Origin of the sequence: Bradyrhizobium sp. CSS354 (genome assembly GCF_029051725.1) — a bacterium.
In the GTDB taxonomy this organism is placed as follows: Bacteria; Pseudomonadota; Alphaproteobacteria; order Rhizobiales; family Xanthobacteraceae; genus Bradyrhizobium.
The window spans coordinates 110,199-165,886 of sequence record NZ_JAACFU010000013.1 but is presented as its reverse complement, the minus strand read 5'-3'; the positions used below and the strand labels follow the sequence as shown (position 1 = coordinate 165,886).

The window sequence follows — 55,688 nt, the reverse complement described above, 5'->3', positions numbered from 1 at the left end:
GCAAAGCTGCTCGACCTGCCGCCGCTCGCGGCCGGCGTCGTCGTGCTGTTCGCGGCCATGCCGGCCGGCGCGAACGCGTATATCTTCGCGGTCCAGTATCAGCGGCTGGTGAACCCGGTCTCGGGCGCGGTGGCGCTGGGGACGTTGCTGGCGGCGGTAACATTGCCGGTGGTGGTGTGGGTGGTGGCGAGGTGAAGTGTCAGAGGCCTGCAGAGTGCGCCGCACCACCGCCCGAATATCCAATCAGCGCAGGCCCAGGAACGAGAGCACCACACCAATTACGACGACGAGTCCGACCAGATAGATAATGCCGTTCATGTCTCAGCTCCTCAGCGTTGTCAGTCCTGCCGCAACACAAACACCCAAGGTCGTGAAAAGGTTCGGCGGTGCTCGGCGCCGTTTTCTCCTGAAATCGGGGAACGAAAGCGACCCATCCTGCTTCGTGGCGTGCTGAGCTTCGCCCCCTCAACGCGATGATTTTGCGTTTACACGCAAAGGTCGCTAGGCTGCCCTGATACGTCCTGCAGGGAGGGTGACATGGGACAGCGTGAAGAGAGACTGGCATTGATCAGAAGCGCTTACGCCGCACGCGACGGCGGTAACGCCGAAGGCTTGGTGACAGCCTTTCATCCCGAGGGTCTGTTCACCTTGATGGGCGACAACAGCGCGCTCGCACTGACGGGGACTATGCAGGGGCACCCGACCCTGCGTGGAGCCTTCAGTAAATTGATCGATGAATTCGGTTTCGAAGGTCGCGAAATCCTGGCCGAGCTGGTCGACGGAGATCGCGTTGCTGTCCACTCCCGCGTCGTCGTTCGACACCATCCGACCGGGAAGGCTTCCAACACCGAGATCCTGGACCTGTTCAGATTTCAGGACGAAAAGATCGTCGATCTGATCGAGTTTGCGGACACTGCGCAGATCAAGGCGATGATTTCCTGAGGCGCAAAGAGGTTGTGTCAGTGTCGCCTGACGTTAGGGAGTTTGGTGCACTGTCACAACACGCTGGCCCTCGCGCCAAGCCATCTCCCAGAAGTCCGCCTCGAGTCGGGTGGCTTCCTTGAAGATCGCAATCAGTTCTGCCTCGCGCGCCGGCGTGGCGTAGAGATCGGCGAGATGCTCCATGTGCGCCCGCGCTTTGGCAGCGACCTCCTGGTACGGCGCGCCGGCGTACTCGGCGATCCAGACGCGATAGGCGTTCGTCGCAGCGTCCGCGAGGGGGAGCGAGGCGAGCCGCGTTGCGATCTCCGCGTACCCGATCACGCAGGGGGCAAGCGCCACCTTGAGTGCCAGCAGATCGCCGCGCATTCCCGCGTCGAGCACGTAGCGTGTATAGGCCAGCATCTCGGCCGCCGGAGGCGCCTGTTCAAGGTCGGTCGGGGACAGACCCCAATCGGCACAGAGCTTCACGTGCAGATTCATCTCGACATCAAGGATGGCCGACAGGCCGGCCGCGGCTTCACGCATGTCGGCAAGTCGGGGCGACTTGTAGACCGCGAGCGCATACGCGCGAGCAAACTCGATCAGGAACAAATAGTCCTGAACGAGATAGTGACGAAACGCCGCTTCGGGGAGCGAGCCGTCTGCCAACCCGTTCGTGAAGGGATGCTCGGTGTAAGCCCGCCACTCAACGGACGCTTCTGTCTTGAGACGCTCGAAGAAACTCACGATCTTGTCTGCCCGGCCTGTTTGTCCATGAACGTCTTTGGCAAGCTACCGATAGCGCATTGCGAACCGGGGAGCTACGGTGACCGCGCACGAAACTGGCTTTGAGCGGCGTTGCGGATAGGGCACTCTCTGCGACGGGATTTTGTACACTGTCACCGCAGTCATTCTGCCAAGTCAGCCAGCCATCGTTGGAGCCCCTGACCATTGATGAGTTCGAGCCGATAAGGCAACACTTGCTTCATTCCTGGAGCCTCCTCAATGCGAGGAGCGAAATCCGACGTAGTCGCGATGATGCCTTTGCTGACGTTGGCTTCGGTGCTTAAGACGCCAAGCATCTCGTGAACGTGTGCGCGGTCGACTAAGCGGTTAGGCGCGTAAGCCTTCATCGACCCTAGAATTCGCAGACAGCCGACACCTCGCTTAACGGCAATTACATCGCGTCCGTGGTCGCCTGATCTGGGCGTAAGAGTAACCGCATAGCCTTCGGCACTCATCGCACCCGCAAGCATCTCTTCCCACTGCCGGTCACTGAGCTGAAATGCCAGCCCCCAGTCCTCTCCTAACCGTTGGGCTATCTCGACCCAAACTGACGCATAGGACTTAATGAGCAGTCCTTCGGAAGTTTGCTGGTCTGGAACGATCAAGCCGTTCAGCGTAATCGAAGCAATATTTGTGGCGTTGCTCAGCAAAGTAATCGCCTTGTTTCGGGGGCTGCTCGCTCCGAGCCTCCCGAAACCCGCGCCCATTCGCCCGAAACCGCCGATCATTTGCTCTCCTAAGCCAATTCTAGCGGAACCTGCGCGCTGAACGGTAGCGCCGACCGCGTGATAGAGCGTCCGTGAACAATCGACCTTTTGCTACTGCGCCATTGCCGTATCATCGCAATTCCCGTGGCACGGTCACGCACTAGCTCCCATCAGATAGCCCGTCGTGAGGCCGTGTGCTTTGAACCAATCCTTAACTGCTGTCTTCTTGTCAGATAAAATGCGATCAATCTGGTCATCTTTGGGAGTCGACCAATGGGACCAATCATAGAGCCGCAAGACTACCCTTCGCACACGTTCAATTTCTGCAGTAGAAAGCTGGCGATAGAATACTCGAAGACGCTCATCAGTATCAGTTATCTCCAATCGGGCGCAAACTGCGTCCCACAGTAGCTCCGACCACGCCATCATCGATTTGGAGCTAAAGATCCGCTGCAAACGTAACCTGTGTTGGTCATCCTTCGGCGCTTTCGCATCCCAGGATTCGAGGCCACCGTCCACAAGCATGCTGCATAAATCGACCATGTTGCTGAGCTCATCGTCGCGACGGTACTCTTCCGCCGTCATGCTCTCCACTGCAGGCTCGCGATACAAGAAGTGAGCAAAGATCGATTTATCCAACATATCCATTGTAATTGGTTGCTCGTCGGTACCTCGATTCCCTCGAGAAACGAATCTATCCAACTTGTTACGCTGGTCTGTTAGGACGCTATTGTAGAGGTGGGCACGAAATCGTCTATTCAGCTCGGCCTTAGTGAGCATCGCGTTCGGCCTGCTTAAGACATAATGGAAAAACGCTTGCTCGTTCTTGATCTGCGGCTGTTCCAAATTTTTGAAATCTTCGAAATCTTGCGCGAACTCTGCGCCTAGCTTCATCACCATAATCGAGGAATAAAAGCGCGTTTGCGCGAAAGCGTCGTGCGCCGCGATGTTTGTGTCGTTAAGCAAACGCAAATTGGGATTTAGGTAGATCTTGCACTCGAACACTCGACGTCCATTCATTAGCAACGCCGCAATCTTGTGTTGGCCATCGAAGAGACGAATATGCGAGCCGGTAATTCGGCCGATCGACGGTTGCAAGACGGGATGCGCTTGAAAATGTCGGTACAGCGAAAAGACCTTGTCCTTAATCAAATAGCGCGGCTGCAGGCCAATGCTGTCGTCTCCTTCGTCGTCACTGTCGAGAAGTGAAATGTCCAACGTAGCGTAGAAATACTGCCAGCCTGTCGTCGGACACTTATATAGCGTGTAGCTTAAGTCGCCTGATTGCGTGTCCAACTTGACAGCACCATCGTCCGCGAGAGCAACAATCGGCAGTCCGTATCGATCAATTCGCTTGTTCTGTTGTAGAAACGCGAGAAGATGACGGAGGGTCAACTTGGCCCCAATTTCAAAGAATGCATCGAGTTGCAGTTTTGTCCGAAAGTCTTCGAGAGAAAGCTGGCCCTTTTGCTTATTGTGCTGACTGCACATTGGCGCAATGTTGTTGAGTTCGCTGTCGCCACCACGCACATGTGCATGGATATGATCGAACTGAACTTGTTCCTCCTCCGATATAGCATGACCATTCGCATAGCAGCGGCGGCCAAAGCGCGCGAGGATGATCGACTTTTCTTCTTCGTTTAGTTGCCGTTTAAGAGTTGAAGCCATGTCCCCGCCCCATGTGGACTGCGTACCCCAGGTTGTCATATACACTTACGCGAGCGCGGACAGATGCTCAATGACAAGTAGGCCCTCGAATGAGGCGCGTCGATCGTTGATGGAAGACATCTGGAGACGCGGCGTGCAGTCACGCGCGCGAGCATGAGTCGCCAGAATGGCGAGCGCTCAAGGCCCTAGTTTGTAACGAACTTGCTCTCGTTGGGCGGATTCCGCTGGTACAGTTGGGTGGGCTCGAACCACCGACCTCCTGTTCCACAGACAGGCGCTCTAACCAACTGAGCTACAACTGCATCCTTGCGAGCCGCCCCGGGGGCGCCCTGAACGGGCCGAGAACCAAGGGGGGCTGGACGGGGCGGAAACTAGGTGCAACGGGCGTTTTTGGCAAGGCCGCAACACCCTCAAAACGTCCCGCAAACGAGGTTATTTCCAAAGCAAAACCCGGGCTCTAGGCCCGGGTTTCTTAATTCAAACGGCCCGGCCAGATCAGGCGGCGGGGTAGAGCTTCGCGGCAGAGGCCTTGATCGGCTCGGCGGCAGCGGTGGCAGCGCGCTGGGTGATCTCGGCGAGCTCCCGGGCCTGGGCCTGGAAGGTTTCGAGCTGCGTCTTGGAATGGTTGGTCCACAGCGCGAACGCATCCTGCGGCGCCTTCACGCTGAACAGCTCCTGGGTGAAGTCGAGATGGGCCTTGGTGTTGGCCTTCGCGAACTCCATCAGCTTGGCGGTGTATTCGCTCACGCCCTTGTGGGCGGAAGAGAACACGGCCTCGACGGTGCCGTTGTGGGTCTCGGCGGCGTCCTTGAACTTGGCGTAGCTCTCGCGGGCCTGCGACACGCCCTTCTCGGCGAACGCACGCATCTGCTCGGGGACCTCGAACGGAATGATCGAGGCAGAAAACGGATCAGTCGCACCTGTCATGGTTGTCCCTCACACTAATGAAAAAACGGAGTGAGCCTTCAGGCGCGCCCGCCGGCCAACCGGGTGACGGGTGCGAAGACTGGAAACACAAAACGAATGATGGCTCGCCCAGCGCGGGGACCATGCCTGCCCAAAATGTCAACATTGTGCAACGCAACGGGTTTGGAGGGTGCATTGCAAAATTTAATCTCGGGGAGGATGAGGTTCCCGGGCTGGGGAACCGGTGGTTGAGGTGTTTGAGTCCGGCGGCCGCGCTCTCTCCGTTCCCTCCCCCCTTGTGGGGGAGGGTCAGGGAGGGGGGTGCCACACGGGGATTTTCTCTGTCGCGCTTTGGCCGCGGGGCAACGACTGACACCTTTTGCTGGGTTACCCCTCTCCCTAGCCCTCCCCCACAAGGGGGGAGGGAACGCAGCTGAGTTGGGGCGCGAGCTTGGATTGATGTGACTGACCATTTGCCACGCGCGAATCCTGCGGATGCAGTGTCGGCCCGCCTTGCGGGCCTGGGGACATTAAGGTTATCGCGGCTTTAGGCCTTGGTCCGTAGGCTTGGGACGTGGACCTGTCCGCGGCTGCGGGCGATACTAACCCTTTCTTAAGGCTGTCATTCCCGGCAGCCTGATGCGCACAAGCGAGACGCGAAGCCGGTCGGATGACGAGTTCGGATTTCCAGTTGCGAGGCGTGGGCGATCCGCGGCTGGCCGTGCACGCGACCTCGCCGCTGCCCGCCTGGCTCTGGTCGATCGACGGCACGCGCGTGCTCTGGGCCAATCCGGTCGGCGCAAGGCTGTTTGGCGCGGCCAATGCCACGGCGCTCGCAGAAAAGACCTTCGGCCCCGCCGACAGCCACCGCCGCCAGATCGTCCGGCTTGCCGGCCGGCTGCCTCCGAACGGGGCGCTCCGGCTCGAACGGCTGCGCGGCTTCGGCGCGCGGCTCGGCACGCTGATGACCTGCGCCTGTGCCCGGCTCGAGTTCGCCGATGGCGGCCAATTCTTCCAAGGATCTGCGGTGCTCGTTACCGCGATGGACCCGGGCTTGCGCACCATGCCGCTGGTCGAGCGGCTGCTTCGTCTGGTCGACGGCGCCAAGACGCCGATGGCGGCATTCGCGCCCGACGGCCTGTTCGTCGGCGCCAGCGAAACGGCCCGCACCCTGCTCGGCTTCCGCGACCTGGGCGAAGCCGGCCTCGAACAGGCGCGCAGCGATGCGCTTCGCCAGGGCCGCGCCGAGACGCCGATCGGCATCGGCCAGATGGTGCTGCAGCGGGTCGGCAGCGGGGCCGATGTCGGCCTGGTCGCGCTGATCGAGCCTGCCGTGCAGCAGGCGGAGCCTGCGACTGCAGACGTCGAACCCGAGGTCGCTGAAGACATCGTGCGCGAAGACATCGCTCAGCCAGAGCCTGCGCCGCCGCCTGCTCCAGCCGCGGCGCCGGAGCATGTGCAAGCAGCGCCGTCGCAGGAGGCGCCATCCGAAATCGCGCTGTTCGACGCCTTTGCCGAGCCGGTCGACGCGCCGGAACCAACGATCGCGCACGAGCCACCCGCGCGCGAGCCGGCGACGGAAATCGTCTCGATCCAGCAAGCCGTCGAGGAAGCGGCCGACGCCGCGCCCGCCGAGATCGAGACTCCGGTGGCGAAGACTCCGGTTGAAAACTCGGCCGAAGCCATGGTGTCGCCGCAGGCCGCGCCGACCGTGAGCGGCATGGTCGAGCCGCCGTCGGGCCACGAAGAGCCGCCCGCACCGCGTCAGCATCCGTTGCGCTTCCTCTGGAAGATGGATGCAGAGGGCCGCTTTGTGCTTCTGTCCGATGAATTCATCCACCTGATCGGGCCGCGCACGGCGGCCGGCTTCGACCGCCCCTGGCGCGAGATCGCCGACGCATTCGCGCTCGACCCTGAAAGCCGCGTGGCGCAGGCGCTTGCCAGCAAGGATACCTGGGCCGGGATCACCGTGAACTGGCCGGCCGATTGCGGCGAGCACCTGCCGGTCGAGCTTGCCGGGCTTCCGGTTTATGACGGCGAGCGCAATTTCGCGGGCTTCAGGGGTTTTGGCGTCTGCCGCGATCTCGACGGCCTCAACCGGCTCGATGCGCTCAGGCGTTTTGAGCTTTTGGCCGAACCGGCGGCGGCGCAAAGCCTGTCCGCCGATGTGGTCGAGCCGGAGCCCGAACCAGCGCCCGAGCCAGAGGCGCCGCCGCCTCCGCCGATCGAGCCGCCGCCACCTGAGCCCGAGCCTGAAGCCGAACTGCCCGAACCCACACCCGACGCGAATTCACACCCAACCGATCCGGAAACGCCAGTGGAAACGCCTCCCAATGTCCTGCCGTTCCGAGCGCCCGGCGACACGCGACCGCCGACGCTGACGCCGGTCGAGAACAGCGCGTTCAACGAGCTCGCGCGGCAATTGTCCGAGCGCCTCGAACGCGACAAGGAAACCATCGCGGCATCGTCCGAGCCGCCGGATGCCGAGATCACGCCTGAAGCGCCGTCGCCTGAGCCCGAGCCCGAGCCTGAGGCTGAACCGCCGCACGCACCGGCCGAATGGCTGACCGCGCCCGCGCCGCCGGCGCACGGCCACAGCTCGCGCGACCGCGCGCTGCTCGACCTGCTGCCGACCGGCATCCTGATCTATCGGCTCGACCGCCTGCTCTATGCCAACCCGGCGTTTCTCGCGCGCATGGGCTATGCCAGCCTGAGCGCGCTGGAGAATGCCGGCGGGCTGGATGCGCTCTATGTCGAGCCGGGCGTGTCGACGGCCAGCAGCACGTCGCAGGCAGGCACGCCTGTCACGATCAGCGCGACGCTCGCCAATGGCGAAGCGCCGCTGCCGACCACAGAGGCGCATCTGCACGCGATCGACTGGGATGGCGAGAGTGCGCATGCGCTGATCTGCGCGCTGCCGCAGGCCGCGCCCGTTGCGGCTGCGCCCGTGATCGCGGAGACCGTCGTCGCCGAGACCATTGTCCCCGAGATCTTCGCGCCCGAGCCCGAGGTCGGCGAGGCCGACGCGGAAGATCTCGCCGCGATCCTCGACACCACGGCCGAGGGCATCGTGATGTTCGATGCCGAAGGCAACATCCACGCCTGCAACCGCAGCGCCGAGGCGCTGTTCGGCTATGACGGCGAAACGCTGATGCAGCAGAATCTGGTGACGCTGTTCGCGCCGGAGAGCCAGCATGTCGTCATCGACTATCTGGAAAACCTCAAGAGCCAGGACATCGCGAGCCTGCTCGACCACGGCCGCGAGGTGCTGGGGCGCGAGAAGAAGGGCGGCGTCATTCCGCTCGCCATGATCATGGGCCGCACCCGGCCCGACGGCCCGAACTTCTTCGCCGTGTTCCGCGATCTCTCGCACAGCAAGCAGGGCGAGAGCGAGCTGACGCAGGCGCGACGCCTGGTCGAAGGCACTGCGAATGCCAAGGCCGACATGCTGGCGCGGATCAGCCACGAAATCCGCACGCCGCTCAACGCCATCATCGGCTTTTCGGAGGTGATGATCTCGGAGCGCTTCGGCACGCTCGGCAACGAGCGCTATGGCGAGTACATGAAGGACATCCGCGCCTCCGGCGAGCGCGTCATCGCCATCATCGACGACCTGCTCGAGCTGTCGCGGATCGAGACCGGCAAGCTCGACCTCACCTTCGCCAACCTCAACCTCAACGATCTCGTCGAGGCCTGCGTGGTCGTGATGCAGCCGCAGGCCAACCGCGAGCGCATCATCATCCGCACCTCGCTCGGCCACGCGCTGCCGCAGGTGAGCGCGGATGCGCGCGCGATGCGGCAGATCACCATGAACCTGATCTCCAACTCGATCCGGCTCGCCAGCGCCGGCGGCCAGGTCATCGTCTCGACCGCGCTGACCGACCGGGGCGAGGTCGCACTTCGCATCCGCGACACCGGCCATGGCCTCACCGAGCGCGAAGTCGCCGCCGCGATGGAGCCGTTCCGGACGCCACCGCCCGGCGATGCCGAGGATAATTCGGCGCTGAGCCTGTCGCTGACCAAGGCCCTGGTCGAAGCCAACCGCGCCCGCTTCAACATCAAGAGCGCGGCGAACTCCGGCTCGCTGATCGAGGTGGTGTTCGCACCGGCGCTGGCGAAGGCGTAAGCGGCGAACGCGACTCCAGCCGATGCTGCACCCCCGCGGCCGCGCTGCGGCCGGCCTCGGCCGAGCCGCGCCCGACCAAGGCTGCCACGTCTTGCAACTTATTCCCGAACGGAACCGAAGCCCCTTGTTGCGGCTTGAGCCTGGACCAAGCGTTTCTCCTGCTGATCAGTTCGGCACTGCAGCTCCCGCACCCCAGTGATTTCAAATGGCCGACCGAGCGAAATCCGTGGCATCGAAGCAGCGTTCGCCCAAGCGGAACGACACGGTGCGGAGCGAGGGAGGCCCGACCGCCACTGAGCGAAAGCCGCTGCCCACGGGCGCGGGCGCGCGCATGAACGCACGCGTCGTGCTTGCCCTCGCGCTGGTCGCACTTGCGTTGTGGACGGCGGCGGGATTTCTCCCCGCGTTGATCTGGGCCGCGATTCTCGCAACCAGCCTGTGGCCGCTCTACACCAAGTTTGCAGCGCGCGTGAGCTCCGGCCGCTCCAGCCTGGCTCCGCTGGTCTTCACGCTCGTCGTCGCCCTCATCCTGTTTACGCCGATGTCGCTTGCCGTCTATCAGATCGCGCAGCAAGGCGATCTGCTCGTGGGCTGGATGAAGCAGGCCGGAGAGAGCGGGATCGAAGTGCCTGATTGGCTCGCCCGCCTTCCGATCGCCGCAGAGAGCATGGAGCAGTGGTGGCGCAGCAACCTTTCCGATCCCAAAGCCGCGACCGCATGGCTGAAAAGCGTCAACGCAGACAACGCATCGGAATTGTTTCGAACCTTCGGCGGCCAGCTGCTTCACCGCCTGTTTCTTCTGTTCTTTTCGCTGGTCGCCCTGTTCGTCTTGCTGCGCAACGGCCGGTCGATCTCGGACCGCGTGCTGGAAACCTGCGATCGACTTTTCGGTGAGGCGGGAGAGGGTCTCGCCGAGCAGATGGTCGGCGCGATCCGCGGCACCGTGAACGGTACGGTGCTGGTCGCCGCGGGCGAGGGATTATTGATCGGCGTGGCCTATTTCGTCGCGGGCGTGCCGAATGCCATCGTATTCACGATTTTGACGACGGCCTTCGCCATGCTTCCCTTCGGCGCCTGGCTGGCTTTCACCGCTGCGGCGGTAGTCCTGGTCTCGGGCGGAGGCAGCGGCTTCGCAGCCGCGGGCGTCTTCTTCTGGGGTGCGATCGTCATGTTGGCCGGCGATCATTTCGTCTGGCCGACCCTGGTCGGCGACTCCGCGCGGCTGCCGTTTCTGTTCGCGTTCGTCGGAATCTTTGGAGGCTTGGCTGCCTTCGGCCTTCTGGGCTTGTTCTTGGGCCCGGTGATCATGTCAGCCTTGCTGGTGGTCTGGCGCGAGTGGGTGTTCCGACCTGTCGCGCACGAGAAGAACGGCTGAGTCACCGCGGGCATATCCCCCAAGTACGCGCCAGAAAGCAAAAGGCACGGCGCCGACGACGCCGTGCCTTCCGCATTCAAGAGGCTCGATCTCAGCTGTAGATTTCGAATAGGCCCGCGCCGCCCTGGCCGCCGCCGATGCACATCGTCACGACGCCCCACTTCGCCTTGCGGCGCTTGCCTGCCTGGAGAATGTGGCCGGTGAGACGTGCGCCGGTCATGCCGAACGGGTGGCCGATCGGCGCTGGCGAAGGCGTAAGGCGAGATCAGGCTGGGACTGGACTGGCGGCTGCCTTTACGTAGTGGCGCAACCCGCTCGGACATGTAGTATGGCCCTGCCGGAGGGGTACCAAATTGGACGGAATCAATCTTCACGATCCCCTCTTCGCTACCTATGTCGTTGCCGCCAGCTTGATCATCCTCAAGGCCGTGGCGATGTCGTGGCTCACCGTAGTCCGGATGGTGAGGGCCCAGGGCGGCTACCGTTCGCCGGAGGACATCAAGAAGACACCACTGAATCCCGCGCCCGATCCGGCGCAGCTTCTTCCCAACGAAGATGTGGAGCGGATCCGCCGGATCCAGATGAACGATCTCGAGAGCCTGCCGTATTTCCTGGTCGCGGGCTTTCTTTATGTTCTCACAAAGCCGTCGCTGCTTCTCGCGCAATGCCTGCTCTACGGCTACGTTGCCTCACGCTTGCTGCATTTTCTCGCCTATCTCACCGGGCAAATTCACGACATTCGCGCAATGCTGTGGACCGTCGGCTCGGTCATCCTGGTCTTCATGACCGTGCGCACGCTGCTCGTTGCACTCGGCGCTTGAGGCTCAGTCGGCCACGCCGGCGATCTGCTGGGCCGAAAGGTAGCGTTCAAGCGCCTCGTGCTGCTTGAAAAAGCGCATGGCGCGCAGATCGCGGATCGTGGTTTTTTGTGCCGCATCGCGAACCCGGGTGACCTCGCGGGCTTCCTCCAGCCGGCCGACCCCGACCAGGTTTGCCGCGAGCATGCGATGCCCGGTGCCGTTGCTCGGATTGTGCCGAACCGACTTGCGCGCCCAGGCAACGCCCTCCTCGTACTGCCCGAGGGCAAAGTAGGACGCGGTCAATCCCGTCATCCACATATGGAGCATGCTGTCCTCGGGGCTGAGGACGAGAGACCGATGCAGGCATGCGAGTGCGTTGGCATAATCGCCTCCCATGCTGTCGATCATTCCGAGTACACCCCATGCGAAAGCCGAACTCGGATTGAGCCTTGCGGCCTCGCTGGCGTGAATGCGCCCCTGATCGTTGTCGCCGGCGGGCCCAAACAGCGTGAAGCCATAGACAGCGTGGGCGAAAGCGTCCCCACTATCCTGCTCGACGGCGCGGCGCGCCAGACCGACCGCCTCGGACGCGGCATCCGCAGACATGTTGGCGCCGAGCGGCGGAGCCATCACGAGTCCCCAAGCCAGCGCCGCCAGCGTCGCCGTTCGCTCCTGATCGAGGCTCAGAGACCGCCGAAGCAGATCGATGGCCTTGACGATACCTTCGCGGGTGCCGCCCCATAAATGGTGAAGGCCGCGCAAATACAGATCATAGGCCGAAAGATCAGTTGGCGGCTTGCGGCGTGCGCGTTCGATCTCGGCACTACGAACGGCGGGATCGACGACTGCGGCAACACTGCTGCTGACGTCGTCCTGCAGGTCGAAGATGTCGACCAGGGGGCGGTCGTAGCGATTGGACCAGACCTGGGCCTCGCTTCCGGTATGAGTGAGCTCGGCCGAGACGCGAATGCGGTTGCCCGCCTTGCGAATATGACCGCTCAGGACGTATTGCGCACCGAGTTGCTGCGCAATCTGCCGGCTGGTCATTCCCTTGTCCCGAAGGGCAAAGCTCGATCCGGCCGCGATCACCACCAGCTCGCGAAAGCGCGATAGAGCGGTGATGATGTCTGCAGTGACGCCATCGGCGAAGTAGTCCTGTTCGGTGTCACCACCCATGTTGCGGAACGGAAGCACCGCCACGGAGGGCCTGTCGTTGCCGATCACGTGCTCCGCCTGGTGCGAAAGGTCTGCCGTCGTCTCCGCTGCCGGCAGAATGATCTTCTGCTCCTGGACCTTGCGCAATTCCGCAGCCAGGGCGGTGGTCGCCGCATCGGGCACGGTGCCGAGCTCTTGCTTCAGCAAGGCAACGACGGCCTGATAATATTTGAGCGCCTCGGCGTTGCGGCCGGCCGCGGACAACGCGCGCATGATCAGGCGGTGCGCATCCTCGCGCATGCTGTTGAGTGCATTGGCGCGCTGGCCGGCGAGCAGGGCATCGCCGGCACGTCCGTCGGACAGTTCCTGGTCGCCGAGCGCTACCATCGCGCCGACAGCCAGCTCCGATAACCGCTCGCGTTCGCCGGCCAGCCACTCGCTCCAGCCCTCAGCGTTGACCGCGATGTCATCGACGAGGCGCCCGCGATAGAGATCTGCCGCCGCGGTCAGCGCGTCACGGCTGCCCTTTCTGACAAGCCGCTCGAATTGCGGCACATCGCAGGTGATCACAACGGCATTCAACGAAATGAATTCCCCGTCACTCCTGAGAGCACTCTGACCAAGAACTTGACGTAGCTTGAACAGCGCCTGTCGCAGGTTTTGCTTCGCCTGCGCTTCAAAGTGCGATCCCCACAGCAAGGTCGAGAGTTTTTCGCGGTGCTGAGGCTGAGGTGCCGTGCAGGCCAGATAGGCCAGCAATCCCGCGAGTTTCTTGTTCGGCAAGCTGACGGCGCCGTCCGGCCCGATCAGTTCAAAACGTCCAAGAAGTGCGAGAGTAAAACTTGGGCTGGGCGCGGGTGCAGTTTCGGTCATTCCGCCTCAAAAATAAGCAGATGCGCTCACGGATATACATCCTACACGAATTGCCGCCTTAGCGAACAATATTAACGCTGCAGTGACGGCCGAGTGACGCCGGCGACGACGACAGTGGGTTCAGATCGCATCGCGACGAGATGCCGGTTGGTTGATCGACGCGGAGCAATTTCATCCGGAAGTCAGCGTGCGCGCGCATCACCTCATCATGATCGTCGTTGGCTTATTCGTGGTGCTCGCCGGATTCGACGCAGCGTTGACGACCTTTGCACACCCGGCACTCAGGGCCGCTTCGCGGTCGGCGCCGCCCGTCGCACCGCTCCTTTTCGGAGGCGACTGATCGCACGCCGGCATCACAACAGCCATCAAACAGGAGGTCGCATTGACCGACATCGCACAGCAGGGAAGACAATCGCACGGGTTTCTCGCGTCCGACCAAGAACAGCGATTGGTTGCGATGTGGAGACTTGGAGTGGTCGCCTTTTATGGCTCGCTCCTGGCGCTGGTGATTGCCTTCGCGGCAATAAGCAAGGCGCCCCGAGAGCGCCAAGCCAACCTCGCCTCCAATGATTTCGTCACCCACTACATTTCGAACCCGCCGACACCGTAGGCGATCAGGACGAGCGACAGCGAAGCATATGAGGACAATCGTGAACAATCACAACCGTGCTGCGTCTCCAATTCGGGCCAGATCTCCAGCATCGCACGACAGAAAGCGAGCAGGCGGCGAGACGCGCCTGATGATCCTCGTTCTGCTGGGATTCGGCCTAGTTCACGTGATCGGCGCGATCCTCATTCAGCGCGCGTCGACCGAGCGAGGTGATCCGCCCCTGATCCTCGCTTCGCACACCGACTGACGGCCGCCACATGCAGCCGGTTCATGGGATTTGAAAACCCAGGAGGCAACATGCCAGCAATCATACGCACGATTTCCCGCACGGTCCTCTCGGTCATCGTTGCCGAATTGGCGAAGCACGCCTTCTTGTTGTGCGCAGCGTGCGTCTTTGTGTTCGTGCTCTCACGAACCTACGGCCTGGATTTGAGCGCCGGATTCTTCTGACGTTCGCAATGGTGGCCGACATGACTGAAATCTGAAGACGTCGTCGATGCGCAAGTCCTGAGGAGCTGATATGTACGTTGGCCGGATATTGTCCACGCTTGGCGGACAAGGACCCATGCTCCTGGTGATCTCGCTTTGCGCAGGGCTGGTGATCACTCCCTTCGCTCATCTCGGCTACGATCTTTTGCCCTTTTCGGCATTTCTTCTGACGCTGGGCTCGTTTCTTACGGCGGGTCTTGCCCCCTCTGAAGCCAGCATTCGTCCGCTCCTGATGGGCGTGGTGCTTGCCTGGGTTGGCCTGGTGCTGCCATTCGCTGCTGCGATTCTGCTGTCCTTTGCTCCGCTTGATCCTGCGCTGCGGGCCGGCGTTCTGCTTTCACTGCTGGCGCCGCCGGTCGGAAGCGCCGCTGCGATCGCCGGAATGCTCGGTTTGCGACCACGTCTCGCACTGCTCGTTTCCATCGCACTGACCTTGCTCACACCGATCTCGATTCCGAGTTTTGCCACGGTGCTCGGACTTGGAATTGCATTCGACATGGGCGGGCTGGCGATCCGGCTCTTCAGCATTATCGGCGCTGCAGGCCTGGTGGCCTTCTTAGCCATGAGGTTTCGTCGTCATGTGATTCCCGTTCTGCCCGATCAAAGCGCCGCCACCGGGATCGCCGTTGTCGGGCTCATGATCGTGGGGCTTGCCACCTCGCAAGGCATACGGGCGCAATGGACCAGCAACGCCCTGCGTTTCGACGTGATGCTCGCCGCGGCGATCGTGTTCAATTTCGGTCTGTGCGTCCTCGCTGCCATGACGTTCGCGAGACTGGGGTGGCAAACCGCCGGTACCATCGGTCTCGTGAGCGGAAACCGCAACGTCACGCTCGTGTGGGCAGCAGCGAGCTTCGGTCTGCCGTCGCTGGCGGAAGGTTATGTCGCTGCGTGCGTCATCCCGGTCCTCGCCCTTCCTCTCATCATCAAGCTTTGTCTTAGACTACCATCCTTCAGCCGCTTCATCCTACAAAACCGGTGAGCCAAAGAGTACACGCCTGACCTGGTACTCAAACAAAGGGCACGGCGCTTGCGGCGCCGTGCCCTTCGCAGTCCTGCAGTCTGTCTCAGCTATAAATCTCGAACAGTCCCGCGCCGCCCTGGCCGCCGCCAATGCACATCGTCACGACGCCCCACTTCGCCTTGCGGCGCTTGCCTTCCTGGAGGATGTGGCCGGTGAGCCGCGCGCCGGTCATGCCGAAGGGATGGCCGATCGCGATCGAGCCGCCGTTGACGTTGTACTTGTCGGGATCGATGCCGAGCTTGTCGCGCGAATAGAGACACTGGCTGGCGAAGGCTTCGTTGAGCTCCCAGAGATCGATGTCGTCGATCTTCAGGCCATGGCGCTTCAACAGCTTCGGCACGGCAAAGATCGGGCCGATGCCCATCTCGTCCGGTTCGCAACCCGCGGCCGCCCAGGCGACGAAGCGGCCCATGGGATTGAGGCCGCGCTTCTCCGCGTCCTTGGCTTCCATCAGCACCACGGCCGCAGCACCGTCCGACAGCTGGCTGGCGTTGCCGGCCGTGACGAACTTGCCGGGACCCCTGACGGGCTCGAGCTTGGCGAGACCTTCCAGCGTGGTCTCGGGCCGGTTGCACTCGTCGCGGTCGACGACGTAGTCGACGATCGACTCGGCCTTGGTCGCCTTGTCGACCACTTTCATCTTGGTCTTCATCGGGACGATCTCGTCCTTGAACTTGCCCGCCTGCTGCGCGGCGGCCATGCGGCGCTGCGACTCCAGCGAATACTCGTCCTGATATTCACGGCTTAGATTGTAGCGCTCGGCGACGATGTCGGCGGTATCGATCATCGCCATGAAGATTGCCGGCGCCGTCTTGAGCAGCTCGGGATCGATCGATTCCTTCGGCGTCCCGCCGCCCGGCATCGAGATGCTCTCGACGCCGCCTGCGACGATGCAGTCGGAACCGTCCGAGCGGATCGAGTTGGCGGCCATCGCGATGGTCTGGAGACCGGACGAGCAGAACCGGTTCACTGAGACGCCGCCGGTCGATTTCGGCATTCCTGCCAGCAGCGCGGCCTGGCGGCCGATGTTCGGCGCGCCATGGGCGCAATTGCCGAGATAGCAATCCTCGACATAGTCCTTCTCGACGCCGGCGCGGTCCACCGCGTGATGGATGGCGTGGGCCGCGAGCGACATGGGCGGGGTGATGTTGAACCCGCCGCGGCCGGATTTCGCGAGGCCCGTGCGTGCATAGGATACGATGACGGCTTCACGCATTGTTTTCTCCCTTTTCGAACGATTTTGACCGGAGCGCCGGTCGAGGTCTTCTCGGCGCCATTGGTACACAAAGTGCAGCGGTCGCGGGAGAAATAAAAACGCCGCCCTCGCGAGAGGGCGGCGTTGTTCCGCGGGTCGGAATATCAATGTGAGCATCGCTCTATCCACTCGTCATGCCCGGGCTTGTCCCGGGCATCCACGTTCTTTCTCCGACCGGGCGAGACGTGGATGGCCGGGTCAAGCCCGGCCACGACGACGGAGAAAGCTCGACTAGAACGTCAGCGCCTTGACCTGCTTGACCTGCGGCAGGGCCTGCACCTTGGCGAGCAGATCGGCCGGCACCGCGCCGTCGACCTCGATCAGCGCGATCGCGTCGGAGCCCGGCGCGACGCGGCCGAGATGGAAGGTCGCGATGTTGATCTTGGCATCGCCGAGCAGGCTCGCGAACTTGCCGATGAACCCCGGCTTGTCCTCGTTGGTGACGTAGATCATCGACTTGCCGAATTCGGCGTCGACGCGGATGCCCTTGATGTCGACGAGGCGCGGCTTGCCGTCGGCATAGACCGTGCCCGAGACCGACCGCTCCTGCCGCTCGGTGGTGACGGTGACGGTGATCAGGCTTTCATAGTCGCTCTGGGCGGCGCGGACGATCTCGTCGACCACCATGCCGCGCTCCTTGGCGACGACGGGCGCGGAGACGACGTTGACCTCGCCCAGCATCGGCCGCAGCAGGCCGGACAGCACGGCGGAAGTGATCGCCTTGATCTTCATCTCGGCGACATGGCCCTCATAGGTGATCTCGACTTTGAGGATGCCGCTCTCGGTCAGCTGTCCCGCGAACGAGCCGAGCTTTTCGGCAAGCGCGATGAACGGCTTCAGCTTCGGCGCTTCTTCCGCCGTGATCGAGGGGAAGTTGACGGCATTCGAGATCGCGCCGGTGAGCAGATAATCCGACATCTGCTCGGCGACCTGAAGCGCGACGTTCTCCTGCGCCTCGGTGGTGGACGCGCCGAGATGCGGCGTGCAGATCACGTTGGGATGACCGAACAGCACGTTCGCAGTGGCGGGCTCTTCGACGAAGACGTCGAAGGCGGCGCCGGCGATGTGCTTGGAATTCAAAGCGTCGACCACGGCCTGCTCGTCGACGAGGCCGCCGCGGGCGCAGTTGATCAGGCGCACGCCCTTCTTCATCTTGGCGATCGCGGATGCGTCGATGATATTTTTGGTCTTCTCGGTGAGCGGCGTATGCAGCGTGATGAAGTCGGCGCGCTTGAGCAGGTCGTCGAGCTCGACCTTCTCGACGCCGATGTCCCTGGCGCGTTCCGGCGACAGGAACGGATCGAACGCGATCACCTTCATGCGCAGGCCGAGCGCACGGTCGGCGACGATCGAGCCGATGTTGCCGCAGCCGACGACGCCGAGCACCTTGCCGGTGATCTCGACGCCCATGAAGCGATTCTTCTCCCACTTGCCGGCCTGGGTCGAAGCGTCCGCCTGCGGAATCTCGCGCGCCAGCGCCAGCATCAGGGTGATGGCGTGCTCGGCAGTCGTGATCGAATTGCCGAAGGGCGTGTTCATCACGATGATGCCCTTGGCCGTGGCGGCGGGAATCTCGACGTTGTCGACGCCGATGCCGGCGCGGCCGATCACCTTGAGATTGGTCGCCTTCTCGAGGATCTTCGCGGTCGCCTTGGTCGCCGAGCGGATCGCGAGGCCGTCGTAATTGCCGATGATCTCGGCGAGCTTGTCCTTGTCCTTGCCGAGGTTGGGCTGGAAGTCGACCTCGACGCCGCGGTCCTTGAAGATCTGCACGGCAGCGGGAGAGAGCGCGTCGGAAATGAGAACTTTGGGTTTGGTCATGGGAATGATCCCTGATGGTCGATAAATCTGAGACCGTCATCCGCGGGCTTGCCCCGCGGATCCATTCTCTTCGATGGATGGCCGGGTCAAGCCCGGCCATGACGAGATGAGATAACGCGACGAGCGAAGCTTGCTTACGCCGCCTTGGCGAGCGTGGCCTTGGTCTCGGCGAAGGCCCAGTCGATCCACTGGGTCAGCAGCGCGACATCACTGGCTTCGACGGTGGCGCCGCACCAGATGCGCAGGCCGGCGGGCGCATCGCGGTAGTAGGCGAAGTCGTAGCCCGCGCCTTCCTTCTCGACCAGCGCCACCAGCTTCTTGGAGAAGTCGGCCTGCGCGTCCTCGGAGAGTGAGGTGATCGCGGGATCGGTGAACTTCAGGCACACCGAAGTGTTGGAGCGGATCGCGGCGTCCTTGGCGAGGAAGTCGATCCAGGGCGTCTTCGCCTTCCAGTCGGCGAGCACCTTGGTGTTGGCGTCGGCGCGCGCGATCAGCGCCTTCAGGCCGCCGATCGACTTGGCCCAGTTCAGCGCGTCGAGATAATCCTCGACGCAGAGCATCGACGGCGTGTTGATGGTCTCGCCGACGAAAATGCCTTCGTTGATCTTGCCGCCCTTGGTCATGCGGAAAATCTTCGGCAGCGGCCAGGCCGGCTTGTAGGTTTCGAGCCGCTCCACCGCGCGGGGCGACAGGATCAGCATGCCGTGCGCGGCTTCGCCGCCGAGCGCCTTCTGCCAGGAGAAGGTGACGACGTCGAGCTTGGCCCAGTCGAGGGGTTGCGCGAACGCGGCCGAGGTGGCGTCGCAGATGGTCAGACCTTCGCGGGTCGCGCTGATCCAATCGGCGTTAGGCACGCGCACGCCCGAGGTGGTGCCGTTCCAGGTGAAGACGACGTCGGACTTCGGATCGACCTTGGAGAGGTCGGGGATCTCACCGTAAGCCGCGTTGAGCTTGGTGACGTCCTTGAGCTTCAATTCCTTGACGATGTCGCTGACCCAGCCCTCGCCAAAGGATTCCCAGGCGAGCGTGGTGACGGGCCGCGCACCCAGCATCGACCACAGTGCCATCTCGACCGCGCCGGTATCGGAGGCCGGCACGATACCGATGCGATAATCGGCGGGCACTTCGAGCACCTCGCGCGTCAAATCGATCGCGAGCTTGAGCTTGGTCTTGCCGACCTTCGCGCGATGCGAACGGCCGAGCGCTGCGTCCTTGAGATTTTGGGCATTCCATCCGGGGCGCTTGGCGCAAGGGCCGGAGGAGAAATGCGGCACGTTCGGCCGCGAAGCGGGCTTCGCTACAGTCATCTTCTACCCTTCCAGATAGTAAGCCTCCCGTTGGGGGGAGGTGTCCCGCCGCGGCTGATACGGGAATCGGGAAGACCAGTCAAGGAAGTTCCGGGGCCTCACGCGCGAGTGATGGCGCTTCCGGTGCGATTTTAGGGGATTCAACGGCGGCGAGTGCGTTCAACAAGTCCGTGGCTTCGCTGATCAATTGCGCGGCGCGGCGACGGCTGCCGACTTTCAGAATACATTTGTCATTGGCCTGCACGACGTAGTCGTTGCCGACCTTGATCATCGAATAGCTTGTCATCGAAATCCCCGAACCGATCGAGCCCGGTTTCGACGTCCCGTAGCACCGTTCGTTCCCTCACCAACGTGAACGCCGTAGCGGTGGTTTATCAGCTCTTAATATGAACGTACGCGCGATCCGATTTCGCTGATCGCGCAAGGCTCATAGCGTGCTGCGTCAAAAGCGGACAGTCATGCCGACGTGACTCGCCGTGAACCCAAGCCGCTTGTAGAAGCGCTGCGCATCTGTTCGCGTCTGATGCGTCAGCAGTTCGACCAGATTGCAGCCGCGCGCTTTCGCCTCCGTCACCGCCCATTGCACCAATTGCTCGCCGATGCCGCGGCTGCGGCAATCGGAAGCGACGCGGACGTCTTCGAGCAGACCGCGCAGGCCGCCTTGCGAGCTGAGACCGGGCAGGATCGCGAGTTGCAGACAGCCGACCACCCTGCCCTCGCTCTCGGCAACCACGAGCTGGAGATTTTGATCGCGCTCGACCCGCGCGAATGCCTCGTAATAGGACGGAGGCAACGGATCTTCCACGCGCTCGCGTGCGCTCCCGAGTCGATCGTCGGCGAGCATCGCCACGATGGCAGCAACATCCCCGCGGCGCGCGGGACGAATGGAGACGGACTCGGCGTTCATGACGTTACTCCTGCCTCAGCGCGCCTTAACGCACCTTTGGAAGGCCGAGACAGGTCTCGGCTTCGGCGATCCAGCGGCGGACGGCGGCAAAGCGGCCGAGATCGAAGCCGCCTTCATGCGCAACGCGGGTATAGGCGAGCAGTGAGACATCGGCGAGCGAAACCGCATCGCCGGCGAGGAAACGGTTGCCGGAGAGATGCTGCTCCATGCGGTCGAGCGCCGCATAGCCGCGCTTGACCTTTTCAGGATCGAGCTCGGAGGCGTCCTTGCCGAGATAGACGAGCTGGAAGCGGCACACCGCGATGTAGGGCTCGTGGCTGTATTGTTCCCAGAACAGCCATTCGTCCATCTTGGCGGCAGTGAAGGCATCGCCCGGTATGAGCGCGCTGTCGCGCGCGAGATAGCGGATGATGGCATTCGATTGCGCCAGCGTGCGACCGTCGTCGAAAGCAACGGTGGGCACCTGGCCGGCACCGTTCATCTCGAGGAATTGCGCCGTACGGCTCTCGCCCTTGCGGGTGTCGATCTCGATCCACTGGTAGGGCACCGCGAGCTTGTCGCAGACCCACTTCACCTTCAAACAATTGCCGGAATTGCTATCGCCGTAGATCCGCATCGCTGCCCCCCGCGTTCAGCGACAGAGCATCAGGACGGAGGCGGCCTGTCAATCGGCCCGCGCGGGCGCGTCAGAATTTGTAGCCGAGACCGGCGCGGACGGTGTTGATGCTGGTGTCGACCGCCGAGCTGAAGCGGATATATTCGTACTCACCGCGGAAGAACAGGCCGCCGACCAGATTGACGTCGACACCAAGACCGGCGCTGTAGCCGTAGATCAAATGGTTATGCTGGGCCTCCGTCGAGCTCAGCAGCGCGAGTGGAGTATAGGTGCCGAGCTGGGTCGCGCTGATGCGGTCCTGCGCACTGACCGTGCGGATGATGTCGGCATTTCCGAGTGCGAGACCCGCAAACATGTAGGGCAGAAAGCATCCCCAGGCGTAAGCTGCGCGGCCGCGAAATGTCGCCATGTCGCTGATGTTGATCGATGACGTGGAGGTCGCCGTCACGTCGTGAAAATTGTTGTCCGACAGAGCGAGGGCGCTCACGCGCCGCTCCGAGGCCGACGCCGATCCACCGAACTTGCCGTGCAAGTAGCTGATCTCGAGGCCGAGTACGACATCGTCCCACTGGGCATTGTAGCCGACGAAAGCGCCGTAGCCGCTGTTGCGTTGTGAAGCCTTGCCAAGTCCGAGGTTCCACTGCGATACGCCCATCTCATTTTCGACCAAGGTATCGGCCAGCAACGCCGCCATCATATTGCTGGTCGAGCCTCTGAAGTTCTCGTCCGACGAGCCATAGCCGCCCTGGGCGCCGATATAGCTTCCCTGCCAGTTGACGTTGGACTTGCTCAAGCCGTCGGTGAAGCTGCCGCGCAGGATGGGAAGATCGGAGAGATCGGCCGCGTGCCCCGCAGAGACCGTCCCCAACATCGCCGCCGCCAACAATAGCCTACGCATCGAACGCTCCATCGAACTCGAACTTTCGCTCGTGATCATGGCCCGTTAACCTTAACCAATGGTTGCGTCGGAGCCCTTCGTCGCCGGTCGCCATGAAAAATACGCAAAGCAAAACGGCGCGGGATGATCCCGCGCCGTTAAGAAGTCCTAACCGATCAGGCGGACGATCAGCCCTTGGTGACGAGCGGCGGCGGCATGTAGGCCGGCGGGCTGCTGAGGTCCCAACGCACGCCGAGCTTCACGTCATGCGAAGTGATGTCCTTGACCTTGATCGTCGACGCGCCAGAGATGCTATTGTCATAGGCGCGGAAGTTGCCGGGGTTCGCGTCGCCGAGATCCATGTAGCTATAGGCGAGTTCGACGGTTAGGCCAGGGCTGACCTTGTAGGCAAGACCGGCATGAGCCGCCCAGGCAAGATTCCACTTACCGTTGTCGGCGAAGTAGGTCACGCTGTTGGAGAGACCGCCAGCATTGATGCGGGTGCCGTCGTCACGGAAGCCGCTCAGCTTGTTGTACGAGCCGCCGACACCGGCGCCGATGAACGGGGTGATGCACCACCAGGTGCCGAGATCGACGTAGGCGTTGGCCATGACGACCCACTCGGACTTGCTGCCGGAGTAGTTGTTGGCTTCGAAATCGGCGGCTCCGAGCGTGACGTTGTCCGAGCCATGCAGATTGGCCTTGCCGCGATACTGGCCGATCAAATCGGTGCGGAACCAGTTGTTGAACTTATAACCGACGCCGAGGCCGAACAGCGGCGACGAATCGAAGCCGAGACCGACGGTCTGGGTCGGGAACGCCTGCGCGGTCGCGCTGTCGATGCGTTTGGCGCTCTGATTGGTCATGCCGACGTCGCCGCGCAGATACCAGCCACCGAAATCGGCGGGCGGCGCCGGGGGCGCGTACATCGGAGGGGGCGCCGCGATCGGCATGTCGGCGGCGAACGCCATCGAGGAGATCAGGGTTGCCGCACCCGCGGCAAGGAGAGACTTAACGCTACGCATTGGCTTCGTCCTTTTGGCCGGTGAGGCAATACGGCGCCTCACGTTCTGGAAACTCACGGTCGGGACGATGCCAGCAAATGTTTAAGCGCCACTTAACCCTAATTTTTAAGGTTGATTTTTTCTCAACTCACACGCGCGTGCGGCGCGAGCGTTGCAAAAATGCAGCGCCAAATGCGACCTCTTCGCCGCATTTCCTAACGATGTATGAAGCCGCGTTGCAGCAAGACAGGATATATTAACGCGCGTGCCGCGGCAGCTTGGGTAGGAACACCGCGAGCAGGCCGATCGCCGGCAGGTAGGCGCAGACCTGGTAGACGAACGCGATCGAGGTGTGATCGGCGAGCTTGCCGAGCACGGCGGCGCCAAGGCCGCCGATGCCGAACGCGACACCGAAGAACACGCCGGAGATCATGCCGAAACGATGCGGCACCAGCTCCTGCGCGAACACGATGATCGACGACGTCGTCGAGGAGATGATCAGGCCGATGATCACGGACAGCACCGCACTCGCGTAGAGCCCGGCATAGGGTAGCGCCAGTGTGAACGGCAGCGCCCCCAGGATCGAGATCCAGATCACGATCCTGCGGCCGAAGCGATCGCCCAAGGGTCCACCGAGAAAAGCGCCGACCGCGTTCGCCGCGAGGAAAATGAAGAGATACATCTGCGCAGCTTGCGTCGACACGCCAAAGCGGTCGATCAGATAGAAGATGTAGTAGCTCGACAGGCTCGAGACGTAGAGCTGTTTCGAGAACAACAGCGCGACCAGCACGAGGAGCGCAACGACGACTCGACGCGAGCCCGGCGCGTCGGGATGGGCTTGAGCGACCGCGGTCTTCTTCGCCCTGATCTGCGGTTCGTACCAGCGGCCGATGCGCCAGAGGATGAGGATCGCGAGGAAGGCGATCGAGGAGAACCAGGCGATACTGCCCTGCCCGAACGGCACGACGATGAGCGCGGCGAGCACCGGTCCCATCGAGGTGCCGAAACTGCCGCCGAGCTGGAACACCGATTGCGCAAAACCATAGCGGCCGCCGGAGGCGAGCCGCGCAATGCGCGCCGACTCCGGATGAAACACCGCCGAGCCGAGGCCGACCAGCGCGGCGGCGACGAGGATGACCAGATATTGGTGGGCGGCACTGAGCAGCAACAGACCGAAGAAGGTCGAGGCCATGCCGATCGACAGCGAATAGGGCTGCGCCTTCTTGTCGGTGTAGTGGCCGACCACCGGCTGGAGCAGCGAGGCCGTGAACTGGAAGGCCAGCGTGATCATGCCGATCTGCGCGAAGTCGAGCGCGTAGGTGTCCTTCAGGATCGGATACACCGAGGCGATCAGCGATTGCATGGTGTCGTTGAGGAAGTGGGAGAAGCTGATGCCGGCCAGCACGACATAGGCCGGCCCTGCCGCTGACTTCGCCGCCGGCGTCACGTCGCTGACGATGACGGGCTCGGTCAGCGTTTCCTCTGAGACGACGACAGGCTTGTTCAATGGATCGATCCAGGCGCGGCACATTGCCGCGACCTGCTAGTTACGCTGCGCGCGGCGACCGATCCACCGCCAATCGTCGATGGCTGGGATGCGTCCGGGCTACGATCGTGCTTCGCGATGCGTCTTAAGCCGCGGCCTGCCCGAGCGCGGTGACGATGGTATCGACGACGTCCTCGACCAGGATGCGATCCTCGCCCTCGCCCATGACGCGGATCACCGGCTCGGTGCCGGAGGAGCGGATCAGCAGACGGCCGTGGCCGTTGAGCCGCTGCTCGCCGTCGGAGATCGCCGATTTGACGTCGGAATTGTCGAGCGGCTTGCCGCCCTTGTGACGGACGTTCTTCAGGATCTGCGGCAGCGGATCGAAGCGGTGGCAGACTTCCGATACGGGCCGGCGCAGCTTCTGCACCACGGCAAGCACCTGCAATGCGGCCACGAAGCCGTCGCCGGTGGTAGCGTAGTCGGACAGGATGATGTGGCCGGACTGCTCGCCGCCGAGATTGTAGCCGCCGTTCAGCATCTGCTCGAGCACGTAGCGATCGCCGACCGGCGTGCGCACGAGATCGAGCCCCTGCGCATTGAGGAAGCGCTCGAGGCCGAGGTTCGACATCACGGTGGCGACGATGCCCGATCGCGACAGCCGACCGTCTTCCTTCCAGCTCTGCGCGATCACCGCGAGCAGCTGGTCGCCGTCGACGATGTGGCCGCGCTCGTCGACCAGAATGACGCGGTCGGCGTCACCGTCGAGCGCGATGCCGATGTCGGCACGCATCTCGCGGACCTTCTTCGACAGCGCTTCCGGCGAGGTGGAGCCGCATTCCTTGTTGATGTTGAAGCCGTCGGGCTCGACCCCGATCGGGATCACGTCGGCGCCCAGCTCCCACAGCGCTTCCGGCACCACCTTGTAGGCGGCGCCATTGGCGCAATCGACCACGACGCGCAGGCCGTCGAGCGACAGATCGCGCGGCAGCGTTCGCTTGGCGAATTCGATGTAGCGGTCATGCACGCCGTCGATGCGGCGGGCGCGGCCGAGGCTGGCGCTCTGGGCGAGACGCTTGTCGATGGGCTCGTCGAGCAGCTGCTCGATCTGCTTCTCGACGTCGTCGGAGAGCTTGAAGCCCTGTGGCCCGAACAGCTTGATGCCGTTGTCCTCGAACAGATTGTGCGAGGCGGAGATCATCACGCCGAGATCGGCGCGCATCGACTTGGTCAGCATCGCGACCGCCGGCGTCGGCATCGGGCCGACCAGCAGCACGTCCATGCCGACCGAGGTGAAGCCCGCCACCATCGCGTATTCGATCATGTAGCCGGACAGGCGGGTGTCCTTGCCGATCACGACCCTGTGGCGGTGGTCACCGCGCTGAAACGCGAGGCCTGCGGCCTGGCCGACCTTGAGCGCGAGCTCCGGCGTGATCAGTCCGTTAGCGCGGCCCCGAATCCCGTCCGTCCCGAAATATTTGCGGCTCATATCGTCCCCCACGCAACAACCAGGGATCCCCAATACAACCTCCGGGTGCCCTGGCGGGACCCGCATCCCTGATTTGCTGAGGTGTTATAAAGCCATCGCAGCTAACTTGGCTTCAAAAAATATGATAAATCATTACGGAACCCGGCGCGCCCCAGCGCCGATAACGTCTTGTTAACATTATATTTCCAGCGGGAACGCCGGAACGGGGCGGAACCCGCCTAGTCCGAGCGCTTCACATGGCCGTCCTCGCGGCTCGGCGCTGGCTGGGTGACATTGACGGGATCGGAGCCCGGAAAGGTCTCTTCCAGACCTTCCTCCAGCGCCTCCTCGAGATCATGCTTCTCCTTGATCTGTTCCGGCGTCGGTCCGGTGTGCGGCCTGGTCATGGCGCCCTCCTCTTCAAAACGATTTGCAAACGATTTGGCTGTGCATCCAACCATGCTAGATGACCCCTCGATCTTCCGATGCAAGCCTCTTCCGCTACAAGACTTCCGATGCAGACTCTTCCGATACAAGCCGGGCCGGGGAAACGTTCATGAAGCACATCACCTGTATCGACGATCTTCGCACACTGCATCAGCGCCGCGTGCCGAAGGCGTTTTTCGATTATTGCGACCGCGGCTCCTACGCCGAGGAAACGCTGCGCGCCAACCGCGATGACATGCAGGCAATCAAGTTCCGCCAGCGCATCCTGGTCGACGTCTCCAAGCGCGACACTTCGACCACGATCCTCGGCGAGCCCTCGACCATGCCGCTGATCCTCGCGCCGGTGGGCCTGCTCGGCATGCAGCATGGCGATGGCGAGATCCATGCCTGCCGCGCCGCGCAGGCCGCCGGTATCCCGTTCACGCAGTCGACGATGTCGATCTGCTCGATCGAGGACATCGCAGCCAATGTCGAGAAGCCGTTCTGGTTCCAGCTCTACGTGATGAAGGACCGCGGCTTCATCAAGGAATTGATCCAGCGCGCGATCGCGGCGAACTGCTCCGCGCTGGTGCTGACCGTTGACCTGCAAGTGATCGGCCAGCGCCACGCCGACATCAAGAACGGCATGACGGTTCCGCCGGAATGGTCGCTCTCGAAGCTGCTGGATTTCGCCAGCAAGCCCACCTGGGTCTCCGGCGTGCTGCAAGGCAAGCGTCGCACCTTCGGTAACATCGCCGGCCATGTGAAGAACACCGGGGACCTCAATCGCCTCGCGGAGTGGACGGCATCGCAGTTCGATACGTCCCTGAACTGGAAGGACGTCGAGTGGGTCCGCAGCATCTGGCCGGGCAAGCTGATCATCAAGGGCATTCTGGACGTCGAGGACGCCGAGGAAGCCGCCAAGACCGGCGCGCAGGCTCTCGTCGTCTCGAACCATGGCGGCCGTCAGCTCGACGGCGCGCCGTCATCGATCGAGGTGCTGCCCGAGATCGCCGAGGCGGTCGGTGACAGGATGGAGATCATGTTCGACGGCGGCATCCGCTCCGGCCAGGACGTGATGCGCGCGCTCGCGCTCGGTGCAAAGTCCTGCATGATCGGCCGCGCCTACGCCTACGGCCTTGGCGCCGGCGGCCAGGCCGGCGTCGCCAAGGCGATCGACATCATCCAGAAGGAGCTGCTCACAACCATGGGCCTGTGCGGCGTCAACAGGATTGACGAGATCGACGAACATATCATCGCGATGTGACCGTCGTAGTGTGGCGAAAAACAGCCGCTTCTAACTCAGCCGTCGTCCCGGCAGGCCGGGACCCATAGCCACAGCGAGTAATTTGGCGAAGATCGGTAGTTATTCAGCCTTCGCGCGGTACTGAGACCTGCGCCCAACGATAGATCACGCGGTATGGGTCCCGGCCTTCGCCGGGACGACACTGAAGATGTCGCCGCAGCAGCACACCTCACATCGGCGGCGTCACCCCATCGCGGCCGACATTGACGCGGTTAGCTTCCAGCGAACCATCGTCCTTCTTCACCGCACCGAAAATGATCAGCTTGGCGCCCGGCTTGAGCTCGGATTTGTCGCTGGCGACGAAGGTGACGATCGGCGTGTCCGGCGGCACCACGACTTTCTTCTCGCCGTCCTTGTACTTGACCGTGATGTTCTGGCCGTCGGTGCCCTTCACCGTCTGCGCCACGGTGGCGTTGGTCATGGTCGAATTGGCGCGCGCGTCCCAGGGACGAAAACCTTCGGCCGCGCCGCGCTGGTTCTCAGGGAAGATGTGCACCGCGATTGCCTTCTGGGTGCCGTCGGGCTCCGGCAGGCCGGTAACGCCGATATAGGAACCGTCCTTGATCTCCGACAACGACGTCTTCACCACCGCAAAGACGGCGACGTTGTCGGTCATGCGCACCTTCACGTCGCTGCCTTCGCGGGTCTTGATGCCGAGCGTGTTGCCGTCGACGCTCTCGATGGCCGCGGATGCGCACCGTCGGCGTCTGCTGCGCCAGGGCGGATGACGTGACGATGCAGGCGGCGAATGCGGCCACGCCAACGATATCCAGGTTCTCTTCGTCATGTTGTTATCCTCTATTACATCGGCGGCGTCAGGCCGTCGCGGCCGATGCTGACGCGGTTGGTTTCGAACGAGCCGTCCGGCAGCTGCTTCATGAAGGCGATGACCTTGGCGCCGGCCTTCAGATCGGATTTGTCGCCGGGCACGAAGGTCACGACCGGCGTATTGTCGGCGACGAACACCTTCTTCTCGCCGTCCTTGTACTTGACCAGCAGCGTATGGCCGTCATTGCCGACCACGCTCTCCGACACGGTCGCATTGGTCATGCTGGAGTTGGGCTTGAGGTCGTAGGGTCGCGAGCCCTCGCCGGTGCCGCGCATGCTCTCCGGAAACACGTGGACCTCGACCGCGTTCGCGCCGCCGTCCGGTCCGGGCACGGTGGTGGCGCCGACGAAGGAGCCGGGCTTGATGTCGGCAAGTGAAATCCTGGTAATGCCTGACACGTTCACGTCGGAGGCGATGTGCAGCTTGACGTCCTCGCCGCCGCGCGCCTTGACCTGCATCGTGTCACCATTGACGCTTTCGATCGTGCCGCGCACGCTCGTCGGCACCGGCGCCCTTTGCGCAAGTGCCGAGAGGGTCGAGACGGCCACCATCGCGACGGCGATGAGCGGACGTGTGAAAGTTGCACGTTGAACAGACATGATGGTCTCCGATTGTCCCTATCGCCCTTACGGACATAGAACTCCGGAGGTTACGCGCTATTCTTTCAAGTCTTTGTGAGATCAGCCTCGACCAGCGCACGCAGCTCGGCCGTGACCTGCGGTCGCCGGCCGAACCACAGCTCGAAGCCACGGACCGCCTGATGCAGCAGCATGCCGAGCCCGTCGGCGGTCTTCAGTCCACGCGCCTTTGCGGCCGCCAGCAACGGCGTCACCAGCGGGACATAGACGAGATCGGCGACGACGGCGCCATCCGGCAGGCGCGCCACTTCAAGGTCGAGTGAAGGCTGATCGTGCATGCCGAGCGAGGTCGTGTTCACGAGAAGTTTTGCACGCGGCAGGATGTCGTCGATCCCCTCCCACGCAACAGGATGCACCTTCGGCCCGAACTGCCTCGCAAGCATCTCGGCCCGGGCGATGGTGCGATTGGCGAGATGCACGCGCTTGATGCCGCGTTCGAGCAGCCCGAACACGATGGCCCGCGCGGAGCCGCCGGCGCCCAGCACCAGCGCCTCGCTGGCTGCGTCCCAGCCGGGCGCGCTGGCATCGAGATTGCCGATAAAGCCCTCGACGTCGGTGTTGGTCGAGCGCAGCTCGCCATCCGCAAACCACAGCGTGTTGGCCGCACCGATCGCCTGCGCGCGGGCATCGGGCGTCGAGAGCTCAAGCACGCCCTCCTTGTGCGGGATGGTGACGTTGGCGCCGACGAAGCCGCGCAGCGACAGCCGCAGCACGAAATCGCGCAAATTATCGGGTGGAACCGCCTCGATGACATAGCCGCCCTCGATCTCGAGCGTGCGCAGCCAGTAACGATGGATCAGCGGCGAGCGCGAATGCGCGGCCGGCCATCCGATCAGACAGGCTGCGGGAGCCTTGGTCACGGTCGTCCTCCCCTGGGTCGTTTCGGAGGCGATCCATTTCGCGTCCCGCAGGCCCTGTCAAGCGCGCGGGCCGTCTCGGGAGAGGCTCGACGTCAGGTCGTGCCTGTCTCACCAGCTGCGGGGTGCGCCGCGCCGCCCTTGATGTCGGCCACCGCACGCGCGATGGTCTCGCGATAGCGCGCGCGTGGCGGCGTGACGCCATGGGTGAGCAGCGCGCGGCGAACCGTTGGCGATGCCCCCGTGATGAACAGCCGGATGCCCTGGCGGTGGGCCTTGGCGGCGACGCGGCCGAGCACGTTGGCCGCGGTCGAATCCAGAAACGGCACCGCCGCGAAATCGACCACAAAACCCTTGCGCTTGTCGGCGATGCCGTCGAGCACGCTGCCGATCGCCGAGGCCGCGCCGAAGAAGAACGCGCCGGTGATGCGATAGACCAGCACGTCGCGATCGACCGCGAGCGCGGGGTCGTAAGGCACGCGCTCGCCATTTTCGTCGTCGGGACGATCGGCGGCCACCATCGGCGAACGTTCCTCGATGCCGGTCATTTCCGCCATGCGATGGATGAACAGGACCGCGCCAAGGGCGAAGCCGACCAAAATGCCTTCGGTCAGATCGCGGAAGATGGTGAGCAGGAAAGTTGCGAGCAGCACGACGGCATCGCCCCATGACGAGCGCAGGAGCGTCGCGAATTCGTGCTTCTCCGCCATGGTCCAGGCCACCACGACGAGCACGGCAGCGAGCGCGGCCAGCGGGATGTAGCTGGCGAGCGGCGCTGCGATCAGCATGAACAGCAGCAGGAAGACCGAATGCAGCATACCCGCGAGCGGCCCCCGCGCGCCGGCGCGGATGTTGGTCGCGGTACGCGCGATCAGCCCCGTGACGCAGATGCCGCCGAACAGCGCCGAGCCGACATTGGCGGCGCCTTGCGCCACCAGCTCGCAATTGGAGCGGTGACGGCGTCCGGTCATGCCGTCGGCCACCACCGCCGACAACAGCGATTCGATGGCGGCGAGCAGCGCGAAGGAGATCGCATCCGGCAGCACGGCGGTCGCCTTCGCGAGCGAGAACGCAGGCAAGGCCGGCGAGGGCAGTTCGCGCGGAATGCCGCCGAAGCGCGATCCGACGGTCTCGACCGGCAGCGACAGCACGGCACATGCGACCGCCGCGAACACGACCGCGATCAGGATGCCCGGCCAGGACGGGAGCCAGCGTCGCAGGCCGGCGATGATGGCAATGCTCACGATCGCGACCGCGAGGGCCGACGGATTGACGGTGTGCAGGCCTCCCGCAAGCGCGACGAGTTTCGGAACGAATTCGCTCGGCTCCTTCGCGACCAGCGTGATCCCGCCGAGATCGCGCAGCTGGCTCGCGAAGATGATGACGGCGATGCCAGCCGTGAAGCCGACCGTCACCGGATACGGAATGAACTTGATATAGGTGCCGATCCGCAGGAAGCCCGCAGCGATCAGGAACAGGCCCGCCATCAGCGTGGCCAGGATCACGCCGTCGACCCCGTGACGGTCGGCGGTCGCCGCAACCAGCACAATGAAGGCGCCGGCGGGACCGCCGATCTGGAAACGACTGCCGCCGAGCAGTGACGCAATGAAGCCGCCGACAACAGCGGTGTAGAGTCCGCGGTCCGGCGTCACGCCCGAGGCGATCGCGATCGCCATCGACAGCGGCAACGCGACGATCGCGACCGTGAGGCCCGCGAACACATCGGCGCGGAAATCCGACCAGCCGTAGCCCTCGCGCCATACGGTGACGAGCTTTGGCAGATAGAGTTCGGTAAAGGTCGGCCGACGAAGCTGGTGCAGCTTGCCTGCGTGTTCGCCTGTGACGCTCATTTCAGCAAAATGCTCCGCTGCCCACAACGCTCCGATGCATCGTGCGGCCGCGTATCGGGGCGCGACGGTGCGTTAGTTAAGTCTGCTCCCGAGCATGATCATTGCGGGATCATGCTCCCACCCGCCGCGGCGGCCCCGGCTCCTTGAGCCGAACGCCACGTCCGCCGCCTTCGCTGCGCGCCTGCTCGCCGATCAGCTCGACGCCGGCCCGATCAAAGGCTTCGACCACCTTCATCAAGGTCTCGACCACGCCGCGGACGTTGCCAGTGCTCGCCTCCATCCGCTGAATGGTCGGCAGCGATACGCCTGCAAGCTCCGCCAAGGCCCTCTGGTCAATGCCGAGCAGCGCGCGCGCTGCCCGCATCTGGAACGACGTGATCACCTGGGCCTCACGTTTCAGCCTTTATAAGTGACATCTGAAGCATGTACAATGATGTAAAATACATCAACTAAGGCCGAACGCAAGGGGAAGTTCGCCGTGCAAGCCACCCCCTCCACCGTCATTGCGAGCGCAGCGACTTGTCCGCCGAAGCTTTAGCGAAGGCGGAAGCAATCCAGTCTTTCCGCGCAGGAATTCTGGATTGCTTCGTCGCTTCGCTCCTCGCAATGACGGTGGAGGGGGTGGCTGAGTCCAACCTTCGCCACGCCCGGGGTGACAGCCCCTCACCCCACCCTCTCCCCGTAAGAACGGGGAGAGGGAGTGAGACAATGATGCGTCCCTTACTTCGGCAGACCGATCACGCCGCGTGCTGATGCGCTGCGATGATCTGGTCGGCGGCGCGCCCCGTGACTTCGGCCATGTGGTCGAATTGGCGGGTGAAGCTGCCGGCGCCTGCCGTGGCCGAGCGCAGCTCGACGATCAATTCGCCGATCTCGGCTTCCGGCATCATGGCGCGGACGCAGTCCCATCCGCTCCAACCGTCGCGGGTGTCGAAGCCGAGGATCTGGCCGCGCCGCGCCGACAGGATCGCGTTGATCTTGGCGGTAGCGTCGGTCGGGCAGACGATCTCGACCACGTGGATCGGCTCCAGCAACACCGACTGGCATAGCGGCAGGCCTTCGTTGAGCCCGACCCGCGCCGCCGTGCGGAAGGCGAGGTCGGAGGAATCGACGCTATGATAGGAGCCGTCGGTCAGCGTCACCTGCAAGTCGGTGACCGGGAAACCGAGCGGACCGCGTGCGAGCCCGTCGACGACGCCCTCCTCCACCGCGCCGATGTAGTTGCGCGGCACCGCGCCACCGACCACCTTCTCGGCGAACTTGAAGCCCTCGCCGCGCGGCAGCGGCCTGATGTCGAGTACGACGTCGCCGAACTGGCCATGGCCGCCGGACTGCTTCTTGTGGCGGCCGCGCTGGACGATCGGCTTGCGGATGGTTTCCTGATAGCCGATCGCGGGTGGATGCGAGGCGACCTTGACGCCGAAACGATCGCGCAGCCGCTCGCTCGCGACGCGCAAGTGCATCTCGCCCTGCCCCCACAGCACGGTGTCGTGGGTCTGCGCGTTCATCACGAAGACGAGCGAGGGATCCTCCTCGTGCAGCCGCATCAGCGCCTGTCCGAGCTTGACGTCGTCCTTGCGGTCGGTGGCCGCAACCGAGATCGCGAGCACCGGCGGAGTGGGCTCGCCGGCGGCGAGCGCTGCTGGCTGGGTCTTGCCGTTCGAGACCGTGTCGCCGGTCTTGATCGGGTCGAGCTTGGCGAGCGCTATCGTGTCGCCGGCTTCCGCCGCGGCACGCTTGGTATCGTAGGCCCCGGTGACGGCGAGGATGCCGGAGATGCGGCTCGCCCCGCCGGAGGAGGATTGCAGGGTGGCACCGTCGTCGAGATGACCGGCGAGCATCCGCGTCAGCGACAGCTTACCGCCGTGCTGCGAATGCAGCGTCTTGAAAACGAAGCCGAGGGCGTCCCTGGTCTCGGGAACGCCGAGACGCTTTGCGGTCTCCGCGATACCGGGCGCCTCGTGGCGCAACGCTTTCATCAAACGCAGCACGCCGTTTTCGCGTGCGGCGGCGCCGAGCAGCACGGGGCAGATCAGCCCGTCACGCAATTCCCGCGCGAGATCATCGAACACGGCATCGCGCGGCGGCTGGATGTCCTCGAGCAGCTGCTCCATCAGCGCATCGTCGTGATCGGCGAGCTTCTCCAGCATCGAGAAGCGGGCCTCCTTCTCGCGATCGAGATCGCCGCCTTGGAGCGCGACCACTTCGGAGGCCTTGTGCTCGCGGTAAATGAACGCGCGCTCCAGCGCGAGATCGACGAAGCCCTCGATCAGCTCGTCCTTCCAGATCGGGATCTGGCGCAGCACCAGCGGCACGCGCGAGGCGGGCTGGAGCATCTCGAGCGTCTCGCGGATGCGCTTGTTGGCGCGGTCGATCTTGTTGAGGAACAGGAAGCGCGGGATCTTCAGCTCCTCCAGCTCGCGCAGAATGATCTGAAGCTGCGGCAGCTTCTTCTCGTCGGCTTCGCAGACCACGATTGCGGCGTCGACCGCAGGCAGCGCGGCGCGCATGTCGTGGGCAAATTCGACGGAACCGGGACAATCGAGAAAGGTGTAGCTGTCACCCATGAAACTCGTGGTGACGGCAGTCAGCCCGACGGTCATCTTGTGATGACGGGCCTCTGGCGTGGCGTCGCCGACGGAGGTTCCGGCGTCGACGCTGCCGGCGCGCGGGATTGCGCCCGTTCGCGCCAGGATGGCTTCGAGAAGTGTGGTTTTACCGCTTTGGAAAGGGCCCACCAGCGCGATGCACCGTGGACCTCGGGGACTTCTGACGTCCTGTCCCATTCGCCGCCTCCTTGGTGTGGAGCTCGGCCCATGATTGGGTCGGCAAACGCCGATGCTCTGCCCGTCCCCGAGATTTGGCAAGCATCAAACGTCGCTGCGGTGCGTCGTTGCCGGAATCGCGTCGGAGCGACGCGATTCGCACACGGGAGTTGTTAACGGCCCGGGCGGAGTTCCAGGCTCTCGAGGCCGGCGGCGACGTTGAGGCCGACCTGGCCCTGCACGCTGAGCGGCTGGAGCGCGATCGAATTGTTGGAGCCGCCGATCAGCACGTTGCCGCCGAGGCCGACGCCGACCGAGGCGCTGCCCTGCGCGCCGGCATAGGTGCCGGCGAGGTCGCCCGGTCCGAGCCGGTTCACCGGCGCGAACACGCCCCAGGCGAGTGCCGTTTCCTGGGTGATGCCAATGTCGAGGCCGACCTTGCGGATCGTCGCGACGTAACGGTCGTCCGGCAAACCATCGACGCGCAGCACGCAGCCGAGATGGGTCACCGATCCCACGATGAAGCCCACGCTGGCGCCGCCGCGGCATTCGAGCACGCCCACCTGCACCATCCGCGACTGCGCGCTGGCGCCCGCGACGGAGGCAACGAGGCTCGCAACGGCAAGCCCGGCGAGGAGGAGTGAACGGCGCATGAAGATCTCCGGCGATGAATGTGATGCGAGCATGGAGGCGCGGCACACGCCACGCGATGGTCTATGCCACAACAGTTCCGGTGGCGCCAGATCGCGCAGACTTGAAAGAAAAAGGGCCCGCGTTGCGCGGGCCCTTCGATGTCACATCAGGTCTGCGAGCTCAGCGCAGATTGCCGCAGAAGCGCTGGATTCGCTTGCAGGCGTCTTCGAGGTCCGAGGTCTTGGTCGCGTAGGAGATGCGGAATGCCGGGCCGAGGCCGAAGGCCGAACCCTGCACCACGGCGACGCCTTCGGTCTCCAGCAGTTCGGTGACGAATGTCTCGTCATTGTCGATCACCTTGCCGGACGGCGCGGTCTTGCCGATCGTGCCGGCGCAGGACGGATAGACGTAGAAGGCGCCTTCGGGACGCGGGCACTCGATGCCCTTGGCCTGGTTGAGCATGGAGACGACGAGGTCGCGGCGCTCCTTGAAGACCTTGTTGTTGGCGGGGATGAAGTCCTGCGGACCGTTCAGCGCCTCAACCGCGGCCCATTGCGCAATCGACGACGGGTTCGAGGTCGACTGCGACTGGATCGTCGACATCGCCTTGATCAGCTGCGCCGGCCCGCCGGCATAGCCGATGCGCCAACCGGTCATGCAATAGGCCTTCGACACGCCGTTCACGGTGAGCGTGCGGTCGTAGAGTTTCGGCTCGACCTGCGCGACCGTTGTGAATTGGAAGTCGTCATAGACGAGATGCTCGTACATGTCGTCGGTCATGACCCAGACGTGGGGATGCTTGACCAGCACGTCGGTGAGCGCCTTCAGCTCGGTCCTGGTGTAGGCGGCTCCCGTCGGGTTCGACGGCGAGCACAGGATCACCCATTTGGTCTTCGGCGTGATCGCGCGCTCGAGCGCTTCGGCCTGGAGCTTGAAACCGGTCGCGGCGGTGCAGACCACCGGCACCGGCTCGCCGCCGGCGAGCGCCACCATCTCGGGATAGCTGACCCAGTACGGCGCGGGGATGATCACCTCGTCGCCCGGATTGATGGTCGCCATCAGCGCGTTGTAGAGCACCTGCTTGCCGCCGGTGCCGACGATGATCTGGTTCGCCTTGTAGACGACGCCGTTCTCGCGCTGAAACTTGGCGATGATGGCGTCCTTCAACTCGGGAATGCCGTCGACCGCGGTGTACTTGGTCTTGCCCGCTTCGATGGCGTGGATCGCGGCCAGCTTGATGTTGGCGGGCGTGTCGAAGTCGGGCTCGCCGGCACCTAGGCCGATGACGTTGCGGCCCGCCGCTTTCAGCGCACGTGCTTTATCCGTGACCGCGATGGTCGCGGACGGCTTCACACGGTCGAGCGCAGCGGCAAGGAAGGACATCGTCATCTCCTGACAAGCGTCGTGACCATGGGTCGTCACGACTCTGATTGTGGGAATGGAGCCACCCTAAAACGTGTGCCGCTGCGCCGCAAGAAACTTCGGCCCGATCTCGCAAAAGTTTACGTGTCTGACGCGCATCAAGCCGCGATTTCTCGCAATATTCCGCAACTTTGCGCGGCAAATCCCACATATCCGACAAGGCGTGTCCTCGGAGCAATTTTGGCGCCTTCGAGGGCCATGAAACGAGAACGTCGTCATGCCCGGGCCTGTCCCGCCTGCGCGGCCGAAGCCGCTTCGGCGAGGCGAAGGCCCGGGCATCCACGTTCTTCGTGGCGTATGCAGCGCGTAGATGGCCGGGACAAGCCCGGCCATGACGATGCGGAAGCTTCAGTGCCAAAACGCGGCCGCCGTTTCTCGCACACGATCGCGTCGAGCAACGCACTTGCGCGTTGACGCAAGCGTGAACTGAGTTGGATGGTCGCACGGAAATGATCTTCCGCCGCATTGCAATGCGGTAGGGTTTTCGAGTTTTTCTATTGGCCGGGTCTTGCGGCGGATTCGCATCGGCATCATTGTTTAGCCGCGTTGCGGGGCAACAAGCGCCGCGCCCTCCCGTCTTCCGGAATCATCCTCAGAATGTACAAGCTCTATTCGATGCAGCGCTCGGGCAACAGCTACAAGGTCCGCCTTGCGTTGGCGCTGCTGAACTTGCCTTATGAAGCGGTCGAGGTGGACATTCTGCGCGGCGAGAGCCGCACCCCGGACTTCCTCGCCAAGAACCCGTCCGGTCAGGTGCCGCTACTCGAGGTCGGCGACGATCGCTATCTTGCCGAGTCCAACGCCATCCTCTGGTATGTCGCCGTCGGCACGCCGCTCGCACCGGAGAACCGCATCGATCGCGCCGACGCGCTGCAGTGGATGTTCTTCGAGCAGCACGCGCTGGAGCCGAACATCGGCGCGGCCTATTTCTGGCTGTCGCTGGTGAGGGGCGGCCGCGACCTCCAGACTCATTCGCTGGAAGACTGGATGGAGCGCGGCTATGGCGCGCTCCAGGTGATGGAGAATCACCTCAAGACCAACGCCTATTTCGCCGCCCGCCAGCTCACGGTCGCCGACATCGCGCTGTACGGCTACACCCACCTCGCCGACCGCTGCGACTTCGACCTCTCGACCTTCCCGGCGATCCGGGACTGGCTCAAGCGCGTGGAAGCGGCCCCCGGCTTCGTCGCAATGGACTGGCGGCCGGCCGACATCGAGGACCCCGCCAGCATCGCCGCGGGCGCTTGACGGCGCGTAGTGCTCTGCGAATAGCGGGCACAAGGGCCATCATTGCCGCAATCTCGCCGTTTTCGCTCGATTGGCCGCCGCAATATTGCCGATTGGAACAGTGAAATTGTTCGATGTCGCGGGTGATTCGCTCGCGCGTTGAAGGATTTAGACCATGATTCGGGCGTCCGGCACGGCAGGCTTTCAGGGCCCACCCGCTACCGTTTCGTCTTCCCGGCTGACCAACGCGGTCGCGGCCTCGCTCGCCGTGGCCGCGCTCTCGCTGTGCTTGATCGTCACCCTGACGGTGCTGTCGACCAAGGCGACCATGGCGATGGGCCTGCCGGTCTGATTCCCGCTTCATCCTGGACCCGCCTTCAAGGCGCCGCGTGGCCCGCGCCGACCGGCATCGCGACAGGACGTCGATGAAATCACCTGTGGTAGTCGTTGCAATCACCCTGACCGCGGCCATCCTCGTCGCGGCATCGCTGTTGATCTTCGTCGGCACGCGCAAGGGCCAGGGGACGTCGACGCTGAATGCGCCCGCGCTGCAACAGCGTCTCAAGCACGCGCATTTGGTCTAAAATCATCCGAAAGCTTTGCGCGTGAACCAAAGCGCACCTTAAGCACACCGCGCGAAACCGCATCGCAATGGCGCAATGTTCGGTCAGTGTTGCCGCCTTACCTCGTCCAGGGAGGAGCGAGACAGGCCCATGCGGTTGGGATGGCGTGCGATCTCCGGTCCGGCGCTGACGGCAGCGGCTTTGCTGCTGACGATGTTTTTCGATCGCTTCGTCCCCGTTCCCTCGCCCGCGCCGCTGCTCGTCTGTATCGTGGCGCTCGCTGGCGCGCTCTCTGGTCCCGCTTCCGCCGTTGCCAGCGTAGCCATCGCCGTCATTGGCGCGGCACTGCTGCTCCTCAGCCGGCACGGCGTTTCAGGTCTTACCACGGCGGATATGATCCAGCTCGGCTTCCTGGCCGCGACGGCCGCGGGCACCGCAGGAATCACCGGCCTGATGCGCCAGCGGCTGCTCGGCACGTTTGCCGCCGAGCGTCGGAGCCACGCCACCGCCGCACGGCTGTCGGCCGCGCTCGACCAGGTCGATATCGGCATCGTGCTGCTCGATGCCGAGACGCGCGCCGAATTCATCAACCGGGCGTTCCGCGATTATTTTGCGGTGCCGGACGACATCGCCGACGGCAAGCCGCCGTTCATCGCGCTGATGTATCATGGCCGCGACACCGGCGCGTTCGAACTGCCCGAGGACGAGCTTGGCACCTTCATCGCACAGCGCATGGAGATGGTGCGGATCGGCGATGCCACGCCGATCAACATCGCCTTACGCAATGGCGAGGTATTGCGCTTCGTCTGTGCCACGCTGCCCGATGGCGGGCGCATGCTGAGCTACACGCCCGTGACCGACCTCGTGCGCCACACCGATGCGCCGTCCCGCGCCGACTACTACCGCTCGCTGCGCGACCCCGCGGGTCGCAAGCTGATCCGGTATCTGCGCGTCGCGGAGTGATGCGCGATTGATCAGCACGTCCATCATCACGTATGAAGGACGCCTCATCGCTCGCGGGAATTTCATATGTCGCTCAGCATTCGCTCCGTCACGAGGCAGGACTACGAACAATGGCTGCCGTTGTGGGACGGCTACAACGCCTTCTACGGCCGCTCCGGCCCGACCGCGCTCTCGCCCGAAATCACGCGTGTGACATGGCAGCGCTTTTTCGATGCCTATGAGCCGGTGCACGGATTGGTCGCCGAGAGTGACGGCCGCCTGCTCGGGATGACGAATTATCTCTTCCACCGCAGCACCACCGCGATCGAGCCGTCCTGCTATCTGCAGGACCTGTTCACGACCGAGGCGGCACGCGGCAAGGGCGTCGGCTCGGCGCTGATCCACGGCGTCTACGAGCGCGCGAAGCTCGCGGGCTCCCCGCGCGTCTATTGGCAGACGCACGAGACCAACGTCACGGCGCAGCGCCTGTACGACAAGGTGGCCGAGCGTTCCGGGTTCATCGTCTATCGCAAGATCTTCTGATCCTCGCGATCGGGAGGCCTGTGGATAACTCTGCCTGTCACCCGCGCGTAACATAGCGGGACTAGGCTGCAGCTGCGTCTGGTCAGCCCCCCGTCACCGATCAAGCGCCCCAAAGCGGTCCCCGTCAGTCGCCGCGTCTGACAGGGGCCGCATTTTTTTGTCGGCAATTCCTTGTCGGCAGCTCCTTGTCAGCATGGCAGCAGCGCGGCGCGCCGCTTGCTGCGGCGGCGCACCGCCGTCACAATACGCCCCTGCCATCTCCGACAGGGACCTCCCATGGAAATTCGTAATCTCGGCGCCTCCGGCCTGCGCGTGTCTGCGGTCGGCCTCGGCTGCAACAATTTCGGCCAGCGCACGGATTTGGAGACCTCGCGCAAGGTAATCCATCGCGCGCTCGACCTCGGCGTCACGCTGTTCGACACCGCCGACATCTATGCCGGCATGGGCGGTTCGGAATCGGTGCTGGGCACCGTGCTGGGCGACCGCCGCAAGGACATCGTGCTCGCCACCAAGTTTTCCAAGCCGATGGCGACCGACGGAACCAAACAGGGCGCTTCGCGCCGCTACATCATGAACGCAGTCGAGGCGAGCCTGACGCGGCTCAAGACGGACTACATCGATCTCTATCAGCAGCACGATTACGACCCGCTGACGCCGATGGAGGAGACGCTGCGCGCGCTCGACGATCTCGTCCGTCAGGGCAAGGTGCGCTACATCGGCAATTCCAATTTCCCGGCCTGGCGCGTGGCGGAGGCCGAATTCACGGCGCGTGCGATGAATGTCAGCCGCTTCGTCTCCTGCCAGGACGAATACAGCCTGCTGGTGCGCGACATCGAAAAGGACCTGCTGCCGGCCGCACAGGAGTACAAGCTCGGCCTCCTGCCGTTCTTCCCGCTCGCAAGCGGGCTCCTCACCGGCAAGTACCAGCGCGGCGCGGCCGCCCCGAGCGATACGCGCTTCGGCAAGGTACCGGCGTTACGCGACCGCTACGTCACCCCGCGAAACGAGGACATCGTCGACAAGCTCGCGGCATTCACGAAAGCCCGCGGGCACAGCATGCTTGAGCTCGCCTTTTCCTGGCTCGCCGCGCGCCCGCAAGTATCGAGCGTGATCGCCGGCGCCACCCGCGTCGAGCAGGTCGAGGAGAACGTGAAGGCGATTGCGTGGAAGCTCGGAGCGGATGATCTCGCCGAGATCGACAAGATCACGCTGGGCTGATCTTTTGGGGCGTGGCGCGCTACTTGGCGCCGCGCCCCACCGTCTGCATCACCTCGAAGCCCTCGAACTGGGGATGGCCGAGATAGGTCGGCTTGGTGTCGCCGGCCCGCGCATGCGCGGCACGAAAAGCATCCGATTTGGTCCAGGCCTCGAACGCGGCGCGGTTGGCCCAGATCGTGTGCGAGGCGTACAGCGTGTGGTCCTCGAGCTCGGGGCCGCGCAGCAGATGAAACTCGACGAAGCCCGGCACCTTGTCCAAATGGGTGTCGCGCGAAAGCCAGACCTGCTCGAAGGCGGCCTCGGAGCCCTTGGCGACGCGAAAGCGGTTCATGGCGATGTACATGGGGATGATCTCCTGATGTTCGGCCGATCATGTCGTCATTCCGGGACGCGCCGCAAGGCGCGGGCCCCGGAATCGCAGGTTAAGTAACCAGCCCCTTCATCGGCCTTGCGCCCGCGCTATCCGGAAACACTGTCTCGGCCAGTATGCGATCCGACAGGCCGAACTGGCCCTGCAGCACGCCCTTGATCACGGAGCGCAGATCGGTGGTGGGCTTGAGATCGCGGGCCTCGAAGAGGTTGACGGGCTTGAGGCCGGGCCAGTCGGCGATGACGCGGCCGCCCTTCACCGCGCCGCCGGCGAGCAGCGCGATTGTTCCCGTGCCGTGATCGGTGCCGTCGGTGCCGTTGATGCGGGCGGTGCGGCCGAACTCGGTGGCGACCACCACGACGGTGTCGCGCCAGCGTTCGCCGAGGCCGCTTTCGAATTCGGCGAGCGCGCCGTCGAGCCCGCCGAGCAGGAAGGCGAGACGGCCGACCGGCCCGCCTTCATTGGCGTGCGTGTCCCAGCCGTCGAACGCGAGCGCCGCGATGCGCGGGCCGTCGTCGGAGGCCATCAGTTTTGCGGCGCCGCGCGCGACCTGCCGCATCTGCGCGACCGCATTGCCCGGCTTCGGCTTCATGTCGTCGCCGCCCGCGGCCTTCTCCAGCTGAAGGCCCTGCGACAGCACGGCTGCCAGCGCGGGATCGCGATGACGGTAGAGCTCGACCAGACGCATCGCCGTATCGTCATCGGCTTGCGGCAGCGCCACCGGGGCCCAGCCGACGGTCGGCGCATTGCCGCGCAGCACCAGCGGCGTGGTCGGGCCGACGGCAAGGGCACTCGACACCCGCTCGCCACGCGGCAGCGACTCCAGCGCGCGGTTGAGCCAGCCGGATTGCACGCGACCGGGGCCGGCATAGCCGCTTTCGAGCACGTCCTGGCCGTCGAAATGCGAACGGTCGCGATAAGGCGTCGCCACCGCGTGGATCACCGCGGCATGCTTGTCGCGATACATGCGTCCGAACTCAGGCATCGACGGATGCAGCGCAAAGAAAGCATCGAGCATGATGGCGGGATGGGCGCCGTCCGCCGTCAGCGCGATCGACCCGTGCAGGCCGGCATAATCGGGATCGCCGACCGGCGCGACGGTCGAGAGACCATCGAGCGCGCCGCGCAGGATCACCACGATCAGCCGGGGATCGCGACCGTCCGCCGCGCGTGCGAATTTCGGCAAATAAGCCCAGGCCGCGAAGGACGCGCCGCCGAGCAGGAGGCCGCGGCGCGAGGTGAGGAGCCGGTTCTCGACGCAGTCGATCATCGTCATCTCCTCTGCATTTCCGGCGACATCAACAGCAGCGCCAATGCTTGCTGCCGCGACTCCGCGCGCTCGATGGTGCGCCGTGTTTCGATCGAGGCCGCATCTGCTGCGGCAAATTCCAGCAGGTCGAGCGGGTCGATGTTGGGCCCGAGCCGCGCGCCCATTTGCGCGGCAATGTCGAGCCGGAGCTTGATGCCTTCGGGCGCAGCCCAGGCGGCGCTGGTATCGGCGAAACCGTTGGGGCCGGACGGTGACCACAACGGCTGGCCCAGCAGATTGAGATTGTTGAGATAGGCGCCGGGATCCTCCGGCACGCGCGCGAGCAGCCGGCCGCTCGCGACCAGGAAATCATAGGGGCTCCGCATCTTGGTCAGCGGCGCCTGCCACGCCTCGTCGGAATCAACCAGTGCCGTTGCGAGTGCCTTGAGATCGCCGTCGGTCTTGATGAAGACATCGCGCAATCGCGCCACCAGCGCCGGCGGCGGATCGTCGGCGACGAAATGTCGAACGAATTTGGTGGCGATGAAGTTCGCGGTCGAGGGATGGCGTGCGATGTCAGCGAGGGCGGCTTCGCCTTGCGCAAGGCCGGTCGGCTCGTAGGTCTTGCCGAGCAGCATTTGCGGCCCGGGCTGGTGCGCATTGACGTTGAACACGAACGAACCGGGCGCCCCCAGCTGTCCCTGCCGGCCGGCAAAGGTCCAGCCGGTGATGATGCGCGCGAGCGCGGTGACGTCGTCCTGCGTGTAGCCGCCACCGACGCCGAGCGTATGCAGCTCCATGATCTCGCGCGCGAGATTTTCGTTCAGCCCGCGTTTGCGGTTCTGGCCGGCGCGCGAGTCCGGTCCGAGCGATTGCTGGTTGTCGAGGAAGAACAGCATCGCCGGATGCTGCTCCACCGCTTTCAGCATGTCGGCGAAGCGCCCGAGCACGTGCGGCCTGATCGCCTCACGCTCGAACGCGCCGGCCCATATCCGCGCCAGCTCGCCCTTGCTGGCGGAGATGCAGAAATGGTTGGACCAGAACACGACCAGACGTTCGGTGAAGCCGCACTCGACCAGGGTCGCGCGCTGCAACCGCGCCAACGCCTCGGCGCGAAAGGTTTTTTGGATGACATTGAGCGGCTGCGGGGCGGGTTTTGCGGCAGTCGGCGCGGCCGCGTTGGGCTGCATGGTGTCCGGCTTCGCCATATTGTCCGCCGGCTTGTTGTCAGCAGGCTTATTATCGGTCGGCTTGGCCTCGGCCATCTGGCCCGCGATCTCGGTTGCCGCGGCGTTCAGCGAGAGATTGCGGCGCGGTCCGGGCTTCTGATCGGCCGGTGCTTGCGGCAGTGCTTCGGTCGGCGCGCCGGCTTTGGCGGCGGCCTCGCGCGCCTGCTTGACCTGATCCTGATAGGCGAACACGGACTGCCCGAGCTGCGGCGTGGATTGCAGGCCCGGCGCCTCTAGCAGCACAGCGTTGGGGCGGGCGAGTTCCGCCACGAAGCCGCGAGGATCGGAGGCCGCGTTGATGAGATCGCCGGATGCGCCGCCGCGGGCACCGAAGCCGAAACGGTTGAGCGCGACGAGCGCGGCTTGCGAATCGCGGGCCATCCATGTGTCCTTCGCGCGTTGCCAACCGCTTTCCTGATACGTGCGCGAGGCATAATATACCGCAGCGGGAGATGAACCCGACATGAAAATGACAGCACGGCTTTTGCGCAAATCATGACAAATCCGCAAGAACTTCCGGTGCAGGAACCGCGCCGCCTCGCCTGCTCCCGCTGCGGCGCCGAGTTCGGCTGCGACCTCTCAGATACGTGCTGGTGCGCGGAAGAACCGGCGCGGCTGCCGATGCCGGTCAAAGGCGAGGATTGCTTGTGCCGGGAATGCTTGCGCGAGGCGGCGGCGATGCGTAGCCCGGATGGAGCACAAGCGTAATCCTCCGCGTCGGCCTGGCGAAAGCCAGGACCCATTACCCCAGGGAGTTGTTTGGCGAAGACTGGTCGTTCGGGACGTCTACCGAACGCAATCGATAGATTCCGCGGTATGGGTCCTGGCTTTCGCCAGGACGACGCCGGGGAGAGCCGGCCGCGACAACTACACCGCATGCCCCGGTGATTTCCGCGCCATTCCGTCGAACGCATCGAGCAGCTTTTCGCGCCAGGCGTAGACCGGGTCGTCCGCTTCCAGCAGCTTGAACGGGCTCGTCACGCGGGCCCACTGAAAACCACCGAACACGATGTAGTCGGCATAGTTCGGTGCGGCGGCGCCGATGAAGGGCTGCTTCTTCAGGGCCTGCCGCATCGGCTCCAGCGATTTGCGGAAGGCGACCACGCCGGCGTCGCGGCCCGACATCACCTCTTCCAGACTCTTGCCGAAACGCGCCTCGCGCGACTGGCGGAAATAGGCGGCGTCGACCGCGTCCAGATTCTTCAGAATGTCGGCGATGATCAGCGGAAAGATGCCACCGACGATGGCGATGTCGCCCCAGGCATTGAGCATGCGCGCCATGGCGCGGCCGCCCTCGCCGCCGAACAGCGATGGGCGGTCCGCAAACTTGTCCTCGAGATAGGTCGCGATCGCCCAGGAAACGACCACCGGCTGGTCGTGATGCAGCAGCACCGGAACCTTCTCCGAGCCGTGCGGCGCGATCGCGCTCTTCTCGGTGAAGCGCCAGGGCAGCGTTTCCGCCGAAAGGCCCTTGTGCGCCAGCGCCATCCGCGTGCGCCAGCAGAACGGGCTGAACGGTCGCGAGGCATCGGTGCCGACGAGTTCGAACAGTTTGAGCGACATGAAAGGGGTCTCCTGGTATTCCGTCATTGCGAGCGAAGCGAAGCAATCCAGGACTGCCGCCGCGGCGGCATTCTGGATTGCCTCGCCAGCGCCCGCAACGACGATGTGGAGATAGCTCGACCGCACCACCGACGATGCACTTGCACGAAGTTCACCATCCCGCACGCCTGTCAATCGGACCGGCCTCACGCCGCATGACGTAAAATTCTCCGCAGCACCCCCGGCCTCGCACGTTGTGCCTGCCGCATATCGGACCTAAGCTCAGGCCATTTCGAGGATCATGATATTGGCGAGGGGTTTCTGATGAGCAGTATTGCACGACGTGACTTCCTGCTGAGCGCGGCAGCACTGGCCGGCGCGGCCGCAACAAACACTTTCACTTGTGTCGAGATCGCGAGCGCGGCGCCGATCGAGGTGCCGACGGTCGACAAGCTGTCGATCCAGGTGCTGGTCGATTCCAGCTACGACCTGTTCTTCCGTCCCAAGAAGATCAACGGCGTCGCCGTTGCGCCCGCGGCGCGATCGGCCGACTTCCGCAAATCGCTGCATAATGAATGGGGCCTGTCGCTGTGGCTGGAGTCGCAGGGCGGCGGCAACCAGCGCACACTGATGCTGGATTACGGCTATACGCCGGAAGTGTTGCTCAACAACATGGCACTGATCGGGGTCGACCCCAGCAAGCTCGACGCGCTCATCGTCAGCCACGGCCATTACGATCATTTCGGTGGCCTCAGCGGCTTCCTCGACAAATTCCGTGACAAGCTTCCCGCCGAGGTGAGGCTCTATGCTGGCGGCGAGGACAATTTCTGCCACCGCGTCAACCCGACCCCCACACAGGGCCAGTTTTCTGATTTCGGAACGCTGGACCGCCGCCAGCTCGCGGCGCAGAAGGTGACGACCGTCCTGTGCGAGACGCCGACGGTGATCGCCGGCCACGCTTTCACGACGGGCAAGATCACCCGCCGCAGTTCGGAGCGCGTGCTGCCGAACACCCTGGTCGAATTCGGCATCAAGGACGGTCTTGGCTGCAGCGTAGGGCACTATCTGCCGGCCGAGATGGACGGCAAGATCGTCGCAGACGAACACATCCACGAGCACGCGACCTGCTTCAACGTCAAGGATTTGGGCCTCGTCGTCATCTCGTCCTGCGGCCATCTCGGCATCGTCAATTCGGTGAAGCAGGCGCAGGAGGTCTCCGGCATCCAGAAGGTGCACGCCATCGTCGGCGGCTTCCATCTCGGGCCGGCGCCGAAGGACTATCTCATGCAGGTCGTCGGCGAGATCAAGGCGCTCAACCCCGATGTCGTCGTGCCCATGCATTGCAGCGGACTCAACTTCGTGCAGGAGGCGAGCGCCCAGATGTCCGACAGGGTGGTGGTGACGACGACCGGCAGCCGCCTCACCTTCGGGCTGTGATGCTGCGCTTTGCCTGCTGGCTCAGCCTGGGGCTGGCGCTCGCGCCAGCCTGCGCGGGTGCTGCGGCGGCACGCTCGGCCGCGGAGACGATGGACATCCTGATGTGGAACAGGGAGCCGGTCGGCGGCCCCTTCGTGCTCACCGATCATGCCGGAAAGCCACGCACCGACCGCGATTTCCGAGGGATGCTGATGCTGGTCTATTTCGGCTTCACCTACTGCCCTGATGTGTGTCCGACCGACCTGATGGCGATCGGACAGGCGCTCGAGCGGCTCGGTCCGGATGCCGACGCCGTGCAGCCGGTCTTCATCACACTCGACCCCGAACGCGACACAGCCGAGCATCTTGCCGAATACGTGCCGCTGTTTCACCCGCGGCTGCTCGGCCTGACCGGCAGCCTTGACGCAATCGGGACAGCGGCGGATGCCTACAAGGTCTATTTTGCCAAGGTGGCGAACGGCAAGAATGCCGACGACTACACCGTCGACCACACCGCCTATATCTACCTGATGGATCGCGACGGAAAGTATCTCGGATTTTTTCCGCCGGGCACATCGGCCGAACGCATGGTCGAAATCATCCGGCCGCGGCTTGTGATGCCGCAGCGTTAGGCCCTCACGGTTCAGCCCTCACCGGGGATCTCCGACGTCCGCCTATTGGCGCCCGTGCGCGCGCAACAACTTCTCGCCGTCCTCCGTCACCGCGATCACCAGTCCCATTCCGGGCAGCGTCTCGCGTGCGACATAGCCGCGGTCGGCGGCGTCTTCCCAAATGGTGAGGCGCGGGCACGAGGTCTTCCAGGTCGCGATCACCTCGGCATAGGCGCGCGGCTCGCGTGCGACCCATTCGACGAAGTCCAGCACCAGCGGATCGGCGTTCTCGCTCATTGCAAACCTCCCTTGTCGAAGGCTGCCAGCACGGGCGTGCGGACCAGCAACCAGCTGCCATAGGCGATGTAGTAGCAGGCGATGGCGGTGATCAGCTTCATCGACCAGGCCACGAATTGCTGGTCGGTCATGGCTTCGAGGATGCGCCGCGCCAGCGTGGTGCCGAGCATCGACGCTGCGATCGCGACGGCCGCGAGCACGGGATCGAGCGTCGCCGCCTGGTCGATCACGCCGCCGAAATAGATCAGCTTGGTGAAATGGCTGACGAGCTGGCACATCGCCTTGGTCGCCACCTTCTCGCGCCGGCCGAAATCGCCGCCGAGGAAGAAGGTGTCGAGCAGCGGCCCCGACACGCCGGTCATCAGCATGAGACCCATGCAGATCGTGCCGTAGACGGTGCCCTGCCAGAGACGGTCCGGATCCGGCTTGATGTTCGCGGGCAGCAGCCGCGCCATGAACGGGGTGATGCCGAGCAGCAGCAGCGCGACAGACTTGTCCGGCACATAGCGGGTGAGCGACCACGCCGCGAGCGCGATAGCCGCGCCGACCATATAGTTCGCGACCGGCCGCCAGCGGATATGCGCGCGCCAGAGAAAGGCGCGCCAACCGTTCGAGGCCATCTGCGTGATCGCATGCAACACCATCGCGGTCGGCAGCGGCATCAGGGCCAGCAGCACGCCGATCAGGATCAGCCCTCCCGCCATGCCGAACAGCCCCGACAGGAATGCGGTGCCGACCATCAGCAATCCAAGGGCAGCGATCATGATGGGAGTCACGTAAAAATCTCCGGTTGGCCTTCCCCCCGCTCGCGGCGAGAAGCGAAGGGGAACGTGCCCCGCTTGCCCCGTCTACGCAAACTGAGTTATCTTGGCCTGGCATCAGCTTTCCTGAGGGTCAGTCATTTGCGGCGCTTGCTGTTTCTCAACGGCATCAAGGCATTCGAGGCCGCCGCGCGGGCCGGCAGCTTTGCCGCGGCCGGCCTCGAGCTGAGCGTGTCGGCGGCCGCGGTCAGCCGCATGGTGCACATCCTGGAAGAACGGCTCGGCGTCGCGCTGTTCGAGCGCAAGGCCAACAAGCTGCTGCTCACGCAGGCGGGCCGCGCCTATCAAAGCGGGCTGACGCCGATCTTCGACGCGCTCGCAAGCCTCACCGCCCAGGTGACGGCGCCCTCGAGCGTCCGCGTGCTCACCATCGGCATCGGCCACACCTTTGCGATGCGCTGGCTGATCCCGCGCCTGTCGGAGTTTCGCAGCGAAGAGCCCGACATCGAGGTGCGCTTCACCACCGGCGGCGCGTCAGTGCCATTCGGCGAGGACTGGAGCTGCGGCATCCAGCTCGGGACCGGGGACTGGCCGGGGCTGGTGGCCGAGCCGCTGTTCGCCGGCGACCTCACACCGGTTTGCGTGCCCCGCCTCGCTTCCTCGCTGAAGCGCCCGGCCGATCTCAGGGGACCGAGCCTGATCCGCGTCGCGCATTCGCCCGAGGACTGGCCGATCTGGCTCAAGGCCGCGAACCTCGCGCGCATCAACGCGCGCGGGCCGGAGTTCCAGTTCTACGGCCAGGCGCTCCAGGCTGCCGCCGACGGGCTCGGCGTCGCCATGGGCATCCGGCCCTATATCGACGACGATCTCGCCGCCGGCCGATTGGTAGCGCCATTCGACCTCTCGGTGCCCAAGGGCATGCGCTGGTACCTGCTCTATCGCAGCTTCCAGACCGAGCAGCGCGACTTTGCCGCGTTCCGCCGCTGGATCATGCGCGCGGCGTCGGAACCTGCCGCCCGTCCGGTGAGGCGAACCGGCCGCACCGCCGCGCGGAACTGACGCTGCAACAGCCTTTTAGTCAAAAAAGCCCGCCGCTTGTGAACGGCTTCACATCCCAAAATGCGCAAACGTGGTCCCCTGACCCTCCAACAAGGCGCTCGAACAAGACATTTTGGGGACTGCAATGACGACCATCTACGACGGCTTTGACATCGAATCCTTCGAAGCTGGCAAGGGGCTGTGGCACGCCCGTATCCGGCGTGCCGATTTCAGCCCGGTTGCCATCGACGGCGTGCTGTTTCCGGCCATGGAAGTCGGCTTCGCCTGGCCCGATCCCGATGCCGCGATTGCCCATGCCAAGCATCACATCGATCGCTTCCGCCGGCGGGCCGACGACAGCGACGACGAATAAGCGAGCGGGACTGCAGGCGAACCAGGGAACGGCGCAGGGTCAAAGGGGGAAACCGGTCATGTCAGTCATCGAATTCGAAGACACGCCGCGGCCGAGGATTTACACCCGCTATGTGATGTCGAGCTGCCCGGAATGCGACGGCGATCTCACGGTGCTCCGCGTGATCGGCGGCCGTGCCGGATGCGAATATTGGGCCATGCGCTGCACCGATTGCGGCGGCATCCATCTCGACATCCTCGAGCCGCGCCAGGCGGCCGGGGACGACGAGGGCCCGCTGCCGGCGGCCTGATCGCAGATCCGGCAATCCGGGCCTGCTGCCAACCTGCTGTCAGCATGCTGACCTAGGAAGGGCATTCGCTCTTTATTGCGAGCCGGACTCGCCCCATATTCGGAGCATGGCGAAGAAACCTGCATCCCCCGAAAAATCCGGCAAATCCCCCAAGACCAAGGCTCCGAACGCCAAGGCACCAAATTCCAAAGCGCCGAATTCCAAGGCGTCACGCCCGGACGTGCAGCCGATCGGGCCGGCGCTGGCCGAGTTGCTCAATCCCGCGATCAATCGCGGCGATGCCGGGCTCGGATCGGGCACCGGCCTGCAGCCGCCGCCGGACAATTCGCGCGACCGCCGCTCCGGGGGCGAAGCCGCCGCGCATCGCGCGCGCGCTTCGACGCCGAAGGAGTTTCCGCAGGACAATACGCGGCCGATGCCGCTGCGGCCCAATCCGCAGCCATCCGGGGCCCGCAACGCGGGCTTCGACGAGGCACCGCAGGCCAACTACGGAACCGCGGCCACGATCCCGACGCTCGATCCGGAACTGGCGCGTCAGCTCGGACTTCCCACGGAAGAGGACGATGCCGAAGCCCTGGCGCGTCCGCCGCGCAGCAAGATGGAGGCGCTCGGCGTCAAGGCGACCGCTGACGCGCTGGAATCGCTGATCCGCGAGGGTCGGCCGGAGTTCCGCAAGGACGACGGCTCCACCAGGGTGTGGACCCCGCATCGGCCGCCGCGGCCGGAAAAGTCCGAAGGCGGCGTGCGCTTCGAGATCAAGTCGCACTACGAGCCGCGCGGCGACCAGCCGACCGCGATCGCCGAGCTGGTCGAAGGCATCAATCGCAATGACCGCTCGCAGGTGCTGCTCGGCGTCACCGGCTCCGGCAAGACCTACACCATGGCCAAGGTGATCGAGGCGACGCAGCGCCCCGCCATCATCCTGGCGCCGAACAAGACGCTCGCCGCCCAGCTCTATGGCGAGTTCAAGAGTTTCTTCCCGGACAACGCGGTCGAATATTTCGTCAGCTATTACGACTACTACCAGCCGGAAGCATATGTTCCTCGCACGGACACCTACATCGAAAAGGACTCCTCGATCAACGAGCAGATCGACCGCATGCGCCACTCGGCGACGCGCGCGCTGCTCGAACGCGACGACGTCATCATCGTGGCCTCGGTGTCCTGCATCTACGGTATCGGCTCGGTCGAAACCTACACCGCGATGACGTTCGCGCTGAAGAAGGGCGAGCGCATCGACCAGCGCCAGCTGATCGCCGATCTCGTCGCCCTGCAATACAAGCGCACCCAGGCCGATTTTACCCGCGGCACATTTCGCGTGCGCGGCGATGTCATCGACATCTTCCCGGCGCACTATGAAGACCGCGCCTGGCGCGTGAACCTGTTCGGCGACACCATCGAGACCATCGAGGAGTTCGATCCGCTCACCGGCCACAAGCAGGACGAGCTCGAATTCATCAAGATGTACGCCAACTCGCACTATGTGACGCCGCGCCCGACGCTGGTGCAGGCAATCAAGTCGATCAAAGCCGAATTGAAGATGCGGCTCGACCAGCTCCACGACCAGGGCCGCCTGCTGGAAGCGCAGCGGCTGGAGCAACGCACCACCTTCGACCTCGAGATGATGGAGGCGACCGGAAGCTGCGCCGGCATCGAAAACTATTCGCGCTATCTCACGGGGCGCCTGCCCGGCGAGCCGCCGCCGACGCTGTTCGAATACGTGCCCGACAACGCGCTGGTGTTCGCCGACGAAAGCCACGTCACCGTTCCCCAGATCGGCGGCATGTTCCGTGGCGACTTCCGCCGCAAGGCGACGCTCGCCGAATATGGTTTCCGCCTGCCCTCCTGCATGGACAACCGCCCGCTGCGCTTCGAGGAATGGGACATGATGCGACCGCAGACGGTCGCAGTCTCGGCGACGCCCAGCGCCTGGGAGATCAACGAGAGCGGCGGCGTGTTCGTCGAGCAGGTGATCCGACCGACCGGACTTATTGACCCTCCCGTGAACATTCGCCCGGCCCGCACCCAGGTCGACGATCTCGTCGGCGAAGTCCGCGCCACCGCGCAGGCCGGCTATCGCTCGCTGATCACCGTGCTCACAAAACGAATGGCGGAGGACCTCACCGAATATCTGCACGAGCAGGGCATTCGCGTCCGCTACATGCATAGCGATATCGACACCATTGAACGCATCGAGATCATCCGCGATTTGCGCCTCGGCGCCTTCGACGCGCTGGTCGGCATCAATTTGCTGCGCGAAGGCCTCGACATTCCCGAATGCGCGCTGGTCGCGATTTTGGATGCCGACAAGGAAGGCTTCTTGCGCAGCGAGACGTCGCTGATCCAGACCATCGGCCGCGCCGCGCGCAACGTCGACGGCAAGGTGATCCTTTATGCCGACCAGATGACGGGCTCGATGGAGCGCGCCATCGCCGAGACCGACCGGCGCCGCGAGAAGCAGGTCGAGTACAACACGGCGCATGGCATCACGCCGGAGAGCATCAAGAAGTCGATCGGCGACATCATGAACAGCGTCTACGAGCGCGATCATGTGCTGGTCGAGATCGGCGGCCACGACATGACCGACGACGTCATCTCGATCGGCCACAATTTCGAAGCCGTGCTCGGCGATCTCGAAACAAGAATGCGCGAGGCCGCCGCCGATCTGAACTTCGAGGAAGCCGCGCGGCTGCGCGACGAGGTCAAGCGCCTGCGCGCCACCGAGCTCGCGGTGGTCGACGATCCCACCGTCAAGCAGCGCACCGTCCAGGGCAAGGCCGGCGCCTATGCGGGCGCGAAGAAATACGGCGATGCGGCGAATTTGCCGGTCAGCGCCATGAAGAAAAAGACCGTGAGCTCCGCGCTGAAGGCGAGCGGCGGCGGCAGCGGCTCGAAGGTGCACAAGCCGCATCTCGACGAGATGCACGGCCCGGAATCCCTGCCCTATCGCGCCGACCGCGCGCTGCCGACAAAGCCGTTCGGCGGCGAGAGCCGCATCATCCAGCCGACGGATTCAAAACAGTCGGGACCGGAGTTCGGGCCATCGCCGCGGTCGAGCGGAGGGGCGCCGGGGCATAGAGGTGGGTGGAAGAAGAGGTAGAGGGCGCAGAGCGCCGGCGCCGCCCATGGTTATTAGTGGCGGCGTCCGAGAAGGATCAGAACGCGAACTCACACCACGCTTGCCGCCAGCAGCGACAGCAGCAGCACTGAGGCCACCAGCTGCATCGAGGTCGCCGGCTTGGCGCGCCAGCAGGCGATCTTGTCGGAGAAGGACAGGCTGGCGTCGAAGAACAGCGGTTCGTAGGCGTTCTTTGCGAATCTCGGGAATGTCGATCCCGCCCAGATGGCGAGACAGCTGTAGAAGATCGACGCCATCGCGATGGTGAGGACATGATTGCCACCGCGGTCATGTCCCAGCAGCTTCACCATCAGCGACGCCGCGGCGAAGATCGGGAAGCCCTGAAGGATTGTGGTGAGCGCAAAGCCTTCGAGCCAGTTGAGCGCGCCGGATTTCGACGCGGTGATGAAGGGCATAATGCGATTACCCCACGCTCGCCGTCACTACCGCCATCACCGACAGCAGCAGCACGATGGTCATCAGTTGCAGCGAGGCGACCGGCTGGGTGCGCCAGGCCGTGATCTTGTCGGCGAGCGACAGATGGGCCTCGAAGAACTTTGGTTCGTAGACGGTCTTGAAGAGGTGCGGGAAGCTCGGCTCGAAGGTCACCGCGAGCAGCGCATGGGCGAGCGAGGCGATGGCGACGAAGATGGCGACGCCGGGATCGCCGACCAGGTCGTGATTGCCGACCAGCTTGAGCAGGAAGGCGGCGGCGGCGAAGGTCGGGAAGCTTTGCAGCGTCGCGGTCAGCGCGAGGCCTTCGACCGCATTGTGCAGGCTGGACTTTCTGACTCTGGCGATGGCGGCCATGGCACGTCTCCCTGATGACATGCGGATGAATCTAGCCGCCATCAGGGAAGCCTGATGTGAGATGCGTCACGCCCATTTCCTCTGCGGGAACAAGGGGCGCGCCCGGAATGACCAAGGGTTACAGCTTGCCCTGCCCGTTTACCTGGCTCTGCTGTTGCCGCTGCCTCTCCTGCTCTTGCTGCTCCTTGGCATGATGGCGGCCGTAGAGGCAGCCGGCGGCGGCACCGAGGACGCCATGATGACCGGCATAGTGGCCGGCGACGCCGCCGACGACGGCGCCCTTGAGGCAGCCCTTGGCGTTGGCGGTGGAGGTCGCGCCAAGCATGAGAAGTGCGGCGGCGATGGCGGCGAGCAATTTCATCGATCGATGTCTCCGGATGCGGTGTCGCAATCTCAACGGGCACGGGCCCGTCCCGGTTCCGCGTTCGCTTCCTGCGCCCAGGCCAGCCGCGCGAATTCGTGTAGGCGCGCGGTCACTCAACCCTTAATTGCAGCTATGAACCTGGCATTGCGCTGGCGCGTCATATCGTCTGCAATATCCCCTGTGGTTTTGCGGATTGCCGGTGTCCGAGGCCGCGCGTTAGCCTTGCGCAACTCCACACGGCCAATGAGGACGGGCGGAATGACGGTCGAGAAGCTCAATCGCCAGCGCGTGCTGCATCTGCTCGACGCCATTGCGCGCAGCGACCTCCAGGCTGCGCTCGCCTGCTGCACCGACGACGTCGACTTTCTCACCCACGCGCCGATCGACGTGCTGCCGCACATGGGCCCCTGCCACGGCAAGAAGGAACTTGGCGAGTTCTGGCGCACCGTGCAGGAGCGATACGCCGAGATCCGCTACGAGGCGCCGCAGATCGTCGCCGAGGGCGACGCGGTCGCGGCCTATCTACGTGTGTTCTTCAGGAAGCGCAGCAACGACCGCATCATTCAGGTCGACATGGCCGTGTTCTACACTTTCCGCAACGGGGAGGTGGCGCAGATCCGCGAGATCATCGACTCCTACGATCTGGTGCAGCAGGTGCTGGAACGTGAGATTGGCCCGCTGATCGTGGGCGAGCGGGTGGACGGGGGCTAGCCCCGGCCCGGACCGGAAAAATACGGGGTCCTATTGTAAATCTCACACGCCGGGATCAATTGTGCATTGCAAAAACGTGAATTGCGTTTTGGCCGAATTGGCGTATTTTG

At 64.0% G+C, this 55,688-nt stretch carries 56 protein-coding genes, 1 tRNA gene and 2 pseudogenes (1 of these 59 only partly in view); 24 read left to right on the top strand and 35 right to left on the bottom strand.

Annotation, left to right across the window (positions count from 1 at the left end; all coding sequences use genetic code 11):
* Positions 1–195, top strand: the end of a protein-coding gene (locus tag GWG67_RS27690) for an AEC family transporter (RefSeq protein WP_275172510.1). 744 nt of this gene lie to the left of the window's left edge; only the last 195 of its 939 coding nucleotides appear in the window; the start codon falls outside the window, past its left edge; its stop codon occupies positions 193–195.
* 342 nt (positions 196–537) lie between these two features.
* Positions 538–942 (top strand): nuclear transport factor 2 family protein, encoded by a 405-nt coding sequence (locus GWG67_RS27685; protein WP_275172509.1) that lies wholly within the window; start codon positions 538–540, stop codon positions 940–942.
* 33 nt (positions 943–975) lie between these two features.
* Here GWG67_RS27685 and tenA read toward each other — a convergent pair whose 3' ends face one another.
* The 5 genes from tenA to GWG67_RS27660 form a co-directional block, all read right to left on the bottom strand.
* Positions 976–1,668 carry a thiaminase II gene (gene tenA, locus GWG67_RS27680; protein ID WP_275172508.1) on the bottom strand — a complete coding sequence of 231 codons (693 nt, stop codon included), beginning with the start codon at positions 1,666–1,668 and terminating at the stop codon, positions 976–978.
* A gap of 161 nt (positions 1,669–1,829) precedes the next feature.
* Positions 1,830–2,435 carry a restriction endonuclease gene (locus GWG67_RS27675; protein WP_275172507.1) on the bottom strand — a complete coding sequence of 202 codons (606 nt, stop codon included), beginning with the start codon at positions 2,433–2,435 and terminating at the stop codon, positions 1,830–1,832.
* 132 nt (positions 2,436–2,567) lie between these two features.
* Positions 2,568–4,082, bottom strand: coding sequence for an HNH endonuclease (locus tag GWG67_RS27670; RefSeq protein WP_275172506.1), 1,515 nt, complete (start codon positions 4,080–4,082; stop codon positions 2,568–2,570).
* 225 nt (positions 4,083–4,307) lie between these two features.
* Positions 4,308–4,384, bottom strand: a tRNA-His gene (locus tag GWG67_RS27665).
* A gap of 193 nt (positions 4,385–4,577) precedes the next feature.
* Complete coding sequence (locus GWG67_RS27660; RefSeq protein ID WP_275172505.1) at positions 4,578–5,009, bottom strand: phasin; 432 nt, start codon at positions 5,007–5,009, stop codon at positions 4,578–4,580.
* Between the two features lie 649 nt (positions 5,010–5,658).
* On the opposite strand from GWG67_RS27660, the gene GWG67_RS27655 reads away from it, so the two are divergent.
* Positions 5,659–9,114 carry a PAS domain-containing protein gene (locus tag GWG67_RS27655; RefSeq protein WP_275172504.1) on the top strand — a complete coding sequence of 1,152 codons (3,456 nt, stop codon included), beginning with the start codon at positions 5,659–5,661 and terminating at the stop codon, positions 9,112–9,114.
* Positions 9,115–9,445: 331 nt separating this feature from the next.
* Positions 9,446–10,489: an AI-2E family transporter gene (locus GWG67_RS27650; RefSeq protein WP_275172503.1), complete on the top strand. Its 1,044-nt coding sequence runs from the start codon at positions 9,446–9,448 to the stop codon at positions 10,487–10,489.
* Between the two features lie 91 nt (positions 10,490–10,580).
* Here the strand turns inward: GWG67_RS27650 and GWG67_RS27645 are convergent.
* Positions 10,581–10,727 (bottom strand): annotated as a pseudogene (locus tag GWG67_RS27645) (acetyl-CoA C-acyltransferase); the annotation flags it as partial.
* Positions 10,728–10,842: 115 nt separating this feature from the next.
* Here GWG67_RS27645 and GWG67_RS27640 point away from each other — a divergent pair.
* On the top strand, positions 10,843–11,310 hold the full coding sequence (locus tag GWG67_RS27640) for an MAPEG family protein (protein WP_026232558.1): 468 nt from the start codon (positions 10,843–10,845) through the stop codon (positions 11,308–11,310).
* 3 nt (positions 11,311–11,313) lie between these two features.
* Here GWG67_RS27640 and GWG67_RS27635 read toward each other — a convergent pair whose 3' ends face one another.
* Positions 11,314–13,203, bottom strand: coding sequence for a BTAD domain-containing putative transcriptional regulator (locus tag GWG67_RS27635; RefSeq protein ID WP_275172502.1), 1,890 nt, complete (start codon positions 13,201–13,203; stop codon positions 11,314–11,316).
* Positions 13,204–13,468: 265 nt separating this feature from the next.
* On the opposite strand from GWG67_RS27635, the gene GWG67_RS27630 reads away from it, so the two are divergent.
* The 4 genes from GWG67_RS27630 to GWG67_RS27615 all read left to right on the top strand — a co-directional run bounded on the left by GWG67_RS27630 (position 13,469) and on the right by GWG67_RS27615 (position 15,398).
* Positions 13,469–13,657, top strand: coding sequence for a hypothetical protein (locus GWG67_RS27630; RefSeq protein ID WP_275172501.1), 189 nt, complete (start codon positions 13,469–13,471; stop codon positions 13,655–13,657).
* Positions 13,658–13,699: 42 nt separating this feature from the next.
* Positions 13,700–13,927, top strand: coding sequence for a hypothetical protein (locus tag GWG67_RS27625; protein ID WP_275172500.1), 228 nt, complete (start codon positions 13,700–13,702; stop codon positions 13,925–13,927).
* A gap of 297 nt (positions 13,928–14,224) precedes the next feature.
* Positions 14,225–14,377, top strand: coding sequence for a hypothetical protein (locus GWG67_RS27620; protein WP_275172499.1), 153 nt, complete (start codon positions 14,225–14,227; stop codon positions 14,375–14,377).
* A gap of 115 nt (positions 14,378–14,492) precedes the next feature.
* Positions 14,493–15,398 carry a hypothetical protein gene (locus GWG67_RS27615; protein ID WP_275172498.1) on the top strand — a complete coding sequence of 302 codons (906 nt, stop codon included), beginning with the start codon at positions 14,493–14,495 and terminating at the stop codon, positions 15,396–15,398.
* Positions 15,399–15,483: 85 nt separating this feature from the next.
* On the opposite strand, the gene GWG67_RS27610 is transcribed toward GWG67_RS27615, so the two are convergent.
* The 11 genes from GWG67_RS27610 to GWG67_RS27560 all read right to left on the bottom strand — a co-directional run bounded on the left by GWG67_RS27610 (position 15,484) and on the right by GWG67_RS27560 (position 26,588).
* Positions 15,484–16,656 carry an acetyl-CoA C-acyltransferase gene (locus GWG67_RS27610; RefSeq protein ID WP_275172497.1) on the bottom strand — a complete coding sequence of 391 codons (1,173 nt, stop codon included), beginning with the start codon at positions 16,654–16,656 and terminating at the stop codon, positions 15,484–15,486.
* Positions 16,657–16,926: 270 nt separating this feature from the next.
* A complete protein-coding gene (gene serA / locus GWG67_RS27605; RefSeq protein WP_204512347.1) occupies positions 16,927–18,516 on the bottom strand; it encodes a phosphoglycerate dehydrogenase in 1,590 nt (529 codons plus the stop codon).
* Positions 18,517–18,650: 134 nt separating this feature from the next.
* Complete coding sequence (locus GWG67_RS27600) at positions 18,651–19,823, bottom strand: phosphoserine transaminase (protein ID WP_027520323.1); 1,173 nt, start codon at positions 19,821–19,823, stop codon at positions 18,651–18,653.
* A 79-nt stretch (positions 19,824–19,902) separates the two neighbouring features.
* Entirely contained in the window at positions 19,903–20,109 is a 207-nt protein-coding gene (locus GWG67_RS27595) for a hypothetical protein (protein WP_007614735.1), read from the bottom strand.
* Positions 20,110–20,265: 156 nt separating this feature from the next.
* Positions 20,266–20,730 (bottom strand): GNAT family N-acetyltransferase, encoded by a 465-nt coding sequence (locus GWG67_RS27590; protein WP_275172496.1) that lies wholly within the window; start codon positions 20,728–20,730, stop codon positions 20,266–20,268.
* Positions 20,731–20,755: 25 nt separating this feature from the next.
* Complete coding sequence (locus GWG67_RS27585) at positions 20,756–21,346, bottom strand: glutathione S-transferase family protein (RefSeq protein ID WP_275172495.1); 591 nt, start codon at positions 21,344–21,346, stop codon at positions 20,756–20,758.
* 70 nt (positions 21,347–21,416) lie between these two features.
* Positions 21,417–22,244, bottom strand: a complete 828-nt coding sequence (locus GWG67_RS27580) for an outer membrane protein (protein WP_275172494.1) — start codon at positions 22,242–22,244, stop codon at positions 21,417–21,419.
* 167 nt (positions 22,245–22,411) lie between these two features.
* The gene (locus tag GWG67_RS27575; protein ID WP_275172493.1) at positions 22,412–23,248 is read right to left on the bottom strand and encodes an outer membrane protein; all 837 of its coding nucleotides are present in this window, start codon (positions 23,246–23,248) and stop codon (positions 22,412–22,414) included.
* Between the two features lie 235 nt (positions 23,249–23,483).
* Positions 23,484–24,734: an MFS transporter gene (locus GWG67_RS27570; protein ID WP_275172492.1), complete on the bottom strand. Its 1,251-nt coding sequence runs from the start codon at positions 24,732–24,734 to the stop codon at positions 23,484–23,486.
* A gap of 124 nt (positions 24,735–24,858) precedes the next feature.
* Complete coding sequence (glmM, locus tag GWG67_RS27565) at positions 24,859–26,202, bottom strand: phosphoglucosamine mutase (RefSeq protein ID WP_275172491.1); 1,344 nt, start codon at positions 26,200–26,202, stop codon at positions 24,859–24,861.
* A gap of 218 nt (positions 26,203–26,420) precedes the next feature.
* A complete protein-coding gene (locus tag GWG67_RS27560; protein ID WP_275172490.1) occupies positions 26,421–26,588 on the bottom strand; it encodes a hypothetical protein in 168 nt (55 codons plus the stop codon).
* 149 nt (positions 26,589–26,737) lie between these two features.
* On the opposite strand from GWG67_RS27560, the gene GWG67_RS27555 reads away from it, so the two are divergent.
* The gene (locus GWG67_RS27555) at positions 26,738–27,874 is read left to right on the top strand and encodes an alpha-hydroxy acid oxidase (RefSeq protein WP_275172489.1); all 1,137 of its coding nucleotides are present in this window, start codon (positions 26,738–26,740) and stop codon (positions 27,872–27,874) included.
* Positions 27,875–28,082: 208 nt separating this feature from the next.
* On the opposite strand, the pseudogene GWG67_RS27550 reads toward GWG67_RS27555, so the two are convergent.
* The 8 genes and pseudogenes from GWG67_RS27550 to GWG67_RS27515 form a co-directional block, all read right to left on the bottom strand.
* Positions 28,083–28,700: pseudogene (locus tag GWG67_RS27550) on the bottom strand (hypothetical protein).
* Positions 28,701–28,714: 14 nt separating this feature from the next.
* Positions 28,715–29,341: a hypothetical protein gene (locus GWG67_RS27545; RefSeq protein ID WP_275172488.1), complete on the bottom strand. Its 627-nt coding sequence runs from the start codon at positions 29,339–29,341 to the stop codon at positions 28,715–28,717.
* Positions 29,342–29,406: 65 nt separating this feature from the next.
* Positions 29,407–30,240 carry a shikimate dehydrogenase gene (locus GWG67_RS27540; RefSeq protein ID WP_275172487.1) on the bottom strand — a complete coding sequence of 278 codons (834 nt, stop codon included), beginning with the start codon at positions 30,238–30,240 and terminating at the stop codon, positions 29,407–29,409.
* A 92-nt stretch (positions 30,241–30,332) separates the two neighbouring features.
* Positions 30,333–32,087 (bottom strand): SulP family inorganic anion transporter, encoded by a 1,755-nt coding sequence (locus GWG67_RS27535; RefSeq protein ID WP_275172486.1) that lies wholly within the window; start codon positions 32,085–32,087, stop codon positions 30,333–30,335.
* A gap of 109 nt (positions 32,088–32,196) precedes the next feature.
* Entirely contained in the window at positions 32,197–32,469 is a 273-nt protein-coding gene (locus GWG67_RS27530; protein ID WP_007614761.1) for a helix-turn-helix domain-containing protein, read from the bottom strand.
* Positions 32,470–32,824: 355 nt separating this feature from the next.
* Positions 32,825–34,873 carry an elongation factor G gene (locus GWG67_RS27525; protein ID WP_275172485.1) on the bottom strand — a complete coding sequence of 683 codons (2,049 nt, stop codon included), beginning with the start codon at positions 34,871–34,873 and terminating at the stop codon, positions 32,825–32,827.
* 152 nt (positions 34,874–35,025) lie between these two features.
* Positions 35,026–35,505: a DUF992 domain-containing protein gene (locus GWG67_RS27520; RefSeq protein WP_275172484.1), complete on the bottom strand. Its 480-nt coding sequence runs from the start codon at positions 35,503–35,505 to the stop codon at positions 35,026–35,028.
* A gap of 160 nt (positions 35,506–35,665) precedes the next feature.
* Complete coding sequence (locus GWG67_RS27515; protein ID WP_275172483.1) at positions 35,666–36,868, bottom strand: pyridoxal phosphate-dependent aminotransferase; 1,203 nt, start codon at positions 36,866–36,868, stop codon at positions 35,666–35,668.
* A gap of 636 nt (positions 36,869–37,504) precedes the next feature.
* On the opposite strand from GWG67_RS27515, the gene GWG67_RS27510 reads away from it, so the two are divergent.
* The 6 genes from GWG67_RS27510 (at position 37,505) to GWG67_RS27485 (ending at position 41,400) form a co-directional block, all read left to right on the top strand.
* On the top strand, positions 37,505–38,155 hold the full coding sequence (locus GWG67_RS27510; protein WP_007596746.1) for a glutathione S-transferase family protein: 651 nt from the start codon (positions 37,505–37,507) through the stop codon (positions 38,153–38,155).
* A 154-nt stretch (positions 38,156–38,309) separates the two neighbouring features.
* Positions 38,310–38,486, top strand: coding sequence for a hypothetical protein (locus tag GWG67_RS27505; RefSeq protein ID WP_007614766.1), 177 nt, complete (start codon positions 38,310–38,312; stop codon positions 38,484–38,486).
* A gap of 37 nt (positions 38,487–38,523) precedes the next feature.
* Positions 38,524–38,718 (top strand): hypothetical protein, encoded by a 195-nt coding sequence (locus GWG67_RS27500; protein WP_275172527.1) that lies wholly within the window; start codon positions 38,524–38,526, stop codon positions 38,716–38,718.
* Positions 38,719–38,847: 129 nt separating this feature from the next.
* Entirely contained in the window at positions 38,848–39,660 is an 813-nt protein-coding gene (locus GWG67_RS27495) for a PAS-domain containing protein (protein ID WP_275172482.1), read from the top strand.
* Positions 39,661–39,726: 66 nt separating this feature from the next.
* Entirely contained in the window at positions 39,727–40,182 is a 456-nt protein-coding gene (locus tag GWG67_RS27490) for a GNAT family N-acetyltransferase (RefSeq protein WP_275172481.1), read from the top strand.
* 276 nt (positions 40,183–40,458) lie between these two features.
* A complete protein-coding gene (locus GWG67_RS27485) occupies positions 40,459–41,400 on the top strand; it encodes an aldo/keto reductase (protein WP_275172480.1) in 942 nt (313 codons plus the stop codon).
* Positions 41,401–41,419: 19 nt separating this feature from the next.
* Here GWG67_RS27485 and GWG67_RS27480 read toward each other — a convergent pair whose 3' ends face one another.
* From GWG67_RS27480 to GWG67_RS27470, 3 genes are all read right to left on the bottom strand, one after another.
* Entirely contained in the window at positions 41,420–41,743 is a 324-nt protein-coding gene (locus GWG67_RS27480) for an antibiotic biosynthesis monooxygenase (protein ID WP_275172479.1), read from the bottom strand.
* 79 nt (positions 41,744–41,822) lie between these two features.
* Positions 41,823–43,046 (bottom strand): DUF1501 domain-containing protein, encoded by a 1,224-nt coding sequence (locus GWG67_RS27475; protein ID WP_275172478.1) that lies wholly within the window; start codon positions 43,044–43,046, stop codon positions 41,823–41,825.
* Positions 43,043–44,629, bottom strand: coding sequence for a DUF1800 family protein (locus GWG67_RS27470; protein ID WP_275172477.1), 1,587 nt, complete (start codon positions 44,627–44,629; stop codon positions 43,043–43,045). Before GWG67_RS27470 ends, GWG67_RS27475 begins: the two co-directional genes overlap by 4 nt.
* 114 nt (positions 44,630–44,743) lie before the next feature.
* Here GWG67_RS27470 and GWG67_RS27465 point away from each other — a divergent pair, with 114 nt between their 5' ends.
* Entirely contained in the window at positions 44,744–44,956 is a 213-nt protein-coding gene (locus GWG67_RS27465; RefSeq protein ID WP_275172476.1) for a cysteine-rich CWC family protein, read from the top strand.
* A 159-nt stretch (positions 44,957–45,115) separates the two neighbouring features.
* On the opposite strand, the gene GWG67_RS27460 is transcribed toward GWG67_RS27465, so the two are convergent.
* On the bottom strand, positions 45,116–45,811 hold the full coding sequence (locus tag GWG67_RS27460; RefSeq protein ID WP_275172475.1) for a glutathione S-transferase family protein: 696 nt from the start codon (positions 45,809–45,811) through the stop codon (positions 45,116–45,118).
* Positions 45,812–46,111: 300 nt separating this feature from the next.
* Here GWG67_RS27460 and GWG67_RS27455 point away from each other — a divergent pair, with 300 nt between their 5' ends.
* A complete protein-coding gene (locus GWG67_RS27455) occupies positions 46,112–47,227 on the top strand; it encodes an MBL fold metallo-hydrolase (RefSeq protein WP_275172525.1) in 1,116 nt (371 codons plus the stop codon).
* Positions 47,227–47,838 (top strand): SCO family protein, encoded by a 612-nt coding sequence (locus GWG67_RS27450; protein ID WP_275172474.1) that lies wholly within the window; start codon positions 47,227–47,229, stop codon positions 47,836–47,838. The genes GWG67_RS27455 and GWG67_RS27450 overlap by 1 nt, the downstream gene beginning before the upstream one ends.
* A gap of 42 nt (positions 47,839–47,880) precedes the next feature.
* Here GWG67_RS27450 and GWG67_RS27445 read toward each other — a convergent pair whose 3' ends face one another.
* Together GWG67_RS27445 and GWG67_RS27440 are read right to left on the bottom strand one after the other, a co-directional pair.
* Positions 47,881–48,114, bottom strand: a complete 234-nt coding sequence (locus GWG67_RS27445) for a hypothetical protein (protein WP_275172473.1) — start codon at positions 48,112–48,114, stop codon at positions 47,881–47,883.
* Positions 48,111–48,890: a sulfite exporter TauE/SafE family protein gene (locus GWG67_RS27440; RefSeq protein ID WP_275172472.1), complete on the bottom strand. Its 780-nt coding sequence runs from the start codon at positions 48,888–48,890 to the stop codon at positions 48,111–48,113. The genes GWG67_RS27445 and GWG67_RS27440 overlap by 4 nt, the downstream gene beginning before the upstream one ends.
* Before the next feature lie 126 nt (positions 48,891–49,016).
* Between GWG67_RS27440 and GWG67_RS27435 the strand changes: the two genes are divergently transcribed.
* The 4 genes from GWG67_RS27435 (at position 49,017) to uvrB (ending at position 53,675) form a co-directional block, all read left to right on the top strand.
* Positions 49,017–49,934 carry a LysR substrate-binding domain-containing protein gene (locus GWG67_RS27435; RefSeq protein ID WP_275172471.1) on the top strand — a complete coding sequence of 306 codons (918 nt, stop codon included), beginning with the start codon at positions 49,017–49,019 and terminating at the stop codon, positions 49,932–49,934.
* A 124-nt stretch (positions 49,935–50,058) separates the two neighbouring features.
* Positions 50,059–50,286, top strand: coding sequence for a hypothetical protein (locus GWG67_RS27430; protein WP_275172470.1), 228 nt, complete (start codon positions 50,059–50,061; stop codon positions 50,284–50,286).
* Positions 50,287–50,344: 58 nt separating this feature from the next.
* Entirely contained in the window at positions 50,345–50,575 is a 231-nt protein-coding gene (locus tag GWG67_RS27425; RefSeq protein WP_275172469.1) for a hypothetical protein, read from the top strand.
* A gap of 106 nt (positions 50,576–50,681) precedes the next feature.
* Positions 50,682–53,675: an excinuclease ABC subunit UvrB gene (gene uvrB, locus GWG67_RS27420; RefSeq protein ID WP_275172468.1), complete on the top strand. Its 2,994-nt coding sequence runs from the start codon at positions 50,682–50,684 to the stop codon at positions 53,673–53,675.
* A 68-nt stretch (positions 53,676–53,743) separates the two neighbouring features.
* Here uvrB and GWG67_RS27415 read toward each other — a convergent pair whose 3' ends face one another.
* The 3 genes from GWG67_RS27415 to GWG67_RS27405 form a co-directional block, all read right to left on the bottom strand.
* Positions 53,744–54,109 (bottom strand): hypothetical protein, encoded by a 366-nt coding sequence (locus GWG67_RS27415; protein ID WP_275172467.1) that lies wholly within the window; start codon positions 54,107–54,109, stop codon positions 53,744–53,746.
* A 7-nt stretch (positions 54,110–54,116) separates the two neighbouring features.
* Complete coding sequence (locus GWG67_RS27410) at positions 54,117–54,503, bottom strand: hypothetical protein (RefSeq protein ID WP_275172466.1); 387 nt, start codon at positions 54,501–54,503, stop codon at positions 54,117–54,119.
* A 118-nt stretch (positions 54,504–54,621) separates the two neighbouring features.
* Positions 54,622–54,864 carry a hypothetical protein gene (locus GWG67_RS27405; protein WP_275172465.1) on the bottom strand — a complete coding sequence of 81 codons (243 nt, stop codon included), beginning with the start codon at positions 54,862–54,864 and terminating at the stop codon, positions 54,622–54,624.
* Between the two features lie 261 nt (positions 54,865–55,125).
* On the opposite strand from GWG67_RS27405, the gene GWG67_RS27400 reads away from it, so the two are divergent.
* Entirely contained in the window at positions 55,126–55,578 is a 453-nt protein-coding gene (locus tag GWG67_RS27400) for a nuclear transport factor 2 family protein (protein WP_275172464.1), read from the top strand.
* Positions 55,579–55,688: the final 110 nt, after the last annotated feature.

What these genes read in the sequence shown, in the direction of transcription:
- GWG67_RS27580 (WP_275172494.1), bottom strand. Translation starts at nt 22,244, where the DNA reads ATGCGTAGGCTATTGTTGGCGGCGGCGATGTTGGGGACGGTCTCTGCG.
- GWG67_RS27470 (WP_275172477.1), bottom strand. Translation starts at nt 44,629, where the DNA reads ATGGCCCGCGATTCGCAAGCCGCGCTCGTCGCGCTCAACCGTTTCGGC.
- GWG67_RS27600 (WP_027520323.1), bottom strand. Translation starts at nt 19,823, where the DNA reads ATGACTGTAGCGAAGCCCGCTTCGCGGCCGAACGTGCCGCATTTCTCC.
- GWG67_RS27445 (WP_275172473.1), bottom strand. Translation starts at nt 48,114, where the DNA reads ATGAGCGAGAACGCCGATCCGCTGGTGCTGGACTTCGTCGAATGGGTC.
- GWG67_RS27620 (WP_275172499.1), top strand. Translation starts at nt 14,225, where the DNA reads ATGCCAGCAATCATACGCACGATTTCCCGCACGGTCCTCTCGGTCATC.
- GWG67_RS27670 (WP_275172506.1), bottom strand. Translation starts at nt 4,082, where the DNA reads ATGGCTTCAACTCTTAAACGGCAACTAAACGAAGAAGAAAAGTCGATC.
- GWG67_RS27475 (WP_275172478.1), bottom strand. Translation starts at nt 43,046, where the DNA reads ATGACGATGATCGACTGCGTCGAGAACCGGCTCCTCACCTCGCGCCGC.
- uvrB (WP_275172468.1), top strand. Translation starts at nt 50,682, where the DNA reads ATGGCGAAGAAACCTGCATCCCCCGAAAAATCCGGCAAATCCCCCAAG.
- GWG67_RS27460 (WP_275172475.1), bottom strand. Translation starts at nt 45,811, where the DNA reads ATGTCGCTCAAACTGTTCGAACTCGTCGGCACCGATGCCTCGCGACCG.
- GWG67_RS27525 (WP_275172485.1), bottom strand. Translation starts at nt 34,873, where the DNA reads ATGGGACAGGACGTCAGAAGTCCCCGAGGTCCACGGTGCATCGCGCTG.
- GWG67_RS27405 (WP_275172465.1), bottom strand. Translation starts at nt 54,864, where the DNA reads ATGAAATTGCTCGCCGCCATCGCCGCCGCACTTCTCATGCTTGGCGCG.
- GWG67_RS27560 (WP_275172490.1), bottom strand. Translation starts at nt 26,588, where the DNA reads ATGACCAGGCCGCACACCGGACCGACGCCGGAACAGATCAAGGAGAAG.
- GWG67_RS27585 (WP_275172495.1), bottom strand. Translation starts at nt 21,346, where the DNA reads ATGCGGATCTACGGCGATAGCAATTCCGGCAATTGTTTGAAGGTGAAG.
- GWG67_RS27480 (WP_275172479.1), bottom strand. Translation starts at nt 41,743, where the DNA reads ATGTACATCGCCATGAACCGCTTTCGCGTCGCCAAGGGCTCCGAGGCC.
- glmM (WP_275172491.1), bottom strand. Translation starts at nt 26,202, where the DNA reads ATGAGCCGCAAATATTTCGGGACGGACGGGATTCGGGGCCGCGCTAAC.
- GWG67_RS27615 (WP_275172498.1), top strand. Translation starts at nt 14,493, where the DNA reads ATGCTCCTGGTGATCTCGCTTTGCGCAGGGCTGGTGATCACTCCCTTC.
- GWG67_RS27660 (WP_275172505.1), bottom strand. Translation starts at nt 5,009, where the DNA reads ATGACAGGTGCGACTGATCCGTTTTCTGCCTCGATCATTCCGTTCGAG.
- GWG67_RS27650 (WP_275172503.1), top strand. Translation starts at nt 9,446, where the DNA reads ATGAACGCACGCGTCGTGCTTGCCCTCGCGCTGGTCGCACTTGCGTTG.
- GWG67_RS27535 (WP_275172486.1), bottom strand. Translation starts at nt 32,087, where the DNA reads ATGAGCGTCACAGGCGAACACGCAGGCAAGCTGCACCAGCTTCGTCGG.
- GWG67_RS27450 (WP_275172474.1), top strand. Translation starts at nt 47,227, where the DNA reads ATGCTGCGCTTTGCCTGCTGGCTCAGCCTGGGGCTGGCGCTCGCGCCA.
- GWG67_RS27410 (WP_275172466.1), bottom strand. Translation starts at nt 54,503, where the DNA reads ATGGCCGCCATCGCCAGAGTCAGAAAGTCCAGCCTGCACAATGCGGTC.
- serA (WP_204512347.1), bottom strand. Translation starts at nt 18,516, where the DNA reads ATGACCAAACCCAAAGTTCTCATTTCCGACGCGCTCTCTCCCGCTGCC.
- GWG67_RS27415 (WP_275172467.1), bottom strand. Translation starts at nt 54,109, where the DNA reads ATGCCCTTCATCACCGCGTCGAAATCCGGCGCGCTCAACTGGCTCGAA.
- GWG67_RS27575 (WP_275172493.1), bottom strand. Translation starts at nt 23,248, where the DNA reads ATGCGTAGCGTTAAGTCTCTCCTTGCCGCGGGTGCGGCAACCCTGATC.
- GWG67_RS27595 (WP_007614735.1), bottom strand. Translation starts at nt 20,109, where the DNA reads ATGACAAGCTATTCGATGATCAAGGTCGGCAACGACTACGTCGTGCAG.
- GWG67_RS27510 (WP_007596746.1), top strand. Translation starts at nt 37,505, where the DNA reads ATGTACAAGCTCTATTCGATGCAGCGCTCGGGCAACAGCTACAAGGTC.
- GWG67_RS27485 (WP_275172480.1), top strand. Translation starts at nt 40,459, where the DNA reads ATGGAAATTCGTAATCTCGGCGCCTCCGGCCTGCGCGTGTCTGCGGTC.
- GWG67_RS27425 (WP_275172469.1), top strand. Translation starts at nt 50,345, where the DNA reads ATGTCAGTCATCGAATTCGAAGACACGCCGCGGCCGAGGATTTACACC.
- GWG67_RS27655 (WP_275172504.1), top strand. Translation starts at nt 5,659, where the DNA reads ATGACGAGTTCGGATTTCCAGTTGCGAGGCGTGGGCGATCCGCGGCTG.
- GWG67_RS27495 (WP_275172482.1), top strand. Translation starts at nt 38,848, where the DNA reads ATGCGGTTGGGATGGCGTGCGATCTCCGGTCCGGCGCTGACGGCAGCG.
- GWG67_RS27515 (WP_275172483.1), bottom strand. Translation starts at nt 36,868, where the DNA reads ATGTCCTTCCTTGCCGCTGCGCTCGACCGTGTGAAGCCGTCCGCGACC.
- GWG67_RS27675 (WP_275172507.1), bottom strand. Translation starts at nt 2,435, where the DNA reads ATGATCGGCGGTTTCGGGCGAATGGGCGCGGGTTTCGGGAGGCTCGGA.
- GWG67_RS27400 (WP_275172464.1), top strand. Translation starts at nt 55,126, where the DNA reads ATGACGGTCGAGAAGCTCAATCGCCAGCGCGTGCTGCATCTGCTCGAC.
- GWG67_RS27430 (WP_275172470.1), top strand. Translation starts at nt 50,059, where the DNA reads ATGACGACCATCTACGACGGCTTTGACATCGAATCCTTCGAAGCTGGC.
- GWG67_RS27685 (WP_275172509.1), top strand. Translation starts at nt 538, where the DNA reads ATGGGACAGCGTGAAGAGAGACTGGCATTGATCAGAAGCGCTTACGCC.
- GWG67_RS27590 (WP_275172496.1), bottom strand. Translation starts at nt 20,730, where the DNA reads ATGAACGCCGAGTCCGTCTCCATTCGTCCCGCGCGCCGCGGGGATGTT.
- GWG67_RS27505 (WP_007614766.1), top strand. Translation starts at nt 38,310, where the DNA reads ATGATTCGGGCGTCCGGCACGGCAGGCTTTCAGGGCCCACCCGCTACC.
- GWG67_RS27520 (WP_275172484.1), bottom strand. Translation starts at nt 35,505, where the DNA reads ATGCGCCGTTCACTCCTCCTCGCCGGGCTTGCCGTTGCGAGCCTCGTT.
- GWG67_RS27465 (WP_275172476.1), top strand. Translation starts at nt 44,744, where the DNA reads ATGACAAATCCGCAAGAACTTCCGGTGCAGGAACCGCGCCGCCTCGCC.
- GWG67_RS27555 (WP_275172489.1), top strand. Translation starts at nt 26,738, where the DNA reads ATGAAGCACATCACCTGTATCGACGATCTTCGCACACTGCATCAGCGC.
- GWG67_RS27545 (WP_275172488.1), bottom strand. Translation starts at nt 29,341, where the DNA reads ATGTCTGTTCAACGTGCAACTTTCACACGTCCGCTCATCGCCGTCGCG.
- GWG67_RS27610 (WP_275172497.1), bottom strand. Translation starts at nt 16,656, where the DNA reads ATGCGTGAAGCCGTCATCGTATCCTATGCACGCACGGGCCTCGCGAAA.
- GWG67_RS27490 (WP_275172481.1), top strand. Translation starts at nt 39,727, where the DNA reads ATGTCGCTCAGCATTCGCTCCGTCACGAGGCAGGACTACGAACAATGG.